The sequence below is a fragment of the Caulobacter sp. UNC358MFTsu5.1 genome (assembly GCF_000712075.1).
Lineage (GTDB): Bacteria > Pseudomonadota > Alphaproteobacteria > Caulobacterales > Caulobacteraceae > Caulobacter.
Map to the genome: position 1 here is coordinate 1,072,276 of NZ_JONW01000005.1, position 56,184 is coordinate 1,128,459.

Consider the following 56,184-nt stretch of genomic DNA (forward strand, 5'->3'; position numbering starts at 1 on the left):
CCTCGTTGATCCGCTCGGGCAGGCCCTTGAGCAGCATGTCGGTGATCCGGAAGACCAGCAGCTGGACCACGATGGTCGAGACGCCCCACAGCACGATCTCCAGCGGCGACACCGAGGCCGACAGCGAGGTGGCCAGCGGGATGGCCAGGCCCACCATCACCCCGCCCAGCGACAGGGCGGCGGCGGCGTTGCCCTCGCGGATCAGCTTGATCTCCTTGTGCGGGGTCAGGAGGCAGTAGAGCGCCGTCCCCACCACCAGCATCGCCAGGGTGATGGCGGCGTGCATCAGGGTCAGCGGCAGACCGCTGGCGAAGGCCTGGATCTCGGGCGACTGGAGCTGAGGCGGCATGAAACAGGAACCCCCGGAACTGAAGACGGCATTGCTAGCAGGGATCAAAGGTCCTGCGAAGCCGGGGACATGCCCTTGCGGCGTGTCCCCATCGACATCCACCGAGCCAGGACTTGAGGACACGCCGCAAGGACATGTCCCCAATCGGAGACGTTACTGGACGAACCTCGTCACCGACCAGCCGTAGGCGCGGATCCGCCAGGCGCCGTCCTCCAGCACCTGGGTGAACGACCAGCCGCCGTCCTCGTCGAACGGCTTGCCGTCGCGCACGCCGGTCCAGCGGGTGGGCAGGGAGAAATAGACCGTGTCGCCGGTGCGGCCGAAGTCCTGGGGCGGGCCGAACGTGTGGCGCAGGTCGCCGATCGCGCCCACGTGGCGGGTCATCAGCTCGCGCCAATGGGCCAGGCCCGCCTGGCCGGTGAAGACATGCGGCGGGAAGTTCTCGAGGATGACCACATCGCCGGCCGAGAACACGCCTTCCAGCATGCTCGTGTCGGCCGTTTCCAGGAACCGCGCCAGCGCCTTCGGGCCGACCATCATGGCGGCGTCCGGCGCGGCGGGCTCCGTCGCCATCAGGCGGCCGCCTCGTCCTCGTCTTCGTCCAGCACGCCGGCCATGGCCGCCATCGACAGCTTGCGCATGGCCGAGGCGCGGACCTTCTCGCTCTCGCTCTTCAGCTGGCCGCAGGCGGCCAGGATGTCGCGGCCGCGCGGCGTACGGATCGGCGAGGAATAGCCGGCTCGGTTCAGGATCGCCGCGAAGGTCTCGATCGCCGCCCAGTCCGAGCACTGATAGTCGGTGCCGGGCCAGGGGTTGAACGGGATCAGGTTGACCTTGGCCGGGATGCCCTTGATCAGCTTGACCAGGGCCCGGGCCTCGTCGGGGCTGTCGTTGACGCCCTTCAGCATCACGTATTCGAACGTCACCCGGCGCGCGTTGCTCAGGCCCGGATAGGCGCGGATGCCGGCCATCAGCTGGTTCAGCGGGTACTTCTTGTTCAGCGGCACCAACACGTCGCGCAGGGCGTCGTTGGTGGCGTGCAGGCTGATGGCAAGCATGGCCTGGGTCTTCTCGCCCAGGGCCTCCAGCTGCGGGACCACGCCGGAGGTCGAGACGGTGATCCGGCGACGCGAGATGGCGATGCCCTCGTTGTCGCTGATGATCTCGATGGCGTCGGCCACCTGGCCCATGTTGTAGAGCGGCTCGCCCATGCCCATGAACACGATGTTGCTCAGCAGGCGGTCGTCCTTGTCGGACGGCCATTCGCCGAGGTCGTCCTTGGCGATCTGCACCTGGGCGACGATCTCGGCGGCGGTCAGGTTGCGGACCAGGGCCTGGGTGCCGGTGTGGCAGAAGCTGCAGTTGAGGGTGCAGCCGACCTGGCTGGAGACGCACAGGGCGCCGACGCGGCCGACCGACGGGATGTAGACGGTCTCGACCTCGATGCCCGGAGCCATGCGGATCAGCCACTTGCGGGTGCCGTCCTTGCTGACCTGGCGCTCGACCACCTCGGGCCGGGCGATCGTGAAGCTGTCGGCCAGGCGGGCGCGGGTTTCCTTGGCCACGTCGCTCATCTGGGCGAAGTCGGTGATCCCGCGGTGATGCACCCAGCGGAATATCTGGGTGGCGCGCATCTTGGCCTTGCCGTGCTCGACCACGCCGCTCTCGGTCAGGGCGGCGACCATCTGCGGCCGGGTCAGGCCCGACAGGTTGATCAGGGGCTTGGGCGCATCAGCTTGAGGAGCCATGCGCGACAGGTCGAGGGTGACGCTCAAGGGGAGGTCCGGGGACAAGGGATTTTCAGGATCGAGGCGGGGATATAGCAGTTCCCGACGCTTTTTCCAAAAGGACGGGGCGTCGCGGCCCCGATGTCTTGACGCTCGCGGGCAAGCCGCCTCCCATGTCGCCATGGATCCTGACGGATCGCCGAAGTCTGGGGAGGCTCCGATGAAGACCCGCCTGCTGGCCGCCTGCGCGGCCCTCGCCCTGTGCGCCGGCGCCATGGCCGCGCCCGCCGTCCACGCCCAAACACCCGCCGCAACCGCGCCGACGCCCGAGGAGGCCAAGGCCTTCGTGGACGGCGCCGAGAAGGAGCTGATGGCCATGGGCGAGTACGCCGCCCGCATGGCCTGGGTGCAGGCGACCTACATCACCGACGACACCAACTGGCTCAACGCCAAGGTCGACGCCGAGGCCAACGCCATGGCCGTGCGCTACGCCAAGCAGGCCGCGCGCTTCGACAAGACCCCGGTCGACGCGGTCACCCGCCGCAAGCTGAAACTGCTGAAGGCCGGCCTGGTCCTGCCCGCCTCCGACCGGCCCGGCGCGACCCAGGAGCTGGCCGACGTCCAGGCCCGGCTGCGGGCGCTCTATTCCACCGGCAAGGTGACGATCGACGGCGAGACCCTGACCCTGGACGACCTGGACGACCGGCTGCGCACCGAGCGCGACCCGGCCAAGGCCAAGGCCATGTGGGAAGCCTGGCACGCGGTGGCCAAGCCGATGGCCGCCGACTATCCCAAGCTGGTCCAGCTGGCCAACGAGGGCTCGGTGGAGCTGGGCTACAAGGACACCGGGGCCCTGTGGCGGTCGTGGTACGACATGGAGCCCGACGCCTTCGCCGCCAAGACCGACGCCCTATGGGCCCAGGTCGCGCCGTTCTACAAGAACCTGCACTGCTACGTGCGCGGACGGCTGAACGCCAAGTACGGCGACGCCGTCCAGCCCAGGACCGGCCCGATCCGCGCCGACCTGACCGGCAACATGTGGGCCCAGAGCTGGGGCAACATCTACGACATCGCGGCCCCGCAGGGGATTCCCGGCCCCGGCTACGACCTGACCCAGTCCCTGGTCGCCAAGGGCTATGACGCCACGAAGATGATGAAGACCGGCGAGGGCTTCTACACCTCGATGGGCATGGCCCCGTTGCCCCAGACCTTCTGGGAGCGCTCGATGATCACCCGGCCGCGGGACCGGGAGGTGGTCTGCCACGCCTCGGCCTGGGACGTCGACAACGACCAGGACATCCGGGTGAAGATGTGCACCCGGGTCAACGCCGACGACTTCTACACCGTGCACCACGAGCTGGGGCACAACTTCTACCAGCGCGCCTACGCCGGCCAGCCATTCCTCTTCCGGGGCGGGGCCAACGACGGCTTCCATGAGGCGATCGGCGACTTCGTGGGCCTGTCGGCCCTGACCCCGACCTATCTGAAGCAGATCGGGGTGATCGACGCCGTCCCCGGGGCGGACGCCGACGTGCCCTATCTGCTGAAGATGGCGATGGACAAGATCGCCTTCCTGCCGTTCGGCCTGCTGGTCGACAAGTGGCGCTGGCAGGTGTTCTCCGGCCAGGTCGATCCGGCCCACTACAACGAGGCCTGGTGGAAGCTGCGGACCCAGTACCAGGGCGTCGTTCCGCCCGGACCGCGCCCGGCCGACGCCTTCGATCCTGGAGCCAAGTTCCACGTCGCCGACTCCACCCCCTACACCCGCTACTTTCTGGCCCAGGTCTATCAGTTCCAGTTCTACCGGGCCGCCTGTCGCCAGGCCGGCTGGAAGGGTCCGCTGAACCGCTGCTCGGTCTATGGCGACAAGGCCGTGGGCAAGAAGTTCGAGGCCATGCTGGCCATGGGCCAGTCCAAGCCCTGGCCCGAGGCCCTGGAGGCCTTCACCGGCGAGAAGGACTTGGACGCCAGCGCCATCGCCGACTATTTCGCGCCGCTGAACGCCTGGCTGATCCAGCAGAACAAGGGTCAGTCCTGCGGCTGGTAGGCGCCTGAGACGGGCCCAAACGGCGCGGCGATTCACCATCGTCGTTTGCGGCCCGTTCACCGTCCTCGGCGACAATGCCCGATCTCTGGGGAGTCGGGCCTTGCTCATGACCATGTGGAAACGGCTTGCGACGCGTCTCGCGATGCGCCCCCTGGCGCGCCTTGGCCACGACGAGCGCGGGGCGATCGCCGTGCAGTTCGCGCTGCTGCTGATCCCCATCGCCATCCTGACCTTCGGCCTGATCGACCTGAGCCGGACCAGCGTCCAGAAGCGCCAGCTGCAGGACGCCCTCGACGCCGCGACCCTGATGGCCGCCCGCTCGACCGCGACCACCGACGCGGCCCTGGACACCGTGGGCGACGCCGCCCTGGCCACCGAGATGGCCGGCCTGGGCGTGGCCCTGGGCCCCAGCAACTCGACCTTCGCCCTGGGCCCGAACAACACCGTGGTCGGCACGGTCCAGAACGTCACGATCAAGCCGATCATCGCCAACCTCTGGAGCACCGGCGACAAGACCATCACGGCCGGCTCGACCGTGATGCGCTCGGTCAACAAGCTGGAAGTGGCGCTGGTGCTGGACAACACCGGCTCGATGGGCAGCACCCTGAACTCGGGGACCAAGAAGATCGACGCCCTGATCACGGCGTCCAAGTCGCTGGTCGACGTCCTGGCCGCCGCCGCGGCCCGGGCCAGCGAGACCGACGCGGTCAAGATCAGCGTCGTGCCGTTCTCGATGACCGTGAACGTCGGCTCGACCTATCAGAGCCAGACCGCCTGGCTGTCGGGCAAGATGCCGGCCACCGGCTACGGCACGGACGTGTTCGCCACCAACCAGAACCGCTTCACCCTGCTGTCGAACCTGGGCCTGACCTGGGCCGGCTGCGTCGAGAGCCGGCCCGCGCCCTACGACGTCACCGACGACGCGCCCAGCAGCTCGACCCCCGCCTCGATGTTCGTGCCGTTCTTCGCGCCCGACGAGCCGGACGACAACACCGTGGGCGTCAACCAGTCCAGCACGACGCGCTATCGCGACGCCCGCACCCAGAACACCTCGTATCCGATCGAGAACAACTGGCTGCCCGACGGGGTCTCGCCCAGCGGCACCTCGGCCACCGCCTGGACCAGCCGCTCGACGCCGATCGCCAAGTACGGGACCAGCAACAAGAACAACGTCCTCAGCGTGGCCAAGAGCGGGACCGACTACGGTCCCAACGCCGGCTGCGGCCTGACCAGCGTGATGCGCCTGACCAATGTGCGCACCACCACCCAGCGGGACCTGGTCAAGGCCAAGCTCGGCCAGATGATCGCCGACGGCAACACCAACGTCGCCATGGGCCTGGCCTGGGGCTGGCACACCCTGTCGAAGAACGCGCCGTTCGCCGACGGCGTCGATCCGACCACCAGCGCCGGCAAGAAGACCACCAAGGTGATCGTGCTGCTGACCGACGGCGACAACACCAACGACACCGTCAACAACCCGAACAACTCGATCTATACGGGCTACGGCTACATCGCCCAGGGTCGCCTGAAGAACGCCAGCGGCGTGGCCCTGACGGCCAGCTCGACGGCCACCAATCGCCGCGACGCGATCGACGCCCGCGAAAAGTTGCTGTGCCAGAACGCCAAGGACAAGGGCGTGGTGATCTACGCCATCGGGGTGGGCGTCTCGGATCACTCCAAGGGCATCCTGCAGCAGTGCGCCACCAAGCTGGACATGTACTACGACGTGACTAGCGCCGATCAGCTGACCTCGGTGTTCAACACCATCGCCGGCTCGATCCAGAACCTGCGGATCACGAAATAGAAAAGGCTCGGAGCGCTGCTCCGGGCCTTTTTCTCTCGATCCGCCTACCCACAACATCCGTCATCCCGGGCCTTGTGCTCGGGATTCCTCTGTCCGACGCGAGTGCGGAGGGGTGGCGCGCCAGCGCGCCATTTCACTTCACTTGCAAGCTGAACCGGGGGTCCCGGGCACAAGGCCCGGGATGACGGTGCAGGGGGACGGACTCGGAGCGACCGAACGATCTCGGACCCGAGTCCCACAGCCTAGGCCAGCTTGATCTCGCGCAGGCGCTGCTGGAGGAAGGCGTCGGCGGTGATCGGCTCGGGATAGCGGTCCGGGTTCTCTTCCGTGACGCAGCTGGGCAGGGTCTTGATCAGGTAGTCCGACGCGAAGTGCAGGAAGAACGGCGTCGAATAGCGCGGCACGTTGCGGCGCTCGGGCGGCGGGTTCTGCACGCGGTGGATGGTCGAGGGCAGGACGTGGTTGGTCAGGCGCTCCAGCATGTCGCCGATGTTGATGACGATGCAGCCCGGCGGCGGGTTGATCGGCAGCCACTGGCCGTCGCGGTCCAGGAGCTCCAGCCCGCCCTCTTCCGCGCCCATCAGGAGGGTGATGGTGTTGATGTCGCCGTGGGCGCCGGCCCGTACGCCGGTGGCGTCCTTGGGGATCGGCGGATAGTGCAGCAGGCGCAGCACGCTGTTGCCGTCCTTGACGGTCGGGTCGAAGAAGTCGCGGCCCAGGTCCAGATAGGTGGCGATGGCCTTGAGCACCCGCACGCCCAGGCTGTCGAGCGCGCCGTACAGCCAGCCGACATTGTGGTGGAAGCTGGGAATCTCGGCCGGCCAGACGTTGTCGGCCATGTTGGCGCGGAACGGGTGGCCGGGCGGCAGGTCGCGGCCGACGTGCCAGAATTCCTTCAGGTCGTGATGGGTGGCGCCCTTGGCGGTCTCGATGCCGAACGGGATGTAGCCGCGCGAGCCGCCGGTGGCGCCGGCGTACTGCTTCTTGGTCTCCTCCGGCAGGGCGAAGAAGCCCTTGGCGTCGGCGATGGCCGCGTCGATGCGGGCCTGGTCCAGGTCGTGGTCGGAGACCACCGCGAAGCCGTAGCGCTGGAACGACGCGCCCAGCTCCTGGGCGAACCTGTCGAAATCCTTCGAGTACAGGGTGAACGAGACGGGTTCGATGGCGGATGCGGACACGGGCGTGGGCCTCGATATTTAGTAAGAGCGGACTTACTACACCGGCAGCGCCCCGGCGCGAAGTCCCGTTCATGCTGGCGTCATGCGCGCTGTTGGAACTTGACCATTGGCGATGCGTTCAGCCTCGCAATCGTTCAAGACGCCAAGGATCACGGGCGATACCCCAGGATCAAGGCCGCAAGAGGGAAAAGATCGAGATGATGAAGAAGACCGCGCCCTGGATCGCGCTGGCGGGCGCCGCCGCCCTGACCGCCGCCTGCACCACCACCGATCCCTATACCGGCATGCCCGTGCGCAACAACACGGGCACAGGGGCCCTGACGGGCGCCGGCGTCGGCGCGGTCCTGGGCTACCTGACCAACACCAACAGGGGCGAGCAGGGCCGCAAGAACGCCCTGATCGGCGCGGGCATCGGCGCCCTGGCCGGCGGCGCGGTCGGCAACTACATGGACCGTCAGCAGGCCGACTTCCGCCGCAGCCTGGAAGGCTCGGGCGTGATGATCCGCCGCAACGGCGACCAGATCGTGCTGATCATGCCCAGCGACGTGACCTTCGCCGTCGACAAGTCCGAGGTCCAACCGCAGTTCACTCGCGTGCTCGACGACGTGGCCCGCACGCTGAACGCCTATCCGCAGACGACGATCGACGTGGTCGGCCACGCCGATTCCAGCGGTCCGGACGACTACAACCAGACCCTGTCGGAACGCCGCGCCAGCGCGGTCGCCGCCTATCTGACGAGCGCCGGCCGGGTCCTGCCCGACCGCGTCTTCGTGGCGGGCCAGGGCGAGCGCCAGCCGATCGCCAGCAACGACACCGCCGAGGGCCGCGCCCAGAACCGCCGGGTGGAGATCATCCTGCGGCCGCTGACGAAGTAGGGCTGCGACAACGGCCGGGGACATGCCCTTGCGACGTGTCCCCAACCGCCTGGCGCCGTGCGAGCTCTGGGGACACGCCCAAGGGCATGTCCCCGGCCCCGGCTCAAAACACTCCGGCCGCCCCGCTCAGCGCGTTCGTCCGCCGGTGGGCCAGGGCCTCGGCCACGTGCACGCGCTTGACGCCGGTCGCGCCTTCCAGGTCGGCGATGGTGCGGGCCAGGCGCAGGACGCGGGTCCAGCCGCGGGCGCTGATCTGGCCGGCCTCGGCGGCGCGGGCCAGCAGGCCGCGCCCGGCCTCGTCGAGATCGGCGATCTTCTCCAGGAAGCGCCCCTCGGCCCGGCCGTTCAGGGCGTCGGCGCCCACCGGCGCGCTTCCCAAGTCATGGGCCATCGCCTCGGCCCGCTCCTGCTGCAGCCGCCGGGCGCGGGCCACGCGGGCGGCGGCCTCGGCCGTGCCTTCCGTGGGCGGCGGCAGGGCCAGGTCGGCGGCGGTGACGGCCGGCATGTCGATCGCCAGGTCGATGCGGTCCATCAGCGGCCCGCTGACCCGGCCCTGATAGTCGCGCAGGCAGCGCGGAGCCTTGCCGCACGCCCCGCGCCCGGCCCCGCCGTGGCCGCAGCGGCAGGGGTTCATCGCCGCCACCAGCTGCACCCGGGCCGGATAGCGGACGTGGGCGTTGGCCCGGGCCACCATCACCTCGCCGGTCTCCAGCGGTCCGCGCAGGCTGTCCAGGGCCTGGACCCCGAACTCGGGCAGCTCGTCCAGGAACAGGACGCCGTTGTGGGCCAGGGACACCTCGCCCGGCTTGGCCTTCAGCCCGCCGCCGGTCAGGGCCGCCATCGAGGCGCTGTGGTGCGGGGCGCGATACGGCCGGGCGCGGGTCAGGGTCCCCTTGGCGATCAGCCCGGCCACCGAATGGACCATCGAGGTCTCCAGCAGCTCGTGCGAGCTCAGGGGCGGCAACAGCCCCGGCAGCCGCTGGGCCAGCATCGACTTGCCCGAGCCCGGCGGGCCGCAGAACAAGAGGTTGTGCGAGCCGGCGGCGGCGATCTCCAGCGCCCGCTTGGCGTGCTCCTGGCCCTTGACGTCGCACAGGTCGCGGACCGCCTCGCCCTCCACCACCGGACCCGGCGACGGGGCCGACAGGATCTGGCCACCCCGGAAGTGGTTGATCAGGGCCACCAGCGAGCGCGGGGCCAGGATGCGCGTGCCGCCGGCCCAGGCCGCCTCGGGCCCGCAGGCCTCGGGGCAGATCAGGCCCAGGTCCATCGCCCCGGCGGCCATGGCGGCGGGCAAGGCCCCGGCGCAGGGCGCGATCCGTCCGTCCAGGGACAGTTCCCCCATCGCCGCCCAGCCGTCCAGCGCGTCGATCGGGATCACGCCCATGGCGGCCATCACGGCCAGGGCGATCGGCAGATCGTAGTGGCTACCTTCCTTCGGCAGGTCGGCCGGGGCCAGGTTGGCGACGATGCGCTTGGGCGGCAGGGACAGGCCCAGGCCGGCGAATGCTCCGCGCACCCGCTCCTTGCTCTCGGCCACCGCCTTGTCGCCCAGACCGACGATGACCATGACCTGGGCGCCGCCCGTCAGCTGCACCTCGACGTCGACCCGGCGCGCCTCCACGCCCTCGAACGCCACCGTGACGACCTTTGCCGCCATAGGGATTCCGCCCCTTTGTCCACCCATTTATCCACAAGCCAAGCATGGCCGTTGGAGCGGAGCAAGAACGAAAAACGAACGTTTCAGGAAAGTGTGACGATTCAGTCGTCTAGAAGTAGTTCCTAATCCTCAGGTAGAGCTTAGTTCGGCGATCCGATCCCAGAGGATCGCCGCGGCGTCGGCGCCGCCGAACCGCTTCAGCTGCTGGGCGCCGGTCGGCGAGGTGACGTTGATCTCGGTCAGGTACTCTCCGATCACGTCGATGCCGACGAACAGCAGGCCGCGCTTCTTCAGCTCCGGGCCGATGATCGCGCAGAGCTCCAGGTCGCGCGCGGTCAGGTCCACGGCCTCGGCCCGGCCGCCCACCCGCAGGTTGGACCGCACCTGGCCGGCGGCCGGCACGCGGTTGACCGCGCCCACCGGCTCGCCGTGCACCAGCAGGATGCGCTTGTCGCCCTTGCTCACGGCCGGGACGAATTTCTGGGCGATCACCTGCTCGCGGCCGATCATGGCGTGCAGTTCCAGAAGGGCGTCCAGGTTGGGGTCGTCGGCCAGCAGCCGCGCCACGCCCGAGCCGCCGCCGCCGTAGAGCGGCTTCAGCACGATGTCGCCGTGCCGGGCGCGGAAGTCGTAGATCGCCTCGTGGTCGCTGGTGATCAGGGTCGGCGGCTGGACGCCCGGGAAGTCGGTGACGAACAGCTTTTCCGGCGCGTTGCGCACCTCGGCCGGATTGTTCACCACCAGGGTGTGGGGGTGGACCTTCTCCAGGAAGTGGGTGGCGGTGATGTAGGCCATGTCGAACGGCGGATCCTGGCGCATCAGCACCACGTCGACGTCGTCCTTCATGTCCAGGATCACGGTCTCGCCCAGCTCGGCGTGGGCGCCCTGGGTCTTGGTCAGCTTCAGCGGCTGGGCGCGGGCGAACACTCGGCCGTCCTCCATCGACAGCTTGTCGGGCGTGTAGAACCACAGCTTGTGGCCGCGTTGTTGCGCTTCCCACATCATGAGGAAGGTGGTGTCGGTTTCGATGTTGATCCCCAGCACGGGGTCCATCTGGACGGCGACTCTCAGCGACATGGGGACTCCGGACGGGCTTGGATCGACTTGGGGGATCGGCTTGGGCGGCGCGGGAGGTCCCGCGCCGCGATTGCCTAGTTAAGGCGGCCCGGCCGCGAATGCGAGGGGCGTCAGGCCGTTGCGCCGCGCCGGCGCGTCGTCACGGCCAGCAGGATCGCCGAGACCAGGAAGTAGAACGCCCCGAACGCGGCGTAGGGCGCGACGACGGCGATGGCCGGCATGGCGGGCGCGGCGGCGCTCTTGATGAAGAAGCCGCCGGCCAGGGCCGACTGGGCGCCGCTCAGCACCATCGCCCACTGGGCGCCGTAGGTCCGCCAGCGGCGCACGCCGACGGCCAGCTGCAGCAGGCCGGCCAGCACCGCCCAGACGCCGAACAGCACCAGCACCAGGCGCGGATCGATCCGCAGGGCGGCCAGCACGCCCAGCGCCACCGCGGCGCTGACGGCGGTATTGAGGGCCTGGGGGATGTTGGCGCGGAAGCCGCCGTTGGCCTGGGCGTCCCGGGCGTTCGCGAAGGCGTCCCAGGCCGGATAGAGCACCAGCAGGACCCCCGCCGCGACGGGATTGGCCACGCCGATCGCGAAGGCGGCCGCCACCCAGGCGGCGGCCACGACGGCGCGAAGGAGATAGTAGCGCACGAGCGCGCCGGCGTCGGTGCGCGAGGAGGAGGTGTTGTTGGCCATGCTGGCCTCCGTCAGGGCTGGGGTCGCGGGATTGCATCAATGTCGCGACATTTGATGTCGCGACATATGAGTTGACCTAGCCGGTCCACGCGACCCCTGTCGAGTCATTATTTGTCACGACATATATTTTCACGCTAAGGCGAAGGGCGCTTCCCAGGAGTCCACCCGTGTCGAACACCGACCGCGCCCTCACGCTCGACGACCAGCTCTGCTTCTCCTTGTACGGGGCGAGCCTGGCGATCAACCGCGCCTACAAGCCGCTGCTCGACGCGCTGGAGATCACCTATCCCCAGTACCTGGTGCTGGGCGCGCTGTGGGAGGTCGACGGCCAGAGCGTCGGCGCGATCGCCGAGCGCCTGGGCCTGGACTCCAGCAACGTCACGCCCCTGGTCAAGCGCATGGAGGCGGCCGGCTTGCTGTCGCGCCAGCGCAATCCCGACGACGAGCGCCAGGTGGTGGTCAGCCTGACCGACCACGGCCGCGACATGCAGGCCCGTAGCACGTGCCTGGGCCAGACCCTTTTCGCCTCGGCCGGGATGAGCGTCGAGCGGCTGATCCAGCTGAACAAGGACGTGCAGGCCTTCCGCGACTCGGTGGCGCGGTTCGTGGCCGAGCGGCCGGAGCACTGAGGTCGGGGACACGCCCTTGCGGCGTGTCCCCGGCCGCCAGGTTGACGTCGCGGCCCGCTTGAACGGCCGGGCGGCCGGGCCCACGCTCGTTTCGAGGAAACGCTCACAGCGAGGCCAAGCCCATGAAAGCCATCCAGATCGCGGCCCCCGCCGGCCTCGACGCCCTGCGTCTGGTCGACCTGCCCGAGCCGGGCCCGCCGGGACCGGGCGAGATCCTGGTCCGCGTCCGCGCCAGTTCGCTGAACTATCACGACTATCTGGTGGCGCTGGGCGGCATCCCGACCGCCGACGGGCGCATCCCGATGTCCGATGGGGCCGGCGAGGTGCTGGCGGTGGGCGAGGGCGTGACGGGCTTCGCGGTCGGCGACCTGGCGGTCTCGACCTTCTTCCCGCGCTGGCTGGACGGCGAGGCGCCGGACGACGGCTTCGTCGGCGTGCCGGGCGACGGGGCCGACGGCTACGCCCGCGAGCGGGTGGTCGCCCCGGCCACGGCCTTCACCCGCGCGCCCCAGGGCTGGGACCCGGCCGAGGCGGCGACGATCACCTGCGCCGGCGTGACGGCCTGGCGCGGCCTGGTCGCCGACGGCGCGCTGAAGGGCGGCGAGACGGTGCTGGTGCAGGGCACGGGCGGGGTGTCGATCTACGGCCTGCAGATCGCCAAGGCCTTCGGCTGCACGGTGATCGCCACCTCGTCGTCCGACGAGAAACTGGAGCGGCTCAAGGCCCTGGGGGCCGACCACCTGATCAACTACAAGTCCGAGCCCGAATGGGGCAAGGCGGCGCGCAAGCTGACCGACGGCCGGGGGGTGGACCACATCCTGGAGATCGGCGGGGCCGGCACCCTGCCGCAGTCGATCGTGGCGGCGCGCAACGGCGGCCACATCGCCCTGATCGGCGTCCTGGCCGGGGTGGCGGGACCGGTGCCGACGGTGGCCATCATGGGCAAGCAGCTGAAGGTGATCGGCCTGACGGTCGGCAGCCGCCGCCACCAGCTGGACCTGGTCCGCGCCATCGACGTGGCGGGCTACCGTCCGGTGCTGGACCGGCGCTTCCCGCTGGAACAACTGGCCGACGCCTTTCGCCACCAGGCCTCGGGCGGCCACTTCGGCAAGATCGTGGTGGATATCTGAGGACGGGGACATGCCCTTGCGGCGTGTCCCCAGCCGCGAGCTCCGCGCCAGGACATGGGGACACGCCCAAGGGCATGTCCCCGGTTAGTTCAGTCGCAGCCGCACGCGCTCGCGCGCCGCCCGGGCCGCGATGGCCGCGCCGCCGTCCAGGACCTGGGCGCGGGACAGAGCCTGCAGCGCGCCGGCCAGGGCGCCTTGGCCCTCCCGGGCGGCGGCGACGTCCAGCCAGGGGTGGTGGTCGGTGGGGTCCAGCAGGGCCCGACGCAGGGCCGAGCGCTCGGCGCGGTGCCAGTCGCGGGCCTGCTGGGCGCGGGCGAAGATGGTGTTCTGTAGACGGATCAACACGGCCCGGTCCGAGATCGGGCTCATCAGCACGTCCAGCTTGGCGGCGACGTCGGGCATCAGGCCGGTGCGCAGGGCCCGGCGCGACAGTTCGGACGGCAGCACCACCCGCCCCTCGCTGAACGGGTCGAGCGCCAGCGGCCCCTCCTCGGTCTCGATGCGCAGCAGGAAGTGCCCCGGGAAGTCGACGCCGTGCAGGTCCAGGCCGCAGGCCCGGCCGGCGTGCAGGTAGAAGACGCCCAGGGTCACGGGCAGGCCCTTGCGGCGGTCGGCCACGGCGATGACGTCGGCGTTGTCGGGATGGTCGTAGGTGATCAGGTCACCCGATAGGCGCAGGTCGCCGGCCATGGTCTCGGCCAGGGCCTCCTCGGGCGACTCGCCCTTCAGCCGCTCGGTCAGGCGGGCGATCGAGGCCTTGGCCATGTCGAGCACGGGGGCTAGGTCGCGGTCGGGATCGTCGTGCACCGCGCAGGCCAGGGCGGCGTCGAACAGGGGGAAGGCCTTGTCCGAGCATTCCCCGGCGCTGGTCAGCAGGGCTTCGGCCTCTTCCCGCGTCATCGGTCACCCGCCCAGGCGTTGGGGACGTGGCGCGGGCGACGGCCGGGGGCCAGGGCGATCAGGTCCAGGCGCACCGTCGCGTCGCGCAGGCCGGCGCGGTGGGCGGCGATGTGCGCGCCGGCGCGCCGCAGGCGAGCCCTCTGCTCGTAGGTCACCGCTTCCAGCGCGGCCTCCAGACTGGTTCGGCTCTTGACCTCCACAACGGCCAGCACGCCGCCGCGTTGCGCCAGCAGGTCGATCTCGCCCAGCGGCGTGGCCAGGCGGAAGCCGAGGATGCGATAGCCCTTGACCATCAGCCACAGGGCCGCGACCACCTCGGCGCGCCGTCCCGACAGCCGCGCGGCCGCCCCGCGCGCCTGCCGTTCCGGCCGGATCGGACGTTCTGGGCGGGCGGGACGGGCTAGGCTCATCCGGCCTCCTTCAGGGCCAGGGCCTGGCGGTAGAGGTCTTTGCGCGACAGGCCCAGGGCCTTGGCGACCTCGGACGCGGCCTCGCCCAGCGGCAGGCGGGTCATGGCCTCGCGCAGCGCGGCCTCGGCGTCGTCGGCGCTGGCGACCTTGTCCTCGCCGGGCCCGACCAGGATGACGATCTCGCCCTTGGGGGCCTCGAACCGCGGATCGGCCGCCAGGACGTCGAGCGGGCCCCGGATGCAGGTCTCGTAGAGCTTGGTCAGCTCGCGGGCCACGGCGCCGGGGCGCGGGCCGAACACGGCGGCCATGTCGGCCAGGCTGTCGGCCACCCGCGAGGCGCCCTCGTAGAAGATCAGGGTGGCGCGCGTGTTGGCCAGCTCCTCGAAGAACGTCTTGCGCGCGGCGGTCTTGGTCGGCGGGAAGCCGGCGAACAGGAAGCGGTCGGTGGGCAGGCCGGCCAGGGTCAGGGCCGCCAGGGCCGCCGAGGCGCCGGGGATCGGGAACACGGCGTGGCCGGCCGCGATGGCCGCCTGGGCCAGGCGCGAGCCGGGATCGGAGACCATCGGCGTCCCGGCGTCCGAGACCAGGGCGATCCGCTCGCCAGCCTCCAGCCGCTCCAGGATGCGCGGTGTCTCGCGGTCGGCCACGTGCTCGTCGTAGCGCTGCAGCTTCTTGGAGATGGCGTAGGCGGCCAGCAGCTTGCCCGACACCCGGGTGTCCTCGGCCAGCAGGACATCGCAGCCGTTCAGCACGTCCAGGGCCCGCAAGGTGATGTCGCGCAGGTTCCCGATCGGCGTCGCCACCAGATACAGCCCCGGCGCCAACGGCGCGTCGGACAGGGCGGGCGGAGGAAGCTGGCGGCTCAAGGGCGGACTTTCCGACAGACTGGGCCCGAGGAGACTGGGGACCGACACGAACAAAGGCGCCGACGACGCGGGTTACGCAAGACCATGGTCGACAGGGTTATCAGGTCGCGAGCATTCCTGTCAGCCGGTCCAGGACAAGACGGCCGGACCGTGTGGCGCGGAGCCTGATCCTATCGTCCACGAGAAGATCATCTTCAACCAGGGATTTCACCCTGGGCGTGTCCGGCGACAGGCCCAGGGGTGCGACCTCGGCGAAGGCCACGCCGTCGTCGATGCGCAGGCCCAGCAGCAGCCGCTCCTCGGCCGCCTCCAGCGGCGTCAGCGCCTCGCGCTCGAAGCCGACGCCGGTCTCGGCGACCGCGCGGACATAGTCGGCGATCCCCCGACGGGCCGTGGTGGCCAGCTTTCCCTCGGCCAAGGTCAGGCGACCGTGGGCCCCGGGACCGACGCCGACATAGTCGACGCCGCGCCAGTAGACGAGGTTGTGGCGCGACCGGGCGGCCTGCCCCCGGGCGTGGTTGGACACTTCGTAGGCGTCGAAGCCGGCGGCCTCCAGCACGGCCTGGGTGGTCTCGAACAGGGCGGCGGCCAGGTCTTCGTCGGGCGGGACCAGCTTGCCCCGGCCCACGGCGCGGTCGAAGGCGGTGCCCGCCTCGATGGTCAGCTGGTAGGGCGAGACGTGTTCCGGGCCCAGGGCGATCAGGGTCGACAGCTCGGCCGTCCAGGCCTCCACCGTCTGGCCGGGCCGGGCGTAGATCAGGTCGGCCGACAGGCGCGGGAAGGCCTTGGCCGCCACGGCCAGGGCCCGCCGGGCCGAGCCGGCGTCGTGGTTGCGGCCCAGGAGCTTCAGCGCCGCGTCGTCCAGGGCCTGGACGCCCAGCGACAGCCGCGCCACCCCTGCCGCGGCCAGGGCCTCGAAGCGGTCGGTCTCGGCGTCGGTGGGATTGGCCTCGAGGCTGATCTCCAGGTCGTCGACCGGGGCCCACAGCGCCTTGGCGGTCTCGATCACCCGCGCCACCTGGGCCGGGTCCATCAGCGAGGGCGTGCCGCCGCCGAAGAAGATCGACAGCAGCCGGCGCGGACCGGTCAGGGCGCGCTGGGCCTTGAGGTCGGCGACGATGGCGTCGGCCAGGGCCGCCTGCTCGTCGGTCCGCCCCCGGTCGCGCACGACGTTGAAGTCGCAATAGGGGCAGATGCGCGAGCAGTAGGGCCAGTGGACATAAACCCCCAGCGGAGGAGCGTCGATCATCTCGACGCCTCGCAAAGGTTGTCATCCCGGAAGCGCGCAGCGCTGTCCGGGACCCAGGTGAACCGCACTGCCTTCGCCCAGTCCCCTGGGTCCCGGACAGCCTCTGCGAGGCTTCCGGGATGACAACGAAGGGGGGTTCTATTCAAACAGCGCCGCCTTCAGCTTGGCGAAGGCCACGGCGCGGTGGCTCATGGCGTCCTTGGCGGCCGGGTCCATCTCGCCGAAGGTCTGGTCGTGGCCGCTGGGGATGAAGATCGGGTCGTAGCCGAAGCCCCGGTCGCCGCGCGGCGGGAAGGTCAGGATCCCGTGGACCTCGCCCTGCACCACCACCGCCGGCCCGCCGTTGGGCCACGCGACCGCGAGGGCGCAGGTGAACCAGGCCGAGCGGTCCTCCGAGCCGGTCTCCTCGATGCGCTCGGCGACCTTGTCCATGGCCACGGCGAAGTCCTTGGACGGGCCCGCCCAGCGCGCCGAATAGATGCCCGGCGCGCCGTCCAGGGCGGCGACCGACACGCCCGAATCGTCGGCCAGGGCGATGTGGCCCGACAGGTCGGCGGCGTGGCGGGCCTTGAGCAGGGCGTTGCCGACGAAGGTCGTCTCGGTCTCGTCCGGCTCGGGCAGGCCCAGGGCGCCGGCCGCCAGCACCTCGAAGCGGCCGTCCAGCAGGGCGGCCAGTTCCTTGGCCTTGCCCGGATTGTGGGTCGCCGCGACGAGCTTCGTTCCCGCTTCCAGCTTCAGCGTCATCGCGTCTCTCCTCGGAAATCATGCCAACGAGGCTTCTACTCCCCCATCTGGCCGGGCGCCCGCAAGGTTCGTGTTCAGACGGGGACATGCACGTGTGCGTGTCCCAACAACAGGCCAAAGCGTTTCGGCTTTTCTTCCGATGCCGTGCACCTGGTGGGGACACGCACAAGCGCATGTCCCCGGCCCGCGCGTCGCCATGGTGGCCCCGGCGCCACACCTTGGATAATCCGTTCGGTGAGCGCGATCATTACAGAGGTTTAATATCGTTTATCGATAAGCGACATTGGCGGTCGTGGAATCGCTCCCTATGTTCGCCGCATGGGAGAAACGCCATGTCGGCGCGGTCCCGCCCCACCCGATCCGAAGGCCCGCCATGTCCGCCGCCAGACTGTTCCGCATCGTCGACGCCGTCGCCACCCGCCTGGCCACGCTGACGCTGATCGCCGGTCTGCCGCTCGCCGCCGTGACTTTCGCGATCAAGACCTTCTGACCCCGGCCGAGAGCTCGCCTTTGACCCGTCCCGATCCGCCGGGGCATGGTCGGCGTTTCTGTGTGAGGGGAAGGGGAAGAGCGGATGCGCGCCTTGGGGCCTGGCTCGGTGTCGAGCTTCCTGAAGATTATTCTCGACGTGATCTATGTGGGCCTGTGGGTCTGGGTCAGCCTGCTGGCGATCTTCACGGTCGCGGTGCTGCTGCTCAGCTTCAATCCCGAACTGATCACCTCGAAACTGCATATCGGCAGCTCGGTCGACGAGCTGATCAGCAAGGGGCCGCTGTTCGCCGGCGCCCTGGGGGCCTGGGCCCTGCTGTCCGGCGGCTGGATGGTGATCGTCGAGCGCCTGCGCCGGGTGTTCTCCACCCTGACCGCCGGCGACCCGTTCCATCCGGACAATGTCCGCCGCCTGCGGGTGGTGGGCCTGGTCCTGGCCGCCCTCGAGATCGGCCACTACATCTTCGCCGCCCTGGCCAAGTGGCTGGCGCCGGACACCAAGATCGTCGACGGCTCGTTCAGCCTGAGCGCCTGGTTCCCGGTCCTGGTGGTGTTCGTCCTGGCCGAGGTCTTCCGCGAGGGCGCGCGCCTTCGACGGGAGGCCGAGCTGACCATCTGACCCCGCGGAGACTTTAGAATCCCATGGCCATCCGCGTGCAACTGGACCGCATCCTGCTGGAACGGCGGATGTCGCTGACCGAGCTGTCGGACCGGGTCGGCGTGACCATCGCGAACCTGTCGATCCTCAAGACCGGCAAGGCCCGCGCCGTGCGCTTCACGACGCTGGACGCCCTGTGCAGGGAGTTGAACTGCCAGCCGGGGGATCTGATGACCTACGAGCCGGGACCGGGAGAGGCTCACGAGGAGGACTAAAGGGTTTTCCCTCCCCCTTGTGGGGAGGGAAAGATCTTCTATTTCGAAACCGCTTCGCGCTGCTTCACGAACAGCTCGCCGATGCCCTTCTCGGCCAGGGCGAACAGCTGCTCGAACTCGGCGCGGGTGAAGCCGCGCTTCTCGCCGGTGGCCTGGATCTCGACGATGTCGCCGGCGTTGGTCAGCACGAAGTTGCTGTCGGCTTCGGCGCTGCTGTCTTCCTCGTAGTCGAGGTCGAGCACCGGGGTGTCCTTGAACACGCCGCACGAGACGGCCGCCACCTGGCCCAGGATCGGGTCGGTCTTCAGCACGCCTTCCTCGATCAGGTAGTTGACCGCGATGCGCAGGGCGACCCAGGCGCCGGTGATGGCGGCGGTGCGGGTGCCGCCGTCGGCCTGGATGACGTCGCAGTCCAGGCTGATCTGGCGCTCGCCCAGGGCCTTGAGGTCGACCACGGCGCGCAGGCTGCGGCCGATCAGGCGCTGGATCTCCTGGGTGCGACCGCTCTGCTTGCCGATCGCGGCCTCGCGGCGGCCCCGGGTGTGGGTGGCGCGCGGCAGCATGCCGTATTCGGCCGTGACCCAGCCCGAGCCCTTGTTGCGCAGCCAGCCGGGGACGCTTTCCTCGACCGTGGCGGTGACCAGCACCTTGGTGTGGCCGAAGCTGACCAGGCACGAGCCTTCGGCGTAGCGGTTGACGCCGGTTTCCAGCGTGACTTCGCGCGTTTGGTCGGCGGCGCGTTCGGACGGACGCATGGGAAACTCCGGGGCTTTGCGTGATAGGATGGGGCCGCTTATCCTAGTTAAGACGGTCGTCCAATCCCGTCGAAGCCCGAGACATCCGGGTGAGGCGCGTTCGAAGGCTACATGACACAGCTCTTTTCGGGGTTTTCCGCACAGACTCCCAGCCTCACGGACCTGGACGCCCGCGCCCGCGACATCTTCCGGCGGGTGGTCGAATCCTATCTGGAGACCGGCGAACCGGTCGGATCGCGGACGATCTCGCGCGGCGGGGTGCAGCTGTCGCCGGCCTCGATCCGCAACACCATGCAGGACCTGGCCCAGCTGGGCCTGCTGGACGCCCCCCACACCAGCGCCGGCCGCATCCCCACCCATGCGGGCCTGCGGATGTTCGTCGACGGCCTGCTGGAGGTGGGCGACATCGGCGAGGAGGAGCGGCGCATCATCGAGTCGCGCCTGTTCGCCCACGGCCGCTCATTCGAGGAGGCCATGGGCGAGGCCAGCGCCATCCTGTCGGGCCTGGCCGGCGGCGCCGGGGTGGTGGTCGCCCCGGTCCGCGAGGGCGGGGTCAAGCACGTGGAGTTCGTGGCCCTGGGCGCCGACCAAGCGCTGGCGATCATGGTGTTCGACGACGGCGCGGTGGAGAACCGGCTGATGCGGCGCGCCGCCGGCGTCACCCCGGCCGCCCTGCAGGAGGCCTCGAACTTCCTCAACGCCCGCCTGCGCGGCCGCACCCTGAACGAGGCCAAGGTCGAGATGGCCGCCGAGCTGGACACGGCCCGGCGTGAACTGGACGCCGCGGCGGCGCGTTTGGTCGAGGACGGCCTGGCCGCCTGGAGCGGCGGCGAGGACCCCGATCGCGCCCTGATCGTGCGGGGCCGCGCCAACCTGCTGGCCGACGCCAGCGCCCGGGAGGACCTGGAGCGCGTGCGCCGGCTGTTCGACGACCTGGAGCAGAAGGGCCAGCTGATCGGCCTGCTGGACGACGTGAGGACGGCCGAGGGCGTGCGCATTTTCATCGGGGCCGAAACGCGACTCTTTTCGCTTTCGGGTTCCTCCCTGATCGCGGCGCCCTATATGACGGGCCGACAGAAGGTGCTGGGGGCGATCGGCGTGATCGGCCCCACCCGCTTGAACTACGCTCGGGTGATCCCGCTGGTGGACTATACCGCCCGGGTGCTCGGGCGGATGATGGACGGATGAGGACTAGATGACCGACGAACAAACGCCGGCCGAGGACGTGGCCTTCGAGGCCGACGACGCCGCGCAGGAAATCGAGGCGCTGCAGCTGGAAGTGGCCGCCCTCAAGGACCAGGCGCTGCGTTTCGCCGCCGAGGCCGAGAACACCAAGCGTCGGGCCGAGCGCGAGATGAACGACGCCCGCGCCTACGCGATCCAGAAGTTCGCCCGCGACCTTCTCGGCGTGGCCGACAACCTGTCGCGCGCCACCGCCCACAGCCCGCGCGAGTCGCAGGACGCGGCGGTCAGCAACTTCATCATCGGCGTCGAGATGACCGAGAAGGAGCTGCAGAGCGCCTTCGAACGCAACGGCCTGAAGAAGATCGACCCGGGCAAGGGCGAGAAGTTCGACCCGCATCTGCACCAGGCGGTGATGGAGCAGCCCTCGGACGAGGTCGCCGCCGGCGGCGTCATCCAGGTTCTGCAGGCCGGCTACGAGCTGATGGGCCGCCTGGTCCGCCCGGCCATGGTCGCCGTGGCCGCCAAGGGCTCGACCGGCCCGGACGCCCCGGCCGAACCGACCGCCGCCCCCAACCCCTACGCCAGCAACGGCGCGGATACGGGCGGTTCGTTCGACACCAAGGCTTAGTCTCAACCGCAAAATCCGTTGTCATCCCGGAAGCCTCGCAGAGGCTGTCCGGGACCCAGGGGACTGGGCGAAGGCAGTGCGGCGGTCCTGGGTCCCGGACAAGCGCTGCGCGCTTTCCGGGATGACAGCATTTGGAGTGCGGGAGAGCGCTCAGCTTTCTCCCTCGATCAAATCCGCCAGCCCCTTGGCCCCCGCCACCACATCCGCCCAGGTCGTGTCGAAGTCCTTGTCCTCGCCGTAGTACGGATCGGCCACCGACTTGCCCTGGCGGCCTTCGACCGCGTCCAGCAGCAGCAACAGCTCCGCCGTCGCGTCAGACGGCCGGATGCGCTTCAGGTCGGCGAGGTTGTCGCGATCCAGCGCCACGACGTGGGTGAACCGGCGGAAGTCCTCGGGCTTCACCTGCCGGCCGCGGTAGTGGGCGATGTCGACGCCGTTGCGCAGCGCCGTCGCCTGGGCCCGGCGGTCGGGCGGGTGGCCCACGTGCCAGGACCCGGTGCCGGCCGAATCGATCTCGACCTCCAGGCCCCGCCGCTCGACCTCGCGGCGGAAGGCCGCCTCGGCCAGGGGCGAGCGGCAGATGTTTCCGAGACAGACGAACAGGACGGCGGGACGCGGCACGGGCAACCTTCGGCGATGTGCGGGCCGCTTGCGCGCGGCCTCGGCAGGCCCAACATGTAGCCTCGCCCATTCTCCTGACGAAAGGCCGACTTCCCATGACCACGCAAACCGCGATCCTCGCCGGCGGCTGTTTCTGGGGCGTCCAGGACCTGCTGCGCCGCTATCCCGGGGTGATCAAGACCCGCGTCGGCTATTCCGGCGGCGACGTGCCCAACGCCACCTACCGCAACCACGGCACCCACGCCGAGGCGATCGAGATCGTCTTCGACCCGGCCGTGATCAGCTATCGCCGGATCCTGGAGTTCTTCTTCCAGATCCACGACCCGACCACCCTGAACCGCCAGGGCAACGACAAGGGCCTCAGCTACCGCTCGGCGATCTTCTACCTGGACGACGAGCAGAAGCGCGTGGCCGAGGAGACCATCGAGGACGTCGACGCCTCGGGCCTGTGGCCGGGCAAGGTGGTGACCGAGGTCGCCCCCGCCGGACCGTTCTGGGAGGCCGAGCCCGAGCACCAGGATTACCTGGAGCGCATCCCCAACGGCTACACCTGCCACTTCATCCGGCCGGACTGGAAGCTGCCGACCAAGGCCGAGCGCGCCGGCGTCGGCTAGTCCGCCCGCCGCGCTATCGCTCCAGTGCGCATTTCGCCGCGGCCGGGCCTTCCCCCGGTCGCGGTTTGCGCTAATGTCGCAAGTCCATTCATTGCGGGGCCACGGGGGGATTCTCTCTGACGGCGGCGGCCCTGGGACCTGGACCGAGATATGAAGCTTACCATCGAGCGGGCGGCGCTGCTGAAGGCGCTGGGTCACGTGCAGAGCGTCGTCGAACGCCGCAACACCATCCCGATCCTGTCGAACATCCTGCTGTCGGCCGACCGCGACACCCTGTCGTTCTCGGCCACCGACCTGGACATGGAGATCATCGACGAGGGCCTGGCCCAGATCGACCAGCCCGGCCAGATCACCGCCCCGGCCCACACGCTCTATGAAATCGTCCGCAAGCTGCCCGACGGCTCGGACGTCTCGCTCAGCTTCAGCGGCGACGACCCCCGTCTGGTGATCCAGGCCGGCCGCTCGCGCTTCAACCTGCCGGTCCTGCCGGCCGGCGACTTCCCGGTGATGAGCAGCGATGGCCTGTCGGGCCGCATCTCTGTCGACACCAACGAGCTGATCCGGCTGATCGACAAGACCCGCTTCGCGATCTCGACCGAAGAGACCCGCTACTATCTGAACGGCCTGTACCTGCACACCGTCAACGACGGCGGCGTGACCAAGCTGCGCGCCGTGGCCACCGACGGCCACCGCCTGGCCCTGGCCGAGATGGACGCCCCTGAGGGCGCCGCCGGCCTGCCCGGCGTGATCGTGCCCCGCAAGACCATCCAGGAGGCCCGCCGCCTGATGGAATCGGCCGGCGAGCAGGTCGACCTGCAGATCAGCGCCCAGAAGATCCGCTTCGAGTTCGGCCGCGCGGCCCTGACCTCCAAGGTCATCGACGGCGCCTTCCCGGACTATCTGCGCGTCATCCCGCGCGACAACGCCAAGATCCTGACCCTGGACAACGACCTGTTCGCCAAGGCCGTCGACCGTGTTGCCACCATCTCGGCCGAGAAGAGCCGTTCGGTGAAGCTGGCCGTCGAGCCGGGCCGCATCACCCTGACCGTGCGCAACATGGAGGCCGGCCAGGCCGTGGAAGAGGTCGAGGTCGACTACGACGGCGAGGCTTTCGAGATCGGCTTCAACGCCCGCTACCTGCTGGATGTCTGCGGTCAGATCGGCGGCCCGATCGCCGAGTTCCGCTTCGCCGACCCGGCCTCGCCCACCCTGGTGGTCGATCCGACGGACCCCGGCGTGAAGTACGTGCTGATGCCGCTGCGGGTCTAAGCCCCGCCGACATCGCCGGAAGGAGAACGGGCGCCGCGTGCGCCCGTTTTGCTGCCTGGACCACACCAGATGTGTGTATTCGCACACGAATGGCGCACCTTACGCCACATCGGCGCGAGGCGCCTCGCGGCAAGATCGCGGTCGAACGTGACCACGGTCTCCCGAGGTTCCCATGGCCAGAAAGACGCACGAGACGTGGCAGTTGCGGCTTCTGCCGCTGATGATGGCGTTCGTCGTCGGGGCGGCGGTGTTCTTCAGCGCCGTCGTGCTGTGGCGTTTCGTGGCGATGGACGACCAGTTGGCCGCGCCTCGGGGCGGGATCGAGGCCCTGGGCGCCCTGCCCGCTGGACTGGGCGACGACGCCAAGGCGGCCCTGGCGCTGGAGCGCTACCTCATCGAGCGGCGCTACGACCAGGCCTCGCTGATCGTGCGGGCCCGCCTGTGGACCCGTTTCGTCGGCTTCATCACCGGCATGCTGCTGGCCCTGGTGGGCGCGACCTTCGTTCTGGGCAAGCTGGAAGAACCCCAAGCCAGCCAGGCCTCGGGCACGGCGGAAGTCGCCGGCCACAAGCTGGGTTTCGCCCTTTCCAGCGCCTCGCCCGGCATCGTCCTGGCCATGCTCGGCACGGTCCTGATGGCGCTGACCATCGCCATCCCCGGCCAGGCCAGCACCCAGGACGCGGCCATCTACTACCACGGCGGGAACCCGCTCGGCGTCGTGGCCGATCCGGGCCTTCCAGACCCCTCGCCCCCATGCCCGCCAGGCGAGACCGATCCCTTCAAATGCCTGCCCGAGCAGGTCCCAGAGAGCCAAAGGAGCAAGTCATGACCCATTCCCTTCGCGGGCCGGGAGCGATCGCTCTCGCCCTGATCCTCACGGCGTCCCTGCCGGCGGCGGCGGCCGCGGCCGAACCCGCCGAGGTCGCCCAAGGCGGCGCCTACTTCAACAGCAAGAACTATGAGATGGCCTTCAGGACCCTCAAGCCGTACCGGGCCAGGACGCCCGGGACGCTGAAGGTGGACTTCATGCTCTCCGCCAGCGCCTGCCGGATCGACTATCCGGGCCTGCCGGCCTGGGGCAAGTCCGGCCTGACGTTCCTGCCCACCCGCTACAAGGTGGACGCCCCGACGAACCAACTCATCGAATGGTACAAATCGAACTGCGGACGGGGCGCGCAGAAGCCGACGAACTACGCCGCCATGACCGGCGGCACCTCCGGGACCTTCATGGAGGCCTTCCTGAAGGACCTGGCGGCTTCGAGCCTGGACAAGGGAACCGCCGCGACGGCGGCCGACGCGACCCTCGCCGCCCCGGGGAACACGGCGTTGCGCGACGCCGGCGCGACCAGCGCCCTGCGGAACGGTTCGGTCCAGGCCCCGGCGGCGGCCAAGCTCGGCGCCGCCGGGGCGCTGAACCGGCAGTAGGACCGCTCGCACACATGCGAGCATGACCTCCGCGACGCCCGTCGCGCGTCGGCCTTCATGTCCTAGAGATGGAAGGGAAGGCGCACGACGGACGTCCTGGGACCACGCCCCGGTCCGAAGACGGCCTTCAGGCGATGCCCAGCACCCGCACGGCCAGCCACAGCGCGCCGCAGACGATCGCCCAGCCGGTGGCGACGCCGAGTTCCGGGTGGTCCCGCCACCATTGGCGCCGAGCGCCCAAAGCCTTGAGTTTCACGTGCCCCCTCCCCAGGGTTTGTTACCGTTATTCATGCGCGACATAATGACTCGCGCAAGCAACCTCCGGTGTTACGCGATCGTCACATATTGGCCCGTTCTTGTCGCCCCCGTCGCCCATGCTAATGTCCGTTTCATAAGAAAACGGGAGAAGCGCATGGCGAAGATCAGCTACATGACGGTCGGCTCGAACAAGCTGGAGGCGGCCAAGGCCTTCTACGACGACCTGCTGGGCTCGATCGGCATGAAGGGGGTCTATGACCATCCGTCCGGCGGGCGGCTCTATCGCGGCAAGGGCACGGGCCTGTTCGGGGTGCTGGGTCCGTACGACGGCAATCCGGCCTGCGTCGGCAACGGCATGATGGGCGGGTTCGACTTCGAGACCCGCGAGGAGGTCGACGCCTTCCACGCCCGGGCCATCGAACTGGGCGGCTCGTGCGAGGGCGGCCCGGGCGAGCGGATGCCGGGCGCCTATTTCGCCTATTTCCGCGACCTCGATGGCAACAAGCTGTGCGGCTACAAGTTCGGCTGACGCCACCAGCTGAGCTGGCGCCATGGCGATGAGGCGGAAACGGGCGCCTGGGAGCGCCCGTTTTTGCTCCCGAACTCGATGTGCGCAATCGCACATAAATGGAGAGAGGCACGTCACAGCCAGCCGGGCGGCGTCGAGGCACGGTCACGGCCGGACCAAGGAAGCCCTCCGCGACGGCGACGCCCCGATCGTCCGCGCGGGTTCCTTAAAGCCAAGGAACAGCCCATGACCTCTCGCCTCAAATCCGGTCTGGTCGCCGTCGCCCTGATCGCGGCCTGCCCGCCCGCTCCCGCCCTGGCCGCAAAGGCCGCCAGGCCCGTCGATCCTCCCGAAGTCCAGCGAGGCCGGGCCTTCTTCGAGAACTGGGAGTACGAGCGCGCCTTCAACACGCTCGTGCCCTACCGCCACAAGGCGGGCGGCACGCCGCAGGTCGATTTCCTGATCGCCGCCAGCGCCTGCAAGATCGCGCAAAAGGACCTGCCCGCCAGGGGCAGGGTGGCCCTGGCCTCCCTGCCGGATCGCTACGAGGGGACCAGGGCGTGGGAGGCGTGGCGCCAACCCGCCAGCGAAGCCCTGCGCACCTGCGGCCAGGACCTGCAAAGGCCGATCTTTGTCGCGGGCTCGGCCGGCGTCTCCGGCAAGTTCATCGGCAAGCCCCCGGAGGACTCGACCCCGCCGCCCAGCGCGATGGTGGACGAGGCCCTGCCCGAGCCCGCCGCGCCGGAGGAGGAGGTCGCCGCGGCGGCCGAGACCGCACCGCAGGCCGCTCCGCAGAAGGGGACCAAGTCGAACTCCCGGAAGCTGCGCAACGCCATGGCCGGCATCGCCGCCACCGCGGCCGCCGCCTTCCTGAGCAGCCTGGCCGAGAACGCCGGCGCGGCGGCGGCGGAGAAGTTCAAGGATCCCGGCGACCAGGAGGCCGACAAGTAGAAGGTTCCGCACGTCTGGAGCGGGCCCTTGATGCCGATCCGGACCTGAGCCCCTATATCCTCGCCGGACGCGTTCGGCGCCGGCGAGGAGCATCTCATGAGCATGGATTTGAGCGGCCGCGCGGCCCTGGTCACCGGCGCGTCGTCGGGCTTCGGCGAGGCCGTGGCCCTGGGCCTGGCCAAGGCCGGCGCCAAGGTGGCCCTGGCCGCCCGCCGCGAGGACCGCCTGCGCGACCTGGCCGCGCGCATCCAGGCCGCCGGCGGCGAGGCCCACGTGATCGTCGCCGACTTCACCCAGGAAGACCAAGCCCAGCGCGCGGTCCGCGAGGCCGAGGCCGCGTTCGGTCGGCTGGACATCCTGATCAACAACGCAGGGGTCATGTACCTGGAGCCCGTGGCCACGGCCGACCTCGCCCGCTGGCGCTCGATGCTGGAGCTGAACCTGCTGGGCCTGATCGCCGCCACCCAGGCCGCCCTGCCCGGCATGACCGCCCGCAAGGACGGCCACATCGTCAACATCGCCTCGACCGCGGCCCACGTCGCCAATCCGATGGCGGCGGCCTATTCGGCCACCAAGTTCGGCGTGGCGGGCTTCTCGGAAGCCCTGCGCAAGGAGGTCCACAAGGACAATATCCGAGTGTCGGTGATCTCGCCCGGCATGGCCGCCACCGAGCTGCGCGACCACATCGCCGTGCCGGCCGTCCAGAGCGCCGTCAACAAGTCGGCCGCCGCCATGCGCCAGCTGACCGCCGAGGACGTGGCCGACGCCATCCTCTACACCGTCAGCCGCCCGCCCCACGTGATGATCAACGAGATCCTGATGCGCTCGACAGACCAGGAGCGCTAGGCCTGGCCCGAGCCAAGATTCCGTCTCCATCCCAACGCGCGTCCGCCACGATCCAGGCGCAGAGCGGTTGCATCCCGCAAGGAGATCGCCATGCGCCTGGCCTGGGAAAGACTCGCCGCCGTCCTCTTCAGCGGAGCCGCCTGGCTCCTGGTCCTGCTGGTGGGGCCGCACCTGGCCCACGCCCTGCGCGGACCGCCCCGCCTGGTGGCCCACGCCGGGTTCAGCCGGCGCCGCGACCAGGGCTGATCGCATTTAGCGCTGCGGCGCGAATAGGCTAGAACCCCCCGGTGAGCCGCGCCGCCCTGCTGTCCCTAACCCTGACCGACTTCCGCTCGTACGAGCGCGCGACCCTGCGGCCGGACGGCGCCAGCGTGTATCTGTTCGGGGCCAACGGGGCGGGCAAGACCAACCTCTTGGAGGCGATCAGCCTGCTGTCGCCCGGCAAGGGCCTGCGCGGCTCCAGCCTGACCGAGGTGGGCCGGCGCCTGCCCGGCGAGACCGTCGGCCGGGCCTGGGCCGTGGCGGCGGAAGCCCAGTCTGGCGAAGACGAGCCCGTCCGCCTGGGCACCGGCGTCGAGCTGGCCGGCGCCGCCCGCCGGGTCGTCCGCATCGAGGGCGAGACCGTCCCGCCCGGCCGCCTCGCGGACCACGTGCGGCCGATCTGGCTGACCCCGGCCCAGGACCGGCTGTTCCTCGAGGCCGCCTCCGAGCGCCGCAAGTTCTTCGACCGCCTGGTGTTCGCCGGCGAGCCCGACCACGCCCGCCACGCCAACGCCTACGACAAGGCCCAGCGCGAGCGCATGCGGCTGCTGACCGACGCCGCCGAGAGCGGCCAGCCGGCCGACACCGTGTGGCTGACGGCGCTGGAGGCCCGCCTCGGCCAGGCCGGCGCCCTGATGGCGGGGGCCCGGGCCCGCACCCTGCTGGCCCTGCAGGCCGAGATCGACACCCGCGGCGACCGCCCCTTCCCCCGCGCCCGCCTGGCCCTGACCGGCGAGTGGGAAGCCATGGCGCTGGAGGGCGCGGACGCCGCCGAGATCGAGCATCGCCTGGCCGCCGCCCTGGCCGCCGCGAGGCCCCGCGACGGGGCCGCCGGACGCGCCCTGACCGGCCCGCACCGGGGCGATCTGGCCATCCATCACGTCGACAAGGACCGTCCGGCCGCCGAATGTTCGACCGGGGAGCAGAAAGCGCTGATTCTGAACCTGGTTTTGGCGCAGGCCTCGCGACTTTCGCGTGCGAAGGACGCCCCGAATCCTATAGTGTTGCTCGACGAAGTCGCCGCGCATCTCGACCTGAAAAGGCGAGCCGCCCTGGCCGACGAAATCACGGCGCTCGGCCTGCAGGCTTTTCTGACAGGCACCGACGAGTCGCTGTTCGACCATCTGAAAGGTCGGGCTCTGGGCGTTCGCGTCAGCGAACGGGGCCTGACCGCATTGGAAGACGTATGACCGAAGAGACCAAAGGCCAAAACTCGGAAGATCGCCTGACGACGGCGGACGGCTCGGAGATGTCGGCCCCCGAAGTGATGACGGGCGAGTACGGCGCCGATTCCATCAAGGTGCTCAAGGGCCTGGACGCGGTGCGAAAGCGCCCCGGCATGTACATCGGCGACACCGATGACGGCTCGGGCCTGCACCACATGGTCTACGAGGTGGTCGACAACGCCATCGACGAGGCCCTGGCCGGCCACGCCACCAAGGTGGAGGTGATCCTCAACGCGGACGGCTCGGTGACGGTCACCGACGACGGCCGCGGCATCCCGGTGGGCATCCACGAGGGCGAGGGCGTCAGCGCGGCCGAGGTCATCATGACCCAGCTGCACGCCGGCGGTAAGTTCGACCAGAACAGCTACAAGGTCTCGGGCGGCCTGCACGGCGTGGGCGTGTCGGTGGTCAACGCGCTCAGCGACTGGCTGGAACTGAAGATCCACCGCGACGGCCACAGCCACCAGATGCGCTTCGAGCGCGGCGACGCGGTGACCTCGCTGAAGGTGACCGGCGACTCGCCCGTCCGCACCGAGGGCCCCAAGGCCGGCGAGGTGCTGACCGGCACCGAGGTGACCTTCTTCCCGTCCAAGGACACCTTCGCCTTCATCGATTTCGACCGGAAGACCCTGGAGCACCGCCTGCGCGAGCTGGCGTTCCTGAACTCGGGCGTGACCATCTGGTTCAAGGACGAGCGCGACGCCGAGCCGTGGGTCGAGAAGCTGCACTACGAGGGCGGCATCGAGGCCTTCGTGCGCCACCTGGACAAGGCCAAGACCCCGCTGCTGAAGACCCCGATCGTCATCCGCGGCAAGAAGGACAAGGTCGAGGTCGACCTGGCCGTCTGGTGGAACGACAGCTACCACGAGCACATGCTGTGCTTCACCAACAACATCCCCCAGCGGGACGGCGGCACGCACTTGTCGGCCTTCCGGGGCGCGCTGACGCGCATCATCACCAACTACGCCGAGAGCTCGGGCATCACCAAGAAGGAGAAGGTCAATGTCGGGGGCGAGGACGCCCGCGAAGGCCTGACCTGCGTGCTGTCGGTCAAGGTGCCGGACCCCAAGTTCAGCTCGCAGACCAAGGACAAGCTGGTTTCGTCCGAAGTGCGGCCGGCCGTCGAGAGCCTGGTGCAGGAAGGCCTGGCCACCTGGTTCGAGGAGCACCCGAACGAGGCCAAGGCCATCGTCTCCAAGATCGCCGAGGCCGCCGCGGCCCGTGAAGCGGCCCGCAAGGCCCGCGAACTGACCCGCCGCAAGAGCGCCCTCGACATCACTTCGTTGCCGGGAAAGCTCGCGGATTGCTCCGAACGCGACCCGGCCAAGTCCGAGATCTTCATCGTCGAGGGCGACTCGGCCGGCGGCTCGGCCAAGCAGGCCCGCAACCGCGACAACCAGGCCGTCCTGCCCCTGCGCGGCAAGATCCTGAACGTCGAGCGCGCCCGCTTCGACAAGATGCTGTCGTCCGACCAGATCGGCACGCTGATCACGGCCCTGGGGGCCGGCATCGGCCGCGACGACTTCAACCCGGACAAGGTGCGCTACCACAAGATCGTGCTGATGACCGACGCCGACGTCGACGGCGCCCACATCCGCACCCTGCTGCTGACCTTCTTCTACCGGCAGATGCCGGAGCTGATCGAGCGCGGCTACATCTACATCGCCCAGCCGCCGCTCTACAAAGCCGCCAAGGGCAAGTCGTCGCGCTACCTGAAGGACGACGCCGAGATGGACGCCTTCCTGGTGGACGAGGGCGTGGACGGCGCCGAGCTGGACCTGGCCGGCGGCGAGCGCCGCACCGGCGCGGACCTCCTGGCCCTGGTCCAGCTGGCCCGCCAGGCCAAGGGCAACATCGATCGCCTGGCCCAGCGCGCCCCGGCCTTCGCCGTCGAGCAGGCGGCCCTGGCCGGCCTGTTCGGCGACAAGCCCGACATCGCCGCCGCGGCCAGACGCCTTGATCTGTATGCGGAAGAAGGCGACGGCCCGTGGTCGGGCGAGCGCGGCGACACCGCCTTCGTCTTCAAGCGCATCCGTCGCGGCGTCACCGAGACCGTGGTCCTGGACGACGGCCTGCTGCACGCCGCCGACGCCCGCCGCCTGGCCGAACGCGCCGGCGCCCTGGCCGAGGTCTTCTCGGGCTCGGCGATCTTCCGCCGCAAGGACAAATCGACCACCGTGCGCGGCCCGCTCGACCTGGTCGGCGCGGTGCTGGACGCCGGCCGCAAGGGCCTGTCGATCCAGCGCTACAAGGGCCTGGGCGAGATGAACCCCGAGCAGCTGTGGGAAACCACCCTCGACGTCGAGGCCCGCACCCTGCTGCAGGTCCGCGTCAACCACGCCGACGACGCCGACGACATGTTCAGCCGCCTGATGGGCGACCTGGTCGAGCCGCGGCGGGAGTTCATCCAGGAGAACGCCCTGGACGCGGAGGTGGACGTCTAGCGTCGGCCTCGCCGACGACCGAAGCTCGAGGGGTCGGCGCGAGCCGGCCCCTTTCGCGTTTTCGGACTTCCAGGCCGGCGGCCTCAGTCGTCCGTGAAATAGTCCGCGATCGCGGCGTCCACGGACTCCAGTTCGAACCCCGGCGAGCCGGCGCGTTCCAAGGCGTGGCGGATCTGCCAGGCGCTGCGGCCGACGTGGATGCCCATGCCGCGCAGCTCCTCGACGATGGCGGCGCGGGTGGCGTCGTCGACCGACTTGTTGTTCTCCAGCCGCGCCTGGTCCAGCCGCCAGCCGAAATAGGTGTCGGGCGTCAGTTCGATCACCGCGCCGGGGGCCGGCAGCCATTCGTAGATGGCGCAGCGGCGGTCGACGGCCGCGTCCACATAGTTGGCCAGGCAGTTGCGGTAGCGGCGGGCGGCGTCGCGGATGGCCGCCACGGTCTCCAGCGGCCGCAGACGCTCCGTACCCGGATGAGGCGGCTTGGGCAGTTCGCGGCGGAAGTCGTCGGCCACCAGGTTGAACAGGGTCTTGGCGGTGGGCGCGCGGGTCCAGACGGCGATCCGCTCGGCCAGCACCGCCTCGGGCAGGCGGCGGGCCAGCAGGGCATGGGCCTCGGCCAGCAGCTTGGCCTGGGCGGCGCTGACCCGCACGGCCGCCCCGCCGGCGTCGCGCAGCGGTCGCGGCAGGGCGCCCAGGGTCCGCACCTGCAGCGGATCGATCCGGTCGGCGTGGCGCAGGGTCTTGGCCGGCTTGGGATCGGCCAGCAGGGCGACCAGGACGCGGTAGTCCTCGGGCGTCCAGGCGATCTCGCCCAGCCGCTCCAGCGCCCGGGCCAGGCCCTCGGGGGCCGGATCCAACACCAGGCGCACGGCCTTGCGCAGCGGGGCCTCGAGCAGCAGGTCGACGTCGACCGGCGGCCGGCCCCCATGCTTTTCGGCGGCCTCCGTCGCCAGCATCAGGCAGATCAGGTGTCGTCGCGCCGTCGGGGCGGTGACGAAGGGCGTATGCGGCGCGGGCCACAGGGCGGCCAGCACGCCCGCATAGGCGGGCGCGATCAGGCGCAGCAGGGGCGAGGCGAGCTCGGTCGCCTGGGCCAGAACGAGGGTGGTCATCGATAGCTCCCGGCGACGGCCGGGGCGGTCGTCGCTAGCGGTGTTGGTGGTCTTGCGGACGAAGCGGGCGCGGCTCGCACGACGCGCGCCATCGCACCGGGATCGGTGGCTTGTATGGCTGGGCGGCGTTCAAGGTCATGCGGCGGCGGCTTCCTGAGTTGGGCGCTGGACGGAAGGCGCTGATCTCACGAATCGTCGGGCGCGGACAAGGCGTCCGCGCGGTCGGAGGCGACTTGGCCTCGGCCTTGTGGCTCGAAGGACACGGTTCGATGAACGCGACCGGCCGACCGCGCCTGTCGGGCGGGCGCTTGCGCGGCTCCTCGTATAGGCATACATATAGCACGCTATATACATTTGAGGCCGCCATGACCCAGGACACCCTCGCCGACCTCGGACCCGCCTTCCTGGGCAGCCGGCTCAAGCGGCTTTCCGACCGGCTGCAGGCCGAGGCCACCGCCGTGCTCCAGGCCCACGACCTGCCGATCCAGCCGGCCCAGCAGGTGGTGCTCGGCGCCCTGAAGCGCGACGGCGCCCTGACGATCGGGGCCCTGGCCCAGCGGCTGGGGATTAGCCAGCCGACCATCACCCGCACCGTCCAGGGCCTGGTGGACCAGGGGCTGCTGGCCGTCAGCCGCGAGGCCCGCGACATGCGCCACAAGACCCTGTCCCTGACCGACGAAGGCGCGCGGGTGATCGGCGACGCCCAGCGCGAGGTCTGGCCGCGCGTGGCCGCGGCGGTGTCGCAGCTGTGCGGCGGACGGGAACAGGCCCTGCTGGACCAGATCGCGGGGGTGGAGGCCGGGCTGGATGCCCGGTCGCTGCTGGACCGCGTCCGGGCGGCCGACGGCCTGACCGTCCTCGACTACGCCGACGACCTGGCCCAGGCCTTCCACGACATCAACGCCGAATGGATCTCGCGGATGTTCGCCCTCGAGGAGAACGACATCCGCCTGCTGGAAGACCCGCGCGGCCTGATCATCGACAGGGGCGGGGCAGTGCTGTTCGCCCGGACGCCCGACCTGGGCGTGGTGGGCACCTGCGCGATCATGCGGATGAAGGACGGTTGGTACGAGCTGACCAAGATGGGCGTGCTGGAGGCGGCGCGCGGCCGCAAGGTCGGCGAGTTCCTGCTGGCGGCGGCGATCGAGCGCGCCAAGGCCATGGGCGTGGCCGACCGGCTCTACCTGCTGACCAACAAGAAGTGCGCGGCGGCCATCCATCTCTACGAGAAGCTGGGCTTCCAGCACGACGCCGAGATCATGGCCCTGTTCGGCAGCCGCTACGAGCGGTGCGACGTGGCGATGCGGTATCGGGGTTAGGCCGAAACCTGCGCCGCCACGGCCTTCAGCACAGTCTTGGCCGCGTTCGGGTCCAGCCGGACCTGCAGGCCGCGCTGGCCGCCGTTGATGTAGACGCGATCCTCCGCCAGGGCGTCGGCCTCGATCACCGCCGGCAGGGCCTTCCTCTGGCCGAAGGGGCTGATGCCGCCGACCTTGTAGCCGCTGAACCGTTCGGCGTCGGCGGGCTTCATCATCTGGGCCGACTTGCCGCCGACGGCGGCGGCCAGCTTCTTCATGGCCACCTCGCGGTCGGAGGGCACGATGACCAGCACCGGCTTGCCGTCGACCAGAGCCATCAGGGTCTTGAGCACCCGGCCGGGATCCTCGCCCAGGGCCGCGGCGGCGGCCAGGCCGATGCTGTCGGCGTCCGGGTCGTAGTCGTAGGCGTGGACGGTGAAGTCGACCCCGGCCTTGGTCAGGGTCTGGGTGGCGGGCGTGGTGCGGGACATGGCGTCACTATAGCCAAGCCCGCCCGCGCCGAGCCAGAGCCAGGACACCCACACTTAGGCAAACCCTCCGTTGTCATCCCGGAAGCCTCGCAGAGGCTGTCCGGGATCCAGGGGACTGGGCCAATGCGGTGCGGTCCACCTGGGTCCCGGACAGCCTCTGCGAGGCTTCCGGGATGACAACGAAAGGGTGAGCCCTACTTCGGGCAGATCGCGTCGCCCTCGTTGGAGGCCAGGCGCACCTCGGTCAGCGAGACCCCGAACGGCGCGGTCGTGCCGATCACGAACGGGGCGGTGACGTGGTCCATCTTGGCGCCGACCGCCTGGAAGCAGGACAGCTTGATCTTGGCGCTGCGCCATTCGCCCGGCTTGGCGGCCTTGACCAGGTTCGAGACGTCCAGGGTGCCGGCGCACGAGGCGTCGTCGGCGCAGCCGATGCTCATCGTCACCGGGGCGGCCGGCGGGGCGTCGATCCGATAACGGACCATCACCGCCATATCGCCGGTGGTCTGGCGCGACAGGTCGACCGGCGGACCGTGGATGGCCAGCATGCCCTGGCCGGTCCAGGCGACCTGACGGGCGTTCTCCTGGGCCCCGGCGTCGATCGTCTTGACCGATCCCGCCCCCAGGAAGTCCATCCGCCACGGCGCGGGCAGGCGGCCGTCGACGAAGTAGCGGTCGACGCTGCCGGCGGCGGCCACGTTGCCCGGGTCCTCGGCCAGGGTCCCGACCTGGCCGGGCTGGGCGTAGGACAGGCCGTAGCCGTAGGCGAACTGCGGGTCGTAGCCGGGCTGGCCGCGGTTCAGCGGACCCTGGTCGGCGCGCTTGGGCCACGAGAAGCCCAGCTTGCCCTGGAAGTCGCGGGCGGGCTTGCCGCCCTTGCCCGCCACCAGCACGTCGGCGACGCCGCCGCCTTCGCTGCCCGGCAGCCAGGCGGCCACGAAGGCGTCCGAGGCGTTGATCTCGGGGTTCACCCACAGCGGGCGGCCCGACAGGAACACCGAGACGACCGGGATCCCCTGCGCCTTCAGCTTCTTGAGCAGGGCCAGGTCGGTCTTGTCGCCCAGCTGATAGCCCAGGTGGGCGACGTCGCCTTGGAACTCCGCGTAGGGGTCTTCGCCGAACACGACGATGGCGACGTCGGGCTTGGTCTTGAACTGGCCGTTCGGCGCCAGCTCGGCCTGGCCGCCGGCCGCCGTCACCGCCTGCTCGATCCCGCCCCAGATCGACTGGCCGTGCGGGAAGTCGCTGTTCTTGTTGCCCGTGCCCTGCCAGGTCAGGGTCCAGCCGCCCGAGGCCTTGCCGATGTCGTCGGCGGCGCCGGCCACCAGCACCCTGGCGCCCGGCTTGACCGGCAGCACGCCGTCGTTCTTCAGCAGCACCAGCGACTTGGCCACGGCCTCGCGGGCGATGGCCCGGTGATCGGCCGCGCCCAGGCGGTCGAGCTTGCCCTGGACGGTCGGCGCCACGCGCTCGAACAGCCCGGCCTTGACCTTGACCCGCAGGATGCGGCGCACGGCGTCGTCCAGCCGCGCCATCGGGATCTCGCCCGACTTCACCTGGACCAGGGTGTTGTCGTAGAGGCCCTTCCAGCTGTCGGGGGCCATGTACATGTCCAGGCCCGCGTTCATCGCCTGCGGGCAGCTGGTGTTGGTGCAGCCCGGCAATTGTCCGTGGGCGTTCCAATCGCTGACCACGAAGCCCTGGAAGCCCATCCTGCCCTTGAGCACGTCGGTCAGCAGGGTCTTGTTGCCGGTGATCTTCTGGCCGTTCCAGCTGGAGAACGAGGCCATCACCGTCAGGATGCCGGCGTCGATGCTGGGCGGATAGCCCTGGGCGTGGATGGCCACCAGCTCCTGTTCGGAGATCCGGGCGTCGCCCTGGTCCTTGCCGTCCTCGGTGCCGCCGTCGGCCAGGAAGTGCTTGGCCGAGCCGGCGATGTGGCCGGCGCCCAGGGTCTGGCCGGGCTTCAGCTCGCCCTGCAGGCCCAGGGTCATGGGGCCGGAATAGGACTTCACCACCTCGGGATCCTCGGCGTAGCCCTCATAGCTGCGGCCCCAGCGGTCGTCGCGCGGCACGGCCACGGTTGGGCCGAAGGTCCAGTCGCCGCCGACCACCGCCACCTCCTCGCCGGTGGCCTGGCCGATGCGGCGGATCAGGGCGGGGTCGCGCATGGCGCCCAGGCCGATGTTGTGCGGGAAGATCGTGGCCCCGACGATGTTGTTGTGTCCGTGCACGGCGTCGATGCCGAACATGATCGGGATCGGGGTGTGGCCGGGGCGCGGGGCCAGGGCTTCCTCGCGATAGGCGTCGACCAGGTCGATCCAGGCCTTCGGCGGGGCGCGGTCGTCGCCGCCGGGCGCCGAGTTGCCGCCGGCCAGGATCGAGCCCAGCGGATATTTCTCGAGATCGGCCGGGGTCATCGAGGCGATGTCGCCCTGGATGGTCTGCCCGACCTTCTCCTCGACGCTCATCTTGGCCATCAGCTGGGTGATGAAGGCCTCGGTCTTGGCGTCGGTGATCGCCGCCGGGCTGGCCGCCGCGGGCCACTGCGCCGGATGGGCGACGGTCGACGCCGCCGGGTTCGACTGGGCGAAGGCGGCCGTGCCAGCCAAGCCGGTCGAGGCGACGAGGGCCGAAATCAGCAGGCGACGAGGCGAAACGGTCATTCAACACCTTCGAGAAGCGGCCCGCGCGACAGGTGCGCGGGCGGACATTGCGCGGCAAAGAACCGGCGCGACGGGGAGAACGTCGTCGCGCCGGAGTTTGGAGAGCCCCCGATGAAGGGCATCCAGTCGCGCCGACGTCGGAGGGGTCTGACGGCGGCGTGTCGTCCCCGCCGACGGATCGGCGCTGGAATGGGACGCAGAGGAATTCTTGTGACGCCGCTCGCCGCTGTCGGGCGCGCTGGCGCGGGCTCTAGGTGTTTCCTCCCTGATACGGAGGCTGCCGCCCCTCTTCACGGCCTTGACTGCACCATGGATTGACAGCGCTGTCCAGAGATTTGATAGCGGTACCTTGCCGGGCGGCGTCAGGCCATGGCGGCCTCCGCGGCCCACATGCCGTGGCGTTTGAGATAGTCGGCGTGGCCGGGCATGGCCTCGACCCGGCGGGCGACCAGGGCCTTCATGTTGCGGAAGCCCTCGGCGATCGCCCGGCTGTCCTGATCCGCCACCAGCGGCGAATAGGACCGCGGATGCACGCCCTGCCCCAGCAGCACCGCCAGCCAGGAGGTCGGAGTGAACATCTCGTCGGGATGGATGACCAGCTGGCCGCGCTCGCGGAACAGCTCGATCCGCTCGGCCAGCGAGTCCGGGATGGGCATCTGGCGCACATAGGACCACAGGGCCGCGTCGTCACGGACGGTGGCCTTGTAGTGCAGGACCAGGAAGTCGCGGATCGTCTCCATGTCGACCTGGATGCGGCGGTTGTAGACGTCGCGGTTGGCCGGCGAGAACGACCGGTCGGGGAAGTGCTGCAGCAGCTTGTTGATGCTGGCCTGGATCAGATGGATGCTGGTGGACTCCAGGGGCTCCATGAACCCGCTGGACAGGCCGATGGCGACGACGTTCTTGTCCCACATCTTGCGGCGGCGGCCGGTGTTGAACCGCAGCAGGCGCGGCTCGGCCAGGGGCTCGCTCTCCAGGTTCGCCGTCAGGGTCGCCACGGCGGCCTCGTCCGAGATGAAGCGGCTGGAATAGACGTAGCCGTTGCCGACCCGGTGCTGCAGCGGGATGCGCCACTGCCAGCCGGCCTCGCGGGCGGTCGAGGTGGTGTAGGGCGACAGCGGTCCGCGCAGGGCGCAGGGCGCGGCGGCGGCCCGGTCCATCGGCAGAAGGTCCGACCAGTCCTCGTAGCCGGCCTTCAGGGTCTGCTCGATCAGCAGGCCGCGGAAACCCGAGCAGTCTATGAACAGGTCACCCTCGACGACCTGGCCGGACTTCAGCCGCAGGGCGGTGACGAAACCGGTCTCGGGATGCTGGTCGACCTGGACGACCTCGCCCTCGGTGCGCGCGACGCCCAGCGTCTGGGCGAAGCGGCGCAGGTACTGGCCGTAGAGAATGGTGTCGAAATGATAGGCGAAGCCGAAGGTCGACATCGGGTCGCGCGGATCGTCGCTCTGCCGGTCGAACCGGCCGGCCTTGGCGGCCTGGGCGCACAGCGAATAGTCGGCCAGGTCGAGGGCGCCGCCCTCGTGGTCCAGCTTCAGCCAGTACTGGAAGAAGTGGCCCAGCTCGGCGTTGAGGCCGTAGACCCCGAACGGATGGAAATAGGACTGGCCCAACCGGCCCCAGTCGCGGAACTGGATGCCCAGCTTGTAGGTGGCCTGGGTCTCGCGCATGAACTCAGCCTCGTCCAGGCCCAGCATGGCGTTGAAGAGGCGGATCGGCGGGATCGTGGCTTCACCGACGCCGACGACGCCGATGTCCTGGGATTCGACGACCTGGATGCGGTAGCGGCGGTCGAGGCCGCGCGCCAGGGCGGCGGCGGTCATCCATCCGGCGCTTCCGCCCCCGACGATGACGATGTTCTGGATCCAGTTTCCGTCAGACATCTCGCCGTCCCTCCAGCTTGGTGACGTCCCGTCGCCCGGCGATCCTGAGCCGGGCGGCGGCGACGCTCAAGGGCGTCGGCCATGGCCCCGCGAAGGGCCATGGCCGGGCCTTGCCTCGGCGCTAGCGGCCGAAGCGGTAGCGGAGTCCGAACGTCACGCGGCGGTCGCCCGACACGAAACGGAAGGGCAGTTCGGAGAACTGCAGGTAGGCCTTGTTGTCTTCCTTGGTCAGGTTCGAACCCTCCAACGTCACCTTCAGGTCCTTGGTGATGTCGTAGGCGATCTGGCCGTCCAGCTGACCATAGGCCTCGTTGAAAATCCCCAGCCTGTGGGTGTCCGGGTTGGCGCCGAAGCTGAAGGCGCCCAGGTAGGCCTTGTCACGCCAGGCGTAGGACAGGCGGGTCGAGAAGGGACCGCGCTCGAAATAGCCCAGGACGTTGAAGGCGTGCTTGGACACGCCGGGGATCGGCAGGTTCTTGGAGAAGTCGGTGAACTCGGGCGATTTGGAGTCCGAGTAGGTGTAGTTGGCCGTGAAGCCGAACCCGTTCTCGAACGCGTACTGCGCCTGGGCTTCCAGACCCTTGATCTCGCCGCCCTCGCCGTTGACCACCGAGTCGAACGTACCGGTCGTGGCCCCCGCCACCGACTGGTCCTTCACCGTCACCGGGAAGGTCTCGGGGACGATGAACGAGTCGATGCTCTTGTAGAACACGCCCGCCGAGACCAGGCCCTGGCTGCCGAAATAGTGCTCCCAGGTCAGGTCGAACTGCGACGCGCGGAACGGATCGAGGTCCGGGTTGCCGCCGCTGCCGTTGGTGTAGAGGAACTTGTCGAAGTTCGGCCCCGGGGTGGACGAGCGGGTGAAGTTGTACGACGCGCCCTGGCCCAGCTGGAACAGGTTCTGGGCGGCCACGACGCGGGCGCCGCTGGCGCGGACCTTGTCCTGGTCGGTGACGTTGAACACCGCGTTGATCTGCGGCAGGACGTCCGTGTACTCGCGCACCGTCCGTTCGCTGTCCGGGTTCTTCAGGATGCCGTTCCAGCTGTCGGTGCCCCACCACAGCGGGGTCACCGGCGTGTTGGACGAGTCGATGACCAGCTTGGTGTGCACCACCCGGACGCCGGCGTTGATGTGGTAGCCGTCGTCGCCGAGGTCGGCCATCACATAGCCCGAGGTCGTCTCGTCCTTGATTTTGAAGGACTCGATCGGGTCGCGGTAGAAGGCGAACTTGGTCGACGGATACAGGCCCTGGATCCAGCCGACCGGGTTCTTCATCTGCCCATAGTCCTGGAAGAGCGCGTTCACGCCGTGGACGTTGTCGGTGACGGCGCGGTTCGGGGCCGTGGCTGCGGTCTGGTACGGCGTGTTCACCGCGACCGAGTTGCCGAAGCGCGAACAGCCGTAGAAGGCGATGTCGCACTTCTTCAGGCCGATCGCGCCGTCCTGGAAGTAGCCCAGCGGGGTCCAGTCGACGAACACCCCGTGGTCGGTGGTGCCCTGGGCGCTGGCCGGCAGCTCGCCCTTGCCCGAGAGGTCGTTCAGGTAGCGGCCGTAGTCCGAGGTGACCTTGTCTTCCGAGTAACGCAGACCGGCGCTGAGCAGCATGTTTGCGCCTTCGCCGAACTCAGGACGGTAGTGCAGGTCACCGGTGATGGCCTTGTTGTCCAGCTCGGTCTTGTCGCCGAACGCCCAGTGCGACTTGAAGAACACCGAGCTCGGCGTCGTCATGGCGGTGGCTAGGTTGGCCGCCGGCGTGAACATCGGATAGGCGCCGTTCGTGAAGCTATAGGTCGCGGTGGCCGGGGCGGTGGCGTTAGGGGCGAAGCCCGCGACGCCGTCACGCACGGTGTACTGCGTGTAGCGCGTATCGACCTGGGCCGAGTTGGACTTGTAGTCGGTCTTCGACCAGGCCGCGCGGGCCTCGCCGCTCCAGCGGTCGGTCCCCTTCCAGTCCAGGGCGAACTGCACGTTGTCGGTCTTGGACTTGGCGTTCTTGGCGAAGGTGTCGCCTTCCGAGGAATTGGCGGTCACCGTGCCCGACTGCAGGACGTCGTTGCTGCTCTTCACCAGCCCCTGCGAGTTGTACATCGCGTTTTCGTTGGCGTAGGCCCACTTCAGCGAGTGCTCGCCCGTGAAGATCTTCAGGTCCGAGTGGAACCAGTCGGCCGTCAGGGTCACGGTGTCGGAGATGTTCCAGTCCGCGTTCAGCGAGAAGGCGGTGCGCTTGCGCTCCTGGTGGCGGTTGTTGCTGTAGCGGTATTCCGGCGACCAGAGGTTGGTCGAGCCGGTCTGGACCTGGTTGTTGCCCGTCGCGGTGGGGCGGTTCAGATAGGCCCAGCCGCCGCGGTTCTCACCGCTGAGCACCTCGGTGTTGATCCAGTTCTCGTCGTAGGTGAAGCTGCCCAGCAGCCCGAAGTCGGGCGTGATCTTGTAGCCGATCACCGCCGAGAGGTTCGGCTTCAGCTTGCCGTCGGTCGAGCCCTGGTTGCCCGCGACGTCCAGCGACGCGGTGAAGTCGTCGCTCATGTCCAGCGCTTTGCGGGTCTTCAGGTTGACCGTGCCGCCCAGGGCGCCGGCCAGCTGATCGACCTGGGGCGACTTGATCACGTCGACGCCGGCCAGCAGGTTGGACGGGATGCCTTCCAGCGAATTGGTCTGCTTGAGGTTGCCTTCGCCCAGGCGGAACGCTTCCAGGCCCGACAGGAAGGTGTCGCCGTTCAGCAGGGTGATGTTCTGGTCCAGACCGCGGATGCGGACCTTGGTGCCCTGGCCGTTCTCGCGGTCGATCTGCACGCCCGGCAGGCGCTGCAGCGACTCGGCGATGTTCTGGTCGGGGAACTTGCCCATGTCCTCGGCCGTGATCGACTCGATGATCTGGTCCGAGTTCTTCTTCAGGCTCAGGGCGTTGGCCAGCGAGGCCCGGAAGCCCGTGACGACGACTTCATCAACCTGGGATGGTTCCTCGTTCTTGGCCGGCGCGGCCTGGGCCAGCGCCTGCCCGGCGCTCAGCAGCACCATGGCCGAGGCGGCGCTGAGCAGAGCCGTGCGCGATCGATAAGACTTTGTAGTCATTGTGCATTCCCCTGATGTGCGGCAGCAGTTCTCGTTCTCGATCAGCAGAGCCGAACGAGCCAAGATGCGGAGTTTGAGGGATGCGTGCGCATCCTCCCGTGGATTTCCGGCTTATTTTTGAGTGCCGGTAGCCTCAACCTATGGAGAACCGACAGCGCTGTCAACAGCGCTGTCAGATTGGACGGGAAATTCCGAAACTGATTTTCGTTATGCGACTTTCAGGTCACGCCTGCGGCGCGCCCAGGGGACGCGGTCAGGCCAGGGCCTGGGCGATGGCCGCCAGGGCCACGGGCTCCATAACGGCGTAGCCTTCGCGGGTTGGATGCACCCCGTCATAGGCCAGGCCCGGCTTCATGCCGCCCGCCCCGTCGTCCAGCACGCGGGTGTAGTCGGCGACGACCGCGCCCCGCTCGGCCGCATAGGCCCGCAGCCAGGCGTTCAGGGTGCGGACCTTGGCCGTGGGCCCCAGGCCGGGCTTCCAGGGAAACTCGGCCACCGGCAGGATCGTCGACAGGATCACCGCGATCCCGCTGGCCTGGGCCAGGGCGGTCATGGCCTGGAGATCGGCCTGGGTGGCGGCCGGATCGTAGGGCCCGGCGTTCTGGGCGATGTCGTTGACCCCGGCCAGAATGTGCACCGCCGCCGGCTTCAGGGCCACCACGTCGGGCCAGAACCGCACCAGCATCTGGGCCGTCACCTGGCCGCCGATGCCCCGGCCCAGGAAGCCGTTGTCGGCGAAGAAGGCCGGATGGGAATCGCGCCAGCCCTGGGTGATCGAGTCGCCGATGAACACCACCCGCCGCCGCTCGGCCGGCAGGGTTTTGTCCGCCGCGTTCTCGGCCGCGTAGCGCTGGAGGAACGGCCAGTCGGTGCGCAGCCGCTCCTCCTCGCTGGGCCAGGCTGGGGCGGGGGCCGGCGTCTGGGCCAGGGCCAGGCCGGGAACGGCGAGACCCGCCGCCAGCAGAGCGCGACGATCCAGCATCAGCGCGCCTCCCCGATGGTCGCCGCCGTCGGGACGACGTTCCAGCCGCGCAGCTCGACCTTGGCCCCCGCCCGCGCCGCGCCCGGATAGCGGACCTCGACCGTCCGCCGCTCGCCGGGCAGCAGCGAGACATAGTTGTCGGCGTAGTAGGCGGGCAGGATGCGATCGCCCTTGGCGTCGACCAGGGTCAGCTTGCCGTTCAGGGCCGGGGCCGAGCCGGTGTTGGCCAGGGTCACGGCGACCACGGTCTCGGCGCCGCCCCCCGACGACGAGGCCGCGATCGACACCGGCTGGGCGGCCATGGCCGACAGCTTGCGCTCGCCCTCGGCGTCCCGGGCCACCCAGTAGAGGTTGCTGGACAGCGCCGTCCCGTCGGCCGCCGCCAGGTCCAGCCGCACCACGGCCGCGCCCTGGCTCAGCGGACCGGAAAGGTCCAGCGTCTCGCCCAGGGTCACGGCGTCGGCGGCGGCGTCGATCCGCGCGGAGCGGTCGTCCAGGACCTTGCCGTCCAGGCCCAAAACCCGCGCCCGCAGGGCCGCCCCGGCGATCGGCGTCAGGCCGTTGTTGACCACCGCCAGCCGATGGTCGGCCAGGCTCATCTGGACGTGGACGGGCTCGGCGGCCTTCTGGGTCCCGTAGTACGCGGCGTGGGTGTCGTAGTCGTGGCTGAGGATCTGCCACATGGTCGACGGCCAGGCGGGCTGGGTCATCCACAGCAGGCGGCCCGACGACTTGGTCCACAGCTCCTGGTTCATGCCCTCGAAGATCGCCCGGTGCGTCTCGTAGTTCATCAGCTGGGCCTTGCGCTCGAAGTCCTCGAGGCTGGTGGGCGCGCCCAGCTTGGCGGTCATGGCGTCGAGGAAGGTCTTGGTCGCGCCGTTCCCGGTGGGGTGCCAGTCGTGATAGGCCCAGACGTCGCTGATCGGCCAGCGGTCGGGCGCGGGCACGGCGGCCTCGAAGGCCTCCAGGGTCGGGAACGACGGCGTGCCGACCTCCACCGAAAAGCCCTTGGCGTGCTCGGTGAAATAGGTCTCGGGCTCACGGTAGTTGTAGGGCCCGCTGTTCTGCAGGTTCACCCGGTTTGAGCTGCCGGTGTACCAGCGCGTGCCGTCCAGGTCGTGGACCAGCGCCTCCAGGCCCTCGTTAAGGATGGGCTGCGGAATCCCCTCGTTGCGCCCGAACCACAGGGCGATCGAGGGGTGGTTGCGGTAGCGACTGATGACGTCGGCAGCGTTGGCCAGGAACAGCGGCACGTCCTGCGGCTCCAGCTGGTAGTCCTGGGTCGAGGCCCAGAAGTCGTTCAGCACCAAGAGGCCGTACTCGTCGGCCAGGTCGTAGAAGACGTCCTCGGTGTTCTGCCCCACCCAGTTGCGGATGACGTTGAGGTGGGCGTCCTTGTGCAGGCGGAAATAGGGCTCCAGCCGCTCGCGCTCGACGCGCTTGCGCCAGTCGTCCGTGCCCCAGTTGCCGCCCCGCGCGGCGATCTTCACGCCGTTGACCTTGAGGACCAGGTAGGGCGTCAGGCCGGTGTCCGGCACGTCCTTCACCGCCGGCGAGGTCTCGCCCGCCTTGGTCAGCGACGTGGCCCAGCCGCCCTCGACCTTGCGCACGCCCTCGTGGCTGCCGTCGGTGACGTCCTGGCCCAGCTGGCGGGCCTTGGCGTAGTCGACCTCCACCCGCCGCAGCTCGCCCTTGGAGTCCATCAGCGACAGCTCGTAGGTCATCTGGCGCAGGCCGATGCGGCTGTCCTTCTGGTCGCTGATCCGGCCGTCGACATTGGCCAACACCCTCAGGCCGTACAGGATCTGCCGGCCGTAGCCGTTGGGCCACCAGAGCTTGGGGTTGCGGATCGACAGCTGCGGGAAGTCGGCGGGCTTGAACACCACTTCGCCCTGTCCGGGCGCCAGGGTGACCGTCTTCTCCACCGCCACGTCGTTGAAGGCGGCCCGCACGGTGGCCTGGATTGGGGCGGCGGTCAGGTTCTCGACCGGCACGGCGATCTCGACCTCGGCGACGCTGTTGTCCGCCTTCGGCAGGGTGGTGACCACATGGGTGTCGCCGATCCGCACCGGGCCGGTCGAGGTCAGCACCACGTCCTGCCACAGGCCGGTATTGCGGTCGCGGACGCTGGGGATCCAGTCCCAGCCCTCGCTGGCGATGAAGGTCGGGCCGTCCAGGGCCTGCATCCCGCCGTTCTCGCCGACCCCGGCCGTCAGGCTCTCCTCGTGGGCCAGGCCCGGGTGCGGCGGCGGCGAGACCTTGACCGCCAGGGCGTTGACGCCCGGCTTCAGCTTGCCGGTGACGTCGAACCGCCCCCGGAAGAAGGCGCCCTTCAGCACGCCCAGCTTCTCGCCGTTCAGCCAGACCTCGGCGGCGTAGTTGACGCCCTTGAAGACCAGCGCCTGGTGGCGGCCGTCCTGGTCAGTGGGCGCCGTAAACTCGGTCCGGTACCAGTAGTCCTGCTTGTTCAGGCTCTCGGGGATGGCCGTGTTGTTCAGGCCGTAATCGGGATCGGGATAGACGCCGCGATCGACCAGGGTGGTCAGCACCGTGCCGGGCACGGTGGCGGCGTACCAGCCCTTGGCGTCGTAGCCGGGTCTGGACAGCGCTGTCCCGACCTCTTCGTTTTTAGGGGCCGTGACCTTCGGCGCCTCGACCAGCGACCAGCGCTTCAGGGTCCAGGCGGCGGCGCCTTCCGAGGCGGGAGCGGCGACCAGGGCCGGGCCGGCATAGGGCGGCACGGCGACGGGCTTGGAGAACGGGGCCTTGGTCTTGGGCCGGGTCCAGGCGTCCTGCGGCGTGACCTGGCCGTACATCTGGCGCACCTGCACCGGCCAGGTCGGGCTGCCAGGCTCGTAGACAGTCAGGGCCGGATCAGGCTTCGCGGCCGCCAGGGCCTTGACCTGGACCGGGCTCAGGGCGCCCGCCTGGGCGGTGAAGCCGGCGACCTTGCCGCCGAACGGCGCGCCCGGCTTGCGCGGCCCCAGCTGCACGGTCGCGGCCGAGGCGACCGGCCCCGCCGGCCCTTCCGCCACCTTGGCCCCGTCGACATAGAGCGCGACCTTGGCCCCGTCCGACACCGCCGCCACGTGGGTCCAGCCGCCAGGCTTCAGCGCGCTCGGCCCCTTGACGACCGTCGCGCCGGTCAGGACCGCCGGCGCGCCGTCCTCGAGGACCAGGAACCGTCCGCCGCTCGCCGGGTCGCCGACCCCGGCCACCACGACGCGGCCGGACGAGGCCGTCGCGGGCGAGATCCAGCCCTGCAGCGACCACGGTCCTTGCGCCGGCAGCGGGCTTCCCGCCAAGGGCTTCGACAGCCCGTCGCCGCCGCGCGGCAGGTCGGCGTTGTAGGGGCCGTAGACGGCCTGGGCGGCGGCCGGCGAGGCGGCCAGCACGGCGCCCAGGGCGACGGACGTCGCCAGCAGCGACAGGCGGAGTCGGGCGAACTTGGTCGTCATGTCTTCCTCCTCGAGCCGGCCTCTCTCGGGCCGATCTTTGTGGTCTTCAGGGACGCGGTAGGCGGCGGCAGAACGCGCCGCGATCGTCTCTCGTGACGTGAGGTCCGGACGGGGTGAAGGTGATCGCCTCGACCGCCGCCCCCTGGGCTGGCCAGGGCGTCAGCCCCGGTCCGTTGGGATCGCCCGTCCTGGCGAAGTTGGTCCAGTAGGCGCCCAGGCGCGGCCATTGGCCTTGCGTCGTCCCGGCCGGCGGGGCGTCGAACACGAAGGGCAGCTCCGAGCCGTGCCGCACCGGCCCCGCGCCGGGCGCGGCCACGGCCAGCTCGTAGCGCCAGACCCGTTGGCCGGCCGCGACCTGCCGCGCCGCCGCCCAGATCGCGGGACAGCGGAAGCCGGTGTCGGTCGCGATCTGGTCGGCGACCGCCTCGGAGGCCGGGGCGTCGCCGACGAGCCCGTAGAGTCCCAGCGCTTGGTCGGTCTCCGCGCCATACTCGGCCTTCACCCAGGCGCGGGCGTTGGCGGGGCCTTTGTACAGGGACAGCTCGCTGGCGCTGTTGCCGATGATCAGCGGAACCCGCGCCTGCCGGCCGGCGGCCAGGGTCGCGGCCGGCGCCTCGCGGATCACCGCCCCGTCGACCACGGCCTGCAGCCAGACGAAGCCGTCGTCGGCGATCGGCGGCTTCAGGCCGTCGGAGGCGTCCAGCACGGCCTCGCCCGACGCCGCCCGCATCGCCGCCAGGTCCTTGGCCCCGAGAGCGCGGGCCAGGTCCCGGCCTAGCTTTTCGTTGTCGGCCAGCGTGCGCGGCGGCAGGCCGAAGCCCGCCGTGCCGCTCTGCTCGATCGCCTTGTGGAACAGGCCCCGCGCCTGCGGGGCCAGCATCAGCAGCCCCACGTCCTGGCCGCCGGCGGAATGGCCGAACAGGGTGACGTTGGCCGGATCGCCGCCGAACCGGGCGATGTTGTCGCGCACCCAGCGCAGGGCCGCGACCTGGTCCATCAGGGCGTAGTTGCCCGAGGCTCCGCCGCCCTCGGCGGTCAGGTCCGGATGCGACAGGAAGCCGAAGGCGCCCAGACGGTACTGGATCGAGACCAGCACCACGCCCTGCTCGACCAGGCCGGACTCCACCGTGCCCCGGGCCGAGCCAGCGCGGTTGGCCCCGCCATGGATCCAGACCATCACCGGCAGGGGCGCGGCCGGTTTCAGCGCAGGCGTACGGACGTCCAGATAAAGACAGTCCTCGCGACTGGCGGCGGCGTCCCTAGCGTTCCAGCCGTACGAGCGTTGCTGGCAGGGCGCGCCCGAGAGCAGGGCGTCGCGGGTCCCGCTCCAGGCCGCGACCGGAGCCGGCGGCTTCCAGCGGCGATCGCCGACCGGCGGGGCGGCGAAGGGCACGCCGCGGAACACCGCGCCCGCGCCGCGCGCCTCGCCTCGGACCGCACCGCCGGTGACCGTGACGACCGGTCCGTCGGCGGCCATGACCGAGCCCGCCGCCCCGAAGGCCAGCAGGAGGGCCAGGAGGGCGGCGCGGCGGTCAGGCCACGGCATGGGCTTGGGCTTCGGCCTGGGTCCACAGGCGGGCCGCACCGCGCACCCCCGAGGAGTCGCCCCACTTGGCCGGAGCCAGCCGGGCGCGCCAGCCGTCGGAAAACACGTGCGGCTCGATGAAGGCGGGCAGGCGCTCGTAGAGCTCGGCGACGTTCGACATGCCGCCGCCGAACACGAAGGCGTCGGGATCGACGATGTCGGCGATCACCGCCAGGCCTCGGCCCAGGCGGTCGAGATAACGGTCGAAGCTGGCCCGGGCCCCGGCGTCGCCGGCCCGGGCGGCGGCGACGATCTCCTCGCCGGTCAGGGCCTGGCCGGTGCGCTCGGCATGGTCGCGGCGGAAGCCCGTGCCCGAGATCCAGGTCTCCAGGCAGCCGTGGCGGCCGCACCAGCAGGTCGGGCCGGGCGACTCCTCGGGCTTGGGCCAGGGCAGCGGCGTGTGGCCCCACTCGCCGGCCACGCCGTTGGCGCCCTCGACCAGCTTGCCGTCGACCGCCAGCCCGCCGCCGCAGCCGGTGCCGATGATCACCGCGAACACCCCGGCCAGACCCGCCGCCGCGCCGTCGACGGCCTCGGACAGGGCCAGGCAGTTCGCGTCGTTGGCCAAGCGCACGGGACGGCCCAGGCCCGCCTCCAGGTCCTCGCGGAACCGGCGGCCGTTCAGCCAGGTGGAGTTGGCGTTGCGCATCACGCCGGTGCGCGGCGAGACCGAGCCCGGCGCGCCGACGCCGATCGAACCGCGGCCGCCGGCCTGCTGCTCGGCCTGGGCGATCAGGTCGCGCACCGTGACGATGGCCGCGTCGTAGGATCCGGGATTGGGGGCGCGCACGCGGGCCAGGAATTGGCCGTCGGGGGACAGGGCGGCGGCCTCGATCTTCGTGCCGCCAAAATCAACGCCGACCTGAATCAAACCCGGTTTCCTCCAGCGGCCCTTTGCAGGCTTGTCTTAGCGGCGCCGAGGCGCGCTTCACAGCCTGCGTCATAGTCGGCGACGACGAATAAAGAAAGCAATTTAAGTTATTCCCGATAGCGGCGCCGCTATCGCCATCGGCCGCCGCGATGATACTAGGGCGTCTGGTCGAAGGTCATCGAATGCCGTCCTTGGAAGTCTCGCGGAAATCGAACCGGAAGCGCACCGCCGGCGCCAGCCTGTCGGGGGCCAATCTCGAGCGGGTCGGCGACCACAACCAGCGGGTCATCCTGCAGGCCATCCGGGTGGGCGGACCGATCACCCGGGTGACCCTGGCCCAGATCACCGGCCTGACCCCGCCGGCCGTGGCCAACATCACCAAGCGCCTGCTGGACGACGGCCTGATCCTGGAAGCGGGCCGCGTCCAGGGCGCGCGCGGCCAGCCGGCCATGAACCTGACGATCAATCCCGACGGCTGCCTGTCGATCGGGGTGAACATCGACCGCGACCACATCACCGTCGTGATGCTGGACCTGCTGGGCGCCGTGCGGGCCAGGGCCAGCCAGGAGATCGACTTCCCCCTGCCCGCCGACGTCGCCAAGTTCTGCAAGGTCCAGATCCGCAAGATGCTGGCCGCCTGGAAGGGCCCGCCGCCGCGGCTGTCGGGGATCGGCGTGGCCCTGCCCGACGACCTGGGCCGCGTGGACCTGCCGCACCGGCCCGAGAACTACGACGTCTGGAGCACGGCCGACATCGGCAAGCTGATGGCCGACATCGTGCCCCTGCCCATCTTCCTGGAGAACGACGCGGCCGCGGCCGCCCTGGGCGAGCTGCAGTTCGGCCACGGCCTGCGCCGGCCCAGCTTCTTCTACGTCCTGGTGTCGTCGGGCCTGGGCGGCGGCCTGGTGATCGAGGGCGACTATTTCCGCGGCGCCCAGGGCCGCAGCGGCGAGATCGGCTTCCTGCCGGTCAGCTCGCCGGAGACGCCCGCCAAGGCGCTGCAGGAAGTGGTGTCGCTGTCGGCCCTCTACGCCCACCTCGAGGCGGGCGGGATCGCGGTGACCCGCCCCGACCAGCTGGGCGAACTGTCGGCCAAGGGCCAGGCCCTGGTCGAGGACTGGATCGCCCTGTCGGCCCGGCTGCTGGTCCAGCCGTTCGTGTCGATCAGCTGCCTGGTCAATCCGCAGGCCATCTATGTGGGCGGCCGGCTGCCCACCGAGCTGCTGGACCGGCTGGTCGCGGCGGTCAACGACCGCCTGGCCGCGATCGCCGACGTGCCGGCCCTGGCCCGGGTCGAGCGGGCCGCCACCTCGGCCGACGGACCGGCCGTGGGCGCGGCCCTGCTGCCGTTCATGGCCCAGCTGCTGCCGTCACGAGCGGCGCTGATGAAGACTGGCGCGGCCTGATAATCAGTCTACGGACTATCTAACCATAATTCCCGCTCATCCCGGCGAATGCCGGGACCCAGATCCCATAGCGGTGTGGAGGATTGGATGAGCGCCGCGCTCTTGGCGTCAGCCCCAAAGCCATCCCATCTGGGTCCCGGCATTCGCCGGGATGAGCGGTGTTGGGGTCATCAGATAGTCCGCTGGGCGGTCACCGGCTGCCCCTTCCGGTGCTGGGCGTCCAGCATGACGATGGCGCGGTGGGCGGCGCGGATCGCCCCCTCCTGCCAGGCGCCGACGTGGCTGAGATACTCGCCGGCGAAGTGGATCGGCCCGTCCGGCTGACCCAGCAGGTGGTAGTCCGGCTCGTCGTCGCTGGCCCAGCCCACCCCGATGCCGAGGTTGTAGGGCACGGCCGCCCACTGCACCTGCATGGGCTTTTCCAGCAGCTGGCCGCAGCCGGGGTGCATGGCCTCGATGACCTTGCGGGTGTGCTCGATCTGGGCGGCGCGCGGCATCTTGGCCAGCTCGTCCGCCGCCCGGCCGCCGGCATAGGCGCCCAGCAGCACCCCGGTCTTCGAGTGCAGGCCGTAGCTGGGATACCAGACCATGTTGCTGGGCCCCTTCACGAACGAGAGGCCGCCGTAGATCTGGTACTTGGGGCCCTCCCAGAAGCGCGGGGCCTGCCAGCCGATCTTGATGCTGTCGCGATAGGGCGTGCGGGCGATGGCGGCCTTGTAGGCCGGGCTGAAATCGGCGTCGATCTTGGCCAGCACCGGCAGGGGGATGGTCGAGATGCAGTAGTCGGCCTCGATCGTCAGGTCCTGGTTGGCGACCTTGTCGTGATAGGCGATCCGGACGCCCTTCGCGGTCTTGCGGATCTGGCGCACCTCGCACTGGCGCTTGATGATCTTGGGACCCAGGGCCTTGGCGAAGGCGTGGGGGATGGCGTCCATGCCGCCCTTGGGCTGGAACATGGTGGCCTGCATGTCGATGGTCTCCTCGAACAGCACGCCGTTCCAGAGGTCCTCGTCCAGCAGGGCCTTCAGGCTGATCGGGTCGTAGGGCGTGGCGCGCTCGTCGCCGGCTCCCGGCTCGATCTTCAGGCCGGCCCGCTGCGAGCCCTTGTAGAAGAGGTCCGGCGACAGGTCGCCGTAGGTCTTCAGGAAGGCGACCATCCGCTGCTTGTCCTCGGCGGTCAGGTCCTGGTCCAGCGCGCCCTTGTTGATCGCCTTGGCCAGCAGTTCGGAGACGTGGCCGCGGGTGTCGTTGATCGCCGTGCGCATCTGGATCGGCTTGCCGCCGTTGGCCTCGGGGTTCAGCAACAGGGCGCTGCGGCTGGTGTTGACCTCGACCTCCAGCTCCACGCCCAGCTCGCGGCAATAGCCCAGGACGATCTGGTGGTGGCTGGGCAGGCGCGCGGCGCCGGCGTTCATGTACTGGCCTTCGTCCCAGGCGCAGACCTGGCGCGAGCCGTCGGTCATCTCGATCTTGTCGCCCCGCCGCACGGTCCAGACGCGGCCGCCGGTGCGGGCCCGGGCCTCAAGGATCGTGCAGTCGTAGCCGGCCTTGCCCAGCTCCCACGCCGCCGCCATGCCCGACACGCCGGCGCCCAGGATCACCACCTTGGCGCCGTTCCCGCCGCCGCCCTTGGCCAGGTCGGGCGGCGCGCCGGCCGCGAAGGCCGTGGAGGGCGCCAGCAGGCCCAGCGCCTGCATGGCGGTGAAAGCGGCGCTGTAGCCGCCGGCGGCGCCGATGGCGTGAATGAAGCTGCGACGGCTGACCGGCATGCATGACCCCTTTTTGCCTGTTGGTTGGGGCCATGCGAGGCGGCGGCTTCCGCTGGGTCAATCGGGCGGCGGCCCCGGCGCGCGTTTGCGGGCGGGGCGCCGCAGCAGCTTGCGGCCGGCGCCGCATTTCGCGGCGCGGGCCTGCCGTCCGTGCGCGCTGGTGCAAGACCCCGGGCGCGCACGGACAAGCGGCGGGACCTAGACCGGCGGCGGGTTCACCTGCCTGAATCCCCCCTCCCGCCAGTAGGGATAGTGCGGATAGGCCGGGGTGACGGCGCTGGCGGCGTCGAGACGCGCCACCTGGTCCGGCGTCAGGGTCCAGCCCACCGCGCCCAGGTTCTGGCGCAGCTGCTCCTCGTTGCGGGCCCCGACGATCACGCTGGACACGGTGGGCCGTCGCAGCAGCCAGTTGATGGCGATCTGCGGCAGGGTCTTGCCGGTTTCGGCGGCGACGGCGTCCAGGGCGTCGACCACGGCGTAGAGGCGCTCGTCGTCGACCGGCGGGCCGATGTCGGCGGTTTCGTGCAGGCGGCTGACCGCCGGCAGGGGCTGGCCGCGGCGGATCTTGCCGGTCAGCCGGCCCCAGCCCAGCGGACTCCAGACCATGGCCCCGACGCCCTGGTCGATCCCCAGCGGCATCAGCTCGTGCTCGTAGTCGCGACCGACCAGCGAATAGTAGGCCTGGTTGGCGACGTAGCGCGGCCAGCCGTGGGCGTCGGCGACGGCCAGCGACTTCATCAGCTGCCAGCCCGAGAAGTTGGAGGCGCCGACGTACAGGATCTTGCCGGCCCGCACGAGGTCGTCCAGGGCCGACAGCACCTCCTCGATGGGCGTGAAGGCGTCGAAGGCGTGCAGTTGCAGCAGGTCGATGCGGTCGGTGCGCAGGCGCTTGAGCGCCGCCTCGACGCCGCGGACCAGCCGCAGGCGCGAGGTGCCGCCGTCCAGCGGACCGTCGCCCGTGGGCAGGCCCAGCTTGGTCGAGATCAGCGCCTGGTCGCGCACCCCTTCCAGGGCCGCGCCGAGAATCTCCTCCGAGGCGCCGTTCGAATAGACGTCGGCGGTGTCGAACAGATTGACCCCGGCCTCCAGGCAGATCTCGATCAGGCGGCGGGCCGCCTGCGCGTCGGTGTCGCCCCAGTGGCTGAACAGCGGGCCATTGCCCCCGAAGGTGCCGGCGCCGAAGCTGAGGGCCGGGACCTTCAGCCCCGATTTTCCGAGTTGGCGATATTCCATGATCCGACGTCCTTTTAGATCAGAGGGCGGCGACGCGGGGAACGCGGCGCTCAAATGAAAGGCTGAAGGCGGCCAGGGCAAGGGCCGACAGGGGCACGGCGGCGGCGACCAGGGGCACGGCGGCCAGGCCCGGACCGTGGGCGATCACCGCCCCGCCCAGCCAGGCGCCGAAGGCGTTGCCCAGGTTGAAGGCGGCGATGTTCAGGCTGGAGGCCAGGCCCTGGCCCGCGCCGCCGGCCTGGGACAGCACCCGCATCTGCAGCGGGGCGACGGTGGCGAAGGCGGCCGCGCCCAGGCCGAAGGCGGCGACCACCGCCCCGATGCGGTCGTGGAAACCGAAGGCCGAGGCGACCAGCACCAGGGTCAGGATGGCCAGGCTGCCCAGCAGGGCGGGAGCCAGGGCCTTGTCGGCCCAGCGTCCGCCCACCAGGTTGCCGCCGACCAGGCCCGCGCCGAACACCAGCAGGATCGGCGAGACGGCTTCCTTCGAGAAGCCGGCCAGCTCGGTCAGGATCGGCTGGATGTAGGTGAAGACCGCGAACACCCCGCCGAAGCCGAGGACCGTCATGGCCAGGCCCATCTGCACCTGCGGGCGGGCCAGGACGGCGAACTCCTCGCGCAGCGGGGCGGGCTCGGCGACGTCCTTTTCGCGCGGGACCAGGGCGGCCAGGACGACGAAGGCGACGAGACCGATCGCGCCCACGGCCCAGAAGGTGGCGCGCCAGCCGAAGGCCAGGCCCAGCCACGAGCCGAAGGGCACGCCCAGCAGGGTGGCCAGGGTCAGGCCGGTGAACATGATCGCGATGGCCGAGGCCTTGCGCTGCGGCGGGACCAGGCTGACGGCGACCAGCGAGCCGACGCCGAAGAAGGTGCCGTGGGCCAGGGCGGTGACGATCCGCGCGGCCATCAGCAGGCCGTAGGTCGGGGCCAGGGCGGCGGCGACGTTACCGATCGTGAAGATGGCCATCAGCACCAGCAGGGTGGTCTTGCGGGGCAGGCGGCGGGTGGCGATGGTCAGGATCGGCGCGCCGACGAACACGCCCAGGGCGTAGCCGGTCATCAGCAGCCCCGCCTGCGGGATCGAGACCCCGAGGTCGGCCGAGACCTGCATCAGCAGGCCCATGATGACGAACTCGGTGACGCCGATCCCGAAGGCGCCGACGGTCAGGGCGTAGAGGGCGAGGGGCACGACAGGAACTCCGAAGGATTTCGAACCGCCGAGATAGTGCCCGCCGCCATCATGAATTAGATTGGAGGAAAGCACCGCACCTGTGAGTTGAAGTCAAAGATGGCCAGGCTGGAGATCAATCGCTCGGGCGAGATGGAGGTGTTCGCCCGGGCCGTGGAGCTGGGCGGCTTCTCGCCCGCCGCCCGCGAGCTGAAAATGACCCCCTCGGCGGTCAGCAAGCTGATCAGCCGGATGGAGGCGCGGCTGGGCGCGCGGCTGATCAACCGCTCGACCCGCAAGCTGACCCTGACGGCCGAGGGTCAGCTGTTCCACGAGCGGACCCTGCGGCTGCTGGCCGACCTGGACGAGGCCGAGAGCGCGGTGGCCGCCAACACCACCCCGCGCGGCCGGGTGCGGATCAATTCCAACGTGCCGTTCGGCCTGCACCACCTGCTGCCGCTGGTCCCGCGCTTCTCGGCGGCCTATCCGAAGGTGATCCTGGACATCGTGCTCAGCGACACGGTCGTGGACCTGATGGACGCCCGTACCGACGTCGCCATCCGGGTGGGGCCGATGCGCGCCTCGCAGCTGATGGCCCGCAAGCTGGGCGAAAGCCCGATGGCCGTGGTGGCCTCGCCCGACTACCTGGCCCGCCACGGCGCCCCGAAGACGCCGCGCGACCTGGCCGCCCACAACTGCATCGGCTTCAACTTCACCCGCCATTGCGACAAGTGGCCGTTCCTGGACGGCGGCGAGCGCCTGTCCCTGCCGGTCCACGGCGACGCCACGGCCGGCGACGGCGAGACCTCGCGCCAGCTGGTCCTGGTCGGCCAGGGCCTGGCCCGGCTGTCGCACTTCCACATTGGCCCCGACATCGCCGCCGGCCGGCTGGTCCCCGTGCTGGAGGCCTACAATCCCGGCGACGTCGAGGAGCTGCACGCGGTCTATGTCGGCCACGGCGGCCAGCTTCCCAGCCGGGTGCGGGCGCTGATCGACTTCCTGGTCGCGGAAGTGGATCTGCACGGGGTGCGCGCCGCCCAGAGCTCCTAGGGAAGAACGGTTGTCATCCCGGAAGCCTCGCAGAGGCTGTCCGGGACCCAGGGGACTGGGCTGAGGCCTTGCGGTTCACCTGGGTCCCGGACAGCGCTTCGCGCTTCCGGGATGACAACCGTTTGAGAGAGCCCGCGCCCGGAGCTGCCCTACGGCTTTGGCTTAGGCGCCGCCGCCGGGTCGACATAGACCGTGTCGGTCGGGCCTTGGCCGAAGATGTAGACCACCACCGGCTCGTCGCGGGTCAGGGCGAAGTGATGGTCGCCCGCCGGCTCGGTGTAGAAGCTGCCCGGCGGCAGCGCCTTGACCCTGGCCTCGTCGGCCTTGTCGCCATAGCCGAAGAACCAGGTGCCCGAGATCACCACCGCCGTGCGCTCGTCGCGGTGGCTGTGGGCGGCGATCCGGGTGTTGGCCGGGGCCGACAGCCGGATCGTGTAGGGCCCGGGCTTGGTCGG

50 protein-coding genes (2 of these 50 cut by a window edge) are annotated in these 56,184 nt (G+C 70.0%); 22 read left to right on the forward strand and 28 right to left on the reverse strand.

The window, feature by feature from the left end:
- The 3 genes from BR39_RS0106885 to rlmN form a co-directional block, all read right to left on the reverse strand.
- Window positions 1–349: the 5' portion of a DUF350 domain-containing protein gene (locus BR39_RS0106885; RefSeq protein ID WP_029909070.1), read on the reverse strand. The gene continues 80 nt to the left of window position 1, outside the view; the window shows 349 of its 429 coding nt (coding positions 1–349); the start codon lies at window positions 347–349; its stop codon lies off the left edge, out of view.
- Between the two features lie 153 nt (window positions 350–502).
- A complete protein-coding gene (locus BR39_RS0106890) occupies window positions 503–922 on the reverse strand; it encodes a hypothetical protein (RefSeq protein ID WP_029909071.1) in 420 nt (139 codons plus the stop codon).
- Window positions 922–2,124: a 23S rRNA (adenine(2503)-C(2))-methyltransferase RlmN gene (rlmN, locus tag BR39_RS0106895; RefSeq protein WP_029909072.1), complete on the reverse strand. Its 1,203-nt coding sequence runs from the start codon at window positions 2,122–2,124 to the stop codon at window positions 922–924. The genes BR39_RS0106890 and rlmN overlap by 1 nt, the downstream gene beginning before the upstream one ends.
- A gap of 172 nt (window positions 2,125–2,296) precedes the next feature.
- Here rlmN and BR39_RS0106900 point away from each other — a divergent pair, with 172 nt between their 5' ends.
- Entirely contained in the window at window positions 2,297–4,123 is a 1,827-nt protein-coding gene (locus BR39_RS0106900) for a M2 family metallopeptidase (protein WP_029909073.1), read from the forward strand.
- A gap of 142 nt (window positions 4,124–4,265) precedes the next feature.
- A complete protein-coding gene (locus BR39_RS0106905) occupies window positions 4,266–5,927 on the forward strand; it encodes a TadE/TadG family type IV pilus assembly protein (protein WP_231499408.1) in 1,662 nt (553 codons plus the stop codon).
- 242 nt (window positions 5,928–6,169) lie between these two features.
- On the opposite strand, the gene BR39_RS0106910 is transcribed toward BR39_RS0106905, so the two are convergent.
- Window positions 6,170–7,105 (reverse strand): isopenicillin N synthase family oxygenase, encoded by a 936-nt coding sequence (locus BR39_RS0106910; protein ID WP_029909075.1) that lies wholly within the window; start codon window positions 7,103–7,105, stop codon window positions 6,170–6,172.
- A gap of 197 nt (window positions 7,106–7,302) precedes the next feature.
- On the opposite strand from BR39_RS0106910, the gene BR39_RS0106915 reads away from it, so the two are divergent.
- The gene (locus BR39_RS0106915) at window positions 7,303–7,980 is read left to right on the forward strand and encodes an OmpA family protein (RefSeq protein ID WP_029909076.1); all 678 of its coding nucleotides are present in this window, start codon (window positions 7,303–7,305) and stop codon (window positions 7,978–7,980) included.
- Window positions 7,981–8,083: 103 nt separating this feature from the next.
- Here BR39_RS0106915 and BR39_RS0106920 read toward each other — a convergent pair whose 3' ends face one another.
- The 3 genes from BR39_RS0106920 to BR39_RS0106930 form a co-directional block, all read right to left on the reverse strand.
- Complete coding sequence (locus BR39_RS0106920; RefSeq protein WP_029909078.1) at window positions 8,084–9,640, reverse strand: YifB family Mg chelatase-like AAA ATPase; 1,557 nt, start codon at window positions 9,638–9,640, stop codon at window positions 8,084–8,086.
- A 129-nt stretch (window positions 9,641–9,769) separates the two neighbouring features.
- Window positions 9,770–10,717 carry a glutathione synthase gene (gene gshB / locus BR39_RS0106925; RefSeq protein WP_029909080.1) on the reverse strand — a complete coding sequence of 316 codons (948 nt, stop codon included), beginning with the start codon at window positions 10,715–10,717 and terminating at the stop codon, window positions 9,770–9,772.
- A gap of 110 nt (window positions 10,718–10,827) precedes the next feature.
- Window positions 10,828–11,400 carry a hypothetical protein gene (locus tag BR39_RS0106930; RefSeq protein ID WP_029909082.1) on the reverse strand — a complete coding sequence of 191 codons (573 nt, stop codon included), beginning with the start codon at window positions 11,398–11,400 and terminating at the stop codon, window positions 10,828–10,830.
- Between the two features lie 167 nt (window positions 11,401–11,567).
- Here BR39_RS0106930 and BR39_RS0106935 point away from each other — a divergent pair, with 167 nt between their 5' ends.
- Together BR39_RS0106935 and BR39_RS0106940 are read left to right on the forward strand one after the other, a co-directional pair.
- Window positions 11,568–12,029, forward strand: a complete 462-nt coding sequence (locus tag BR39_RS0106935) for a MarR family winged helix-turn-helix transcriptional regulator (RefSeq protein ID WP_029909084.1) — start codon at window positions 11,568–11,570, stop codon at window positions 12,027–12,029.
- Window positions 12,030–12,151: 122 nt separating this feature from the next.
- Window positions 12,152–13,159, forward strand: coding sequence for an NAD(P)-dependent alcohol dehydrogenase (locus tag BR39_RS0106940; RefSeq protein WP_029909085.1), 1,008 nt, complete (start codon window positions 12,152–12,154; stop codon window positions 13,157–13,159).
- A gap of 84 nt (window positions 13,160–13,243) precedes the next feature.
- On the opposite strand, the gene BR39_RS0106945 is transcribed toward BR39_RS0106940, so the two are convergent.
- From BR39_RS0106945 to rdgB, 5 genes are all read right to left on the reverse strand, one after another.
- On the reverse strand, window positions 13,244–14,059 hold the full coding sequence (locus tag BR39_RS0106945; RefSeq protein WP_029909086.1) for a SirB1 family protein: 816 nt from the start codon (window positions 14,057–14,059) through the stop codon (window positions 13,244–13,246).
- Window positions 14,056–14,469, reverse strand: coding sequence for a YraN family protein (locus BR39_RS0106950; protein WP_029909087.1), 414 nt, complete (start codon window positions 14,467–14,469; stop codon window positions 14,056–14,058). Before BR39_RS0106950 ends, BR39_RS0106945 begins: the two co-directional genes overlap by 4 nt.
- Window positions 14,466–15,335, reverse strand: a complete 870-nt coding sequence (gene rsmI, locus BR39_RS0106955) for a 16S rRNA (cytidine(1402)-2'-O)-methyltransferase (protein ID WP_029909089.1) — start codon at window positions 15,333–15,335, stop codon at window positions 14,466–14,468. The genes BR39_RS0106950 and rsmI overlap by 4 nt, the downstream gene beginning before the upstream one ends.
- A gap of 100 nt (window positions 15,336–15,435) precedes the next feature.
- Window positions 15,436–16,584 (reverse strand): radical SAM family heme chaperone HemW, encoded by a 1,149-nt coding sequence (gene hemW, locus BR39_RS0106960; RefSeq protein ID WP_029909091.1) that lies wholly within the window; start codon window positions 16,582–16,584, stop codon window positions 15,436–15,438.
- A gap of 138 nt (window positions 16,585–16,722) precedes the next feature.
- Complete coding sequence (gene rdgB / locus BR39_RS0106965; RefSeq protein ID WP_029909093.1) at window positions 16,723–17,328, reverse strand: RdgB/HAM1 family non-canonical purine NTP pyrophosphatase; 606 nt, start codon at window positions 17,326–17,328, stop codon at window positions 16,723–16,725.
- Between the two features lie 574 nt (window positions 17,329–17,902).
- On the opposite strand from rdgB, the gene BR39_RS0106975 reads away from it, so the two are divergent.
- Together BR39_RS0106975 and BR39_RS0106980 are read left to right on the forward strand one after the other, a co-directional pair.
- Complete coding sequence (locus BR39_RS0106975; protein WP_029909095.1) at window positions 17,903–18,436, forward strand: DUF2975 domain-containing protein; 534 nt, start codon at window positions 17,903–17,905, stop codon at window positions 18,434–18,436.
- Window positions 18,437–18,459: 23 nt separating this feature from the next.
- Window positions 18,460–18,690: a helix-turn-helix transcriptional regulator gene (locus tag BR39_RS0106980; RefSeq protein WP_029909097.1), complete on the forward strand. Its 231-nt coding sequence runs from the start codon at window positions 18,460–18,462 to the stop codon at window positions 18,688–18,690.
- A gap of 38 nt (window positions 18,691–18,728) precedes the next feature.
- Here the strand turns inward: BR39_RS0106980 and rph are convergent, their stop codons facing one another.
- Window positions 18,729–19,445 (reverse strand): ribonuclease PH, encoded by a 717-nt coding sequence (rph, locus tag BR39_RS0106985; RefSeq protein ID WP_029909099.1) that lies wholly within the window; start codon window positions 19,443–19,445, stop codon window positions 18,729–18,731.
- A gap of 111 nt (window positions 19,446–19,556) precedes the next feature.
- Here rph and hrcA point away from each other — a divergent pair, with 111 nt between their 5' ends.
- Window positions 19,557–20,633, forward strand: a complete 1,077-nt coding sequence (hrcA, locus tag BR39_RS0106990) for a heat-inducible transcriptional repressor HrcA (RefSeq protein WP_029909100.1) — start codon at window positions 19,557–19,559, stop codon at window positions 20,631–20,633.
- 7 nt (window positions 20,634–20,640) lie between these two features.
- Window positions 20,641–21,258, forward strand: a complete 618-nt coding sequence (gene grpE / locus BR39_RS0106995) for a nucleotide exchange factor GrpE (protein ID WP_029909102.1) — start codon at window positions 20,641–20,643, stop codon at window positions 21,256–21,258.
- Between the two features lie 150 nt (window positions 21,259–21,408).
- On the opposite strand, the gene BR39_RS0107000 is transcribed toward grpE, so the two are convergent.
- A complete protein-coding gene (locus BR39_RS0107000) occupies window positions 21,409–21,879 on the reverse strand; it encodes a low molecular weight protein-tyrosine-phosphatase (RefSeq protein WP_029909104.1) in 471 nt (156 codons plus the stop codon).
- 95 nt (window positions 21,880–21,974) lie between these two features.
- Here BR39_RS0107000 and msrA point away from each other — a divergent pair, with 95 nt between their 5' ends.
- From msrA to BR39_RS0107020, 4 genes are all read left to right on the forward strand, one after another.
- Window positions 21,975–22,493: a peptide-methionine (S)-S-oxide reductase MsrA gene (gene msrA / locus BR39_RS0107005; protein WP_029909106.1), complete on the forward strand. Its 519-nt coding sequence runs from the start codon at window positions 21,975–21,977 to the stop codon at window positions 22,491–22,493.
- A gap of 150 nt (window positions 22,494–22,643) precedes the next feature.
- Complete coding sequence (gene dnaN / locus BR39_RS0107010; RefSeq protein WP_029909108.1) at window positions 22,644–23,762, forward strand: DNA polymerase III subunit beta; 1,119 nt, start codon at window positions 22,644–22,646, stop codon at window positions 23,760–23,762.
- A gap of 172 nt (window positions 23,763–23,934) precedes the next feature.
- Window positions 23,935–24,591 carry a hypothetical protein gene (locus tag BR39_RS0107015; RefSeq protein WP_156035604.1) on the forward strand — a complete coding sequence of 219 codons (657 nt, stop codon included), beginning with the start codon at window positions 23,935–23,937 and terminating at the stop codon, window positions 24,589–24,591.
- Window positions 24,588–25,187, forward strand: a complete 600-nt coding sequence (locus tag BR39_RS0107020; RefSeq protein WP_029909112.1) for a hypothetical protein — start codon at window positions 24,588–24,590, stop codon at window positions 25,185–25,187. The genes BR39_RS0107015 and BR39_RS0107020 overlap by 4 nt, the downstream gene beginning before the upstream one ends.
- A 127-nt stretch (window positions 25,188–25,314) precedes the next feature.
- Here the strand turns inward: BR39_RS0107020 and BR39_RS27260 are convergent, their stop codons facing one another.
- A complete protein-coding gene (locus BR39_RS27260) occupies window positions 25,315–25,443 on the reverse strand; it encodes a hypothetical protein (protein WP_255347291.1) in 129 nt (42 codons plus the stop codon).
- Between the two features lie 156 nt (window positions 25,444–25,599).
- On the opposite strand from BR39_RS27260, the gene BR39_RS0107030 reads away from it, so the two are divergent.
- The 6 genes from BR39_RS0107030 (at window position 25,600) to gyrB (ending at window position 31,681) form a co-directional block, all read left to right on the forward strand.
- Window positions 25,600–25,974: a VOC family protein gene (locus BR39_RS0107030; protein ID WP_029909113.1), complete on the forward strand. Its 375-nt coding sequence runs from the start codon at window positions 25,600–25,602 to the stop codon at window positions 25,972–25,974.
- Between the two features lie 225 nt (window positions 25,975–26,199).
- Window positions 26,200–26,904: a hypothetical protein gene (locus BR39_RS0107035; RefSeq protein ID WP_029909116.1), complete on the forward strand. Its 705-nt coding sequence runs from the start codon at window positions 26,200–26,202 to the stop codon at window positions 26,902–26,904.
- Between the two features lie 96 nt (window positions 26,905–27,000).
- Window positions 27,001–27,750, forward strand: coding sequence for an SDR family NAD(P)-dependent oxidoreductase (locus tag BR39_RS0107040; RefSeq protein WP_029909118.1), 750 nt, complete (start codon window positions 27,001–27,003; stop codon window positions 27,748–27,750).
- Between the two features lie 90 nt (window positions 27,751–27,840).
- The gene (locus BR39_RS26700; RefSeq protein WP_197026651.1) at window positions 27,841–27,996 is read left to right on the forward strand and encodes a hypothetical protein; all 156 of its coding nucleotides are present in this window, start codon (window positions 27,841–27,843) and stop codon (window positions 27,994–27,996) included.
- 41 nt (window positions 27,997–28,037) lie between these two features.
- The gene (gene recF, locus BR39_RS0107050; RefSeq protein WP_029909120.1) at window positions 28,038–29,201 is read left to right on the forward strand and encodes a DNA replication/repair protein RecF; all 1,164 of its coding nucleotides are present in this window, start codon (window positions 28,038–28,040) and stop codon (window positions 29,199–29,201) included.
- 59 nt (window positions 29,202–29,260) lie between these two features.
- Window positions 29,261–31,681, forward strand: a complete 2,421-nt coding sequence (gene gyrB / locus BR39_RS0107055) for a DNA topoisomerase (ATP-hydrolyzing) subunit B (RefSeq protein ID WP_035018262.1) — start codon at window positions 29,261–29,263, stop codon at window positions 31,679–31,681.
- Between the two features lie 83 nt (window positions 31,682–31,764).
- On the opposite strand, the gene BR39_RS0107060 is transcribed toward gyrB, so the two are convergent.
- Window positions 31,765–32,793 carry a hypothetical protein gene (locus BR39_RS0107060; protein ID WP_029909124.1) on the reverse strand — a complete coding sequence of 343 codons (1,029 nt, stop codon included), beginning with the start codon at window positions 32,791–32,793 and terminating at the stop codon, window positions 31,765–31,767.
- A gap of 365 nt (window positions 32,794–33,158) precedes the next feature.
- On the opposite strand from BR39_RS0107060, the gene BR39_RS0107065 reads away from it, so the two are divergent.
- Window positions 33,159–34,112 carry a bifunctional helix-turn-helix transcriptional regulator/GNAT family N-acetyltransferase gene (locus BR39_RS0107065; RefSeq protein WP_029909126.1) on the forward strand — a complete coding sequence of 318 codons (954 nt, stop codon included), beginning with the start codon at window positions 33,159–33,161 and terminating at the stop codon, window positions 34,110–34,112.
- On the opposite strand, the gene ybaK is transcribed toward BR39_RS0107065, so the two are convergent.
- From ybaK to BR39_RS25690, 8 genes are all read right to left on the reverse strand, one after another.
- Window positions 34,109–34,582, reverse strand: coding sequence for a Cys-tRNA(Pro) deacylase (gene ybaK, locus BR39_RS0107070; protein WP_029909128.1), 474 nt, complete (start codon window positions 34,580–34,582; stop codon window positions 34,109–34,111). The genes BR39_RS0107065 and ybaK overlap by 4 nt on opposite strands.
- A gap of 194 nt (window positions 34,583–34,776) precedes the next feature.
- Window positions 34,777–37,248, reverse strand: a complete 2,472-nt coding sequence (locus tag BR39_RS0107075; protein ID WP_029909130.1) for an exo 1,3/1,4-beta-D-glucan glucohydrolase — start codon at window positions 37,246–37,248, stop codon at window positions 34,777–34,779.
- 362 nt (window positions 37,249–37,610) lie between these two features.
- A complete protein-coding gene (locus tag BR39_RS0107080) occupies window positions 37,611–39,134 on the reverse strand; it encodes a tryptophan halogenase family protein (protein ID WP_029909133.1) in 1,524 nt (507 codons plus the stop codon).
- A gap of 121 nt (window positions 39,135–39,255) precedes the next feature.
- Complete coding sequence (locus BR39_RS0107085; protein WP_029909137.1) at window positions 39,256–42,207, reverse strand: TonB-dependent receptor; 2,952 nt, start codon at window positions 42,205–42,207, stop codon at window positions 39,256–39,258.
- A 253-nt stretch (window positions 42,208–42,460) separates the two neighbouring features.
- The gene (locus BR39_RS0107090; protein ID WP_029909141.1) at window positions 42,461–43,189 is read right to left on the reverse strand and encodes an SGNH/GDSL hydrolase family protein; all 729 of its coding nucleotides are present in this window, start codon (window positions 43,187–43,189) and stop codon (window positions 42,461–42,463) included.
- The gene (locus BR39_RS0107095) at window positions 43,189–46,647 is read right to left on the reverse strand and encodes a LamG-like jellyroll fold domain-containing protein (RefSeq protein WP_029909142.1); all 3,459 of its coding nucleotides are present in this window, start codon (window positions 46,645–46,647) and stop codon (window positions 43,189–43,191) included. Before BR39_RS0107095 ends, BR39_RS0107090 begins: the two co-directional genes overlap by 1 nt.
- Before the next feature lie 46 nt (window positions 46,648–46,693).
- Window positions 46,694–48,193, reverse strand: coding sequence for a carboxylesterase/lipase family protein (locus tag BR39_RS0107100; RefSeq protein ID WP_051695240.1), 1,500 nt, complete (start codon window positions 48,191–48,193; stop codon window positions 46,694–46,696).
- Window positions 48,180–49,103, reverse strand: a complete 924-nt coding sequence (locus BR39_RS25690; RefSeq protein ID WP_029909145.1) for an ROK family protein — start codon at window positions 49,101–49,103, stop codon at window positions 48,180–48,182. The genes BR39_RS0107100 and BR39_RS25690 overlap by 14 nt, the downstream gene beginning before the upstream one ends.
- Before the next feature lie 182 nt (window positions 49,104–49,285).
- Between BR39_RS25690 and BR39_RS0107110 the strand changes: the two genes are divergently transcribed.
- On the forward strand, window positions 49,286–50,509 hold the full coding sequence (locus BR39_RS0107110; RefSeq protein ID WP_029909147.1) for an ROK family transcriptional regulator: 1,224 nt from the start codon (window positions 49,286–49,288) through the stop codon (window positions 50,507–50,509).
- Window positions 50,510–50,679: 170 nt separating this feature from the next.
- Here BR39_RS0107110 and BR39_RS0107115 read toward each other — a convergent pair whose 3' ends face one another.
- The 3 genes from BR39_RS0107115 to BR39_RS0107125 all read right to left on the reverse strand — a co-directional run bounded on the left by BR39_RS0107115 (window position 50,680) and on the right by BR39_RS0107125 (window position 54,700).
- On the reverse strand, window positions 50,680–52,278 hold the full coding sequence (locus BR39_RS0107115) for an FAD-dependent oxidoreductase (RefSeq protein ID WP_029909149.1): 1,599 nt from the start codon (window positions 52,276–52,278) through the stop codon (window positions 50,680–50,682).
- A 198-nt stretch (window positions 52,279–52,476) separates the two neighbouring features.
- A complete protein-coding gene (locus tag BR39_RS0107120; RefSeq protein WP_029909150.1) occupies window positions 52,477–53,511 on the reverse strand; it encodes an aldo/keto reductase in 1,035 nt (344 codons plus the stop codon).
- A gap of 19 nt (window positions 53,512–53,530) precedes the next feature.
- Window positions 53,531–54,700: an MFS transporter gene (locus BR39_RS0107125; protein ID WP_029909152.1), complete on the reverse strand. Its 1,170-nt coding sequence runs from the start codon at window positions 54,698–54,700 to the stop codon at window positions 53,531–53,533.
- A gap of 99 nt (window positions 54,701–54,799) precedes the next feature.
- On the opposite strand from BR39_RS0107125, the gene BR39_RS0107130 reads away from it, so the two are divergent.
- Entirely contained in the window at window positions 54,800–55,729 is a 930-nt protein-coding gene (locus BR39_RS0107130; protein WP_029909154.1) for a LysR family transcriptional regulator, read from the forward strand.
- A gap of 149 nt (window positions 55,730–55,878) precedes the next feature.
- Here BR39_RS0107130 and BR39_RS0107135 read toward each other — a convergent pair whose 3' ends face one another.
- A protein-coding gene (locus tag BR39_RS0107135; protein WP_029909157.1) for a cupin domain-containing protein crosses the window boundary here: on the reverse strand, window positions 55,879–56,184 show its 3' portion. The gene runs 177 nt beyond the window's last position; the window shows 306 of its 483 coding nt (coding positions 178–483); its start codon lies beyond the right edge, outside the window; the stop codon is at window positions 55,879–55,881.

Bases quoted from the DNA above. Each gene is read 5' to 3' on its own strand.
- BR39_RS0107030 (WP_029909113.1), top strand. From the start codon at position 25,600: ATGGCGAAGATCAGCTACATGACGGTCGGCTCGAACAAGCTGGAGGCG.
- BR39_RS26700 (WP_197026651.1), top strand. From the start codon at position 27,841: ATGCGCCTGGCCTGGGAAAGACTCGCCGCCGTCCTCTTCAGCGGAGCC.
- BR39_RS0107040 (WP_029909118.1), top strand. From the start codon at position 27,001: ATGAGCATGGATTTGAGCGGCCGCGCGGCCCTGGTCACCGGCGCGTCG.
- BR39_RS0107060 (WP_029909124.1), bottom strand. From the start codon at position 32,793: ATGACCACCCTCGTTCTGGCCCAGGCGACCGAGCTCGCCTCGCCCCTG.
- BR39_RS0107120 (WP_029909150.1), bottom strand. From the start codon at position 53,511: ATGGAATATCGCCAACTCGGAAAATCGGGGCTGAAGGTCCCGGCCCTC.
- BR39_RS0106950 (WP_029909087.1), bottom strand. From the start codon at position 14,469: ATGAGCCTAGCCCGTCCCGCCCGCCCAGAACGTCCGATCCGGCCGGAA.
- BR39_RS0107035 (WP_029909116.1), top strand. From the start codon at position 26,200: ATGACCTCTCGCCTCAAATCCGGTCTGGTCGCCGTCGCCCTGATCGCG.
- rdgB (WP_029909093.1), bottom strand. From the start codon at position 17,328: ATGACGCTGAAGCTGGAAGCGGGAACGAAGCTCGTCGCGGCGACCCAC.
- hemW (WP_029909091.1), bottom strand. From the start codon at position 16,584: ATGATCGACGCTCCTCCGCTGGGGGTTTATGTCCACTGGCCCTACTGC.
- BR39_RS0107015 (WP_156035604.1), top strand. From the start codon at position 23,935: ATGGCCAGAAAGACGCACGAGACGTGGCAGTTGCGGCTTCTGCCGCTG.
- BR39_RS0107075 (WP_029909130.1), bottom strand. From the start codon at position 37,248: ATGACCGTTTCGCCTCGTCGCCTGCTGATTTCGGCCCTCGTCGCCTCG.
- BR39_RS0107065 (WP_029909126.1), top strand. From the start codon at position 33,159: ATGACCCAGGACACCCTCGCCGACCTCGGACCCGCCTTCCTGGGCAGC.
- BR39_RS0107115 (WP_029909149.1), bottom strand. From the start codon at position 52,278: ATGCCGGTCAGCCGTCGCAGCTTCATTCACGCCATCGGCGCCGCCGGC.
- msrA (WP_029909106.1), top strand. From the start codon at position 21,975: ATGACCACGCAAACCGCGATCCTCGCCGGCGGCTGTTTCTGGGGCGTC.
- BR39_RS0107090 (WP_029909141.1), bottom strand. From the start codon at position 43,189: ATGCTGGATCGTCGCGCTCTGCTGGCGGCGGGTCTCGCCGTTCCCGGC.
- BR39_RS0107020 (WP_029909112.1), top strand. From the start codon at position 24,588: ATGACCCATTCCCTTCGCGGGCCGGGAGCGATCGCTCTCGCCCTGATC.
- BR39_RS0107130 (WP_029909154.1), top strand. From the start codon at position 54,800: ATGGCCAGGCTGGAGATCAATCGCTCGGGCGAGATGGAGGTGTTCGCC.
- BR39_RS0107100 (WP_051695240.1), bottom strand. From the start codon at position 48,193: ATGCCGTGGCCTGACCGCCGCGCCGCCCTCCTGGCCCTCCTGCTGGCC.
- ybaK (WP_029909128.1), bottom strand. From the start codon at position 34,582: ATGTCCCGCACCACGCCCGCCACCCAGACCCTGACCAAGGCCGGGGTC.
- gyrB (WP_035018262.1), top strand. From the start codon at position 29,261: ATGTCGGCCCCCGAAGTGATGACGGGCGAGTACGGCGCCGATTCCATC.
- BR39_RS0107080 (WP_029909133.1), bottom strand. From the start codon at position 39,134: ATGTCTGACGGAAACTGGATCCAGAACATCGTCATCGTCGGGGGCGGA.
- dnaN (WP_029909108.1), top strand. From the start codon at position 22,644: ATGAAGCTTACCATCGAGCGGGCGGCGCTGCTGAAGGCGCTGGGTCAC.
- BR39_RS0106980 (WP_029909097.1), top strand. From the start codon at position 18,460: ATGGCCATCCGCGTGCAACTGGACCGCATCCTGCTGGAACGGCGGATG.
- BR39_RS0107110 (WP_029909147.1), top strand. From the start codon at position 49,286: ATGCCGTCCTTGGAAGTCTCGCGGAAATCGAACCGGAAGCGCACCGCC.
- BR39_RS0106920 (WP_029909078.1), bottom strand. From the start codon at position 9,640: ATGGCGGCAAAGGTCGTCACGGTGGCGTTCGAGGGCGTGGAGGCGCGC.
- grpE (WP_029909102.1), top strand. From the start codon at position 20,641: ATGACCGACGAACAAACGCCGGCCGAGGACGTGGCCTTCGAGGCCGAC.
- BR39_RS0106915 (WP_029909076.1), top strand. From the start codon at position 7,303: ATGATGAAGAAGACCGCGCCCTGGATCGCGCTGGCGGGCGCCGCCGCC.
- BR39_RS0106975 (WP_029909095.1), top strand. From the start codon at position 17,903: ATGCGCGCCTTGGGGCCTGGCTCGGTGTCGAGCTTCCTGAAGATTATT.
- BR39_RS0106930 (WP_029909082.1), bottom strand. From the start codon at position 11,400: ATGGCCAACAACACCTCCTCCTCGCGCACCGACGCCGGCGCGCTCGTG.
- BR39_RS0107085 (WP_029909137.1), bottom strand. From the start codon at position 42,207: ATGACTACAAAGTCTTATCGATCGCGCACGGCTCTGCTCAGCGCCGCC.
- BR39_RS0106905 (WP_231499408.1), top strand. From the start codon at position 4,266: ATGCGCCCCCTGGCGCGCCTTGGCCACGACGAGCGCGGGGCGATCGCC.
- BR39_RS0107095 (WP_029909142.1), bottom strand. From the start codon at position 46,647: ATGACGACCAAGTTCGCCCGACTCCGCCTGTCGCTGCTGGCGACGTCC.
- BR39_RS0106940 (WP_029909085.1), top strand. From the start codon at position 12,152: ATGAAAGCCATCCAGATCGCGGCCCCCGCCGGCCTCGACGCCCTGCGT.
- gshB (WP_029909080.1), bottom strand. From the start codon at position 10,717: ATGTCGCTGAGAGTCGCCGTCCAGATGGACCCCGTGCTGGGGATCAAC.
- BR39_RS0106900 (WP_029909073.1), top strand. From the start codon at position 2,297: ATGAAGACCCGCCTGCTGGCCGCCTGCGCGGCCCTCGCCCTGTGCGCC.
- BR39_RS0106890 (WP_029909071.1), bottom strand. From the start codon at position 922: ATGGCGACGGAGCCCGCCGCGCCGGACGCCGCCATGATGGTCGGCCCG.
- rph (WP_029909099.1), bottom strand. From the start codon at position 19,445: ATGCGTCCGTCCGAACGCGCCGCCGACCAAACGCGCGAAGTCACGCTG.
- BR39_RS0106945 (WP_029909086.1), bottom strand. From the start codon at position 14,059: ATGACGCGGGAAGAGGCCGAAGCCCTGCTGACCAGCGCCGGGGAATGC.
- hrcA (WP_029909100.1), top strand. From the start codon at position 19,557: ATGACACAGCTCTTTTCGGGGTTTTCCGCACAGACTCCCAGCCTCACG.